The sequence below is a fragment of the Peribacillus glennii genome (genome assembly GCF_003429105.1).
GTDB classification, from domain to species: Bacteria; Bacillota; Bacilli; order Bacillales; family DSM-1321; genus Peribacillus; species Peribacillus glennii.
Genome location: NZ_QVTD01000006.1, coordinates 1 through 57,671, shown reverse-complemented (window position 1 = coordinate 57,671; position 57,671 = coordinate 1). Strand labels below are relative to the sequence as shown.

Annotated in this window: 54 protein-coding genes and 1 pseudogene (1 of these 55 running past the window's edge); 52 read left to right on the top strand and 3 right to left on the bottom strand. The window is 45.4% G+C overall.

Annotated features, from left to right (window positions below):
- Nucleotides 1-773: the beginning of an Rqc2 family fibronectin-binding protein gene (locus D0466_RS11395; protein ID WP_117322707.1), read on the bottom strand. It extends 940 nt beyond the left edge of the window; the window shows 773 of its 1,713 coding nt (coding positions 1-773); its start codon is at nucleotides 771-773; the stop codon falls past the left edge of the window.
- A gap of 387 nt (nucleotides 774-1,160) precedes the next feature.
- Here D0466_RS11395 and D0466_RS11390 point away from each other — a divergent pair, with 387 nt between their 5' ends.
- The 17 genes and pseudogenes from D0466_RS11390 to spoVM all read left to right on the top strand — a co-directional run bounded on the left by D0466_RS11390 (nucleotide 1,161) and on the right by spoVM (nucleotide 19,876).
- Nucleotides 1,161-3,839 carry a calcium-translocating P-type ATPase, SERCA-type gene (locus D0466_RS11390; protein ID WP_117322706.1) on the top strand — a complete coding sequence of 893 codons (2,679 nt, stop codon included), beginning with the start codon at nucleotides 1,161-1,163 and terminating at the stop codon, nucleotides 3,837-3,839.
- Between the two features lie 301 nt (nucleotides 3,840-4,140).
- On the top strand, nucleotides 4,141-5,016 hold the full coding sequence (locus D0466_RS11385; protein ID WP_117322705.1) for a YicC/YloC family endoribonuclease: 876 nt from the start codon (nucleotides 4,141-4,143) through the stop codon (nucleotides 5,014-5,016).
- 54 nt (nucleotides 5,017-5,070) lie between these two features.
- Nucleotides 5,071-5,334, top strand: a complete 264-nt coding sequence (gene remA, locus D0466_RS11380) for an extracellular matrix/biofilm regulator RemA (protein ID WP_101633132.1) — start codon at nucleotides 5,071-5,073, stop codon at nucleotides 5,332-5,334.
- Nucleotides 5,335-5,343: 9 nt separating this feature from the next.
- Nucleotides 5,344-5,958, top strand: a complete 615-nt coding sequence (gene gmk, locus D0466_RS11375) for a guanylate kinase (RefSeq protein WP_117322704.1) — start codon at nucleotides 5,344-5,346, stop codon at nucleotides 5,956-5,958.
- 1 nt (nucleotide 5,959) lies between these two features.
- Nucleotides 5,960-6,166, top strand: a complete 207-nt coding sequence (gene rpoZ / locus D0466_RS11370; RefSeq protein ID WP_117322703.1) for a DNA-directed RNA polymerase subunit omega — start codon at nucleotides 5,960-5,962, stop codon at nucleotides 6,164-6,166.
- A gap of 287 nt (nucleotides 6,167-6,453) precedes the next feature.
- Nucleotides 6,454-7,659, top strand: a complete 1,206-nt coding sequence (gene coaBC / locus D0466_RS11365) for a bifunctional phosphopantothenoylcysteine decarboxylase/phosphopantothenate--cysteine ligase CoaBC (RefSeq protein WP_117322702.1) — start codon at nucleotides 6,454-6,456, stop codon at nucleotides 7,657-7,659.
- Nucleotides 7,660-7,665: 6 nt separating this feature from the next.
- The gene (priA, locus tag D0466_RS11360; RefSeq protein ID WP_117322701.1) at nucleotides 7,666-10,077 is read left to right on the top strand and encodes a primosomal protein N'; all 2,412 of its coding nucleotides are present in this window, start codon (nucleotides 7,666-7,668) and stop codon (nucleotides 10,075-10,077) included.
- Between the two features lie 395 nt (nucleotides 10,078-10,472).
- The gene (gene def, locus D0466_RS11355) at nucleotides 10,473-10,958 is read left to right on the top strand and encodes a peptide deformylase (protein WP_117322700.1); all 486 of its coding nucleotides are present in this window, start codon (nucleotides 10,473-10,475) and stop codon (nucleotides 10,956-10,958) included.
- On the top strand, nucleotides 10,955-11,914 hold the full coding sequence (gene fmt, locus D0466_RS11350; protein ID WP_117322699.1) for a methionyl-tRNA formyltransferase: 960 nt from the start codon (nucleotides 10,955-10,957) through the stop codon (nucleotides 11,912-11,914). The genes def and fmt overlap by 4 nt, the downstream gene beginning before the upstream one ends.
- The gene (gene rsmB / locus D0466_RS11345) at nucleotides 11,901-13,250 is read left to right on the top strand and encodes a 16S rRNA (cytosine(967)-C(5))-methyltransferase RsmB (protein WP_117322698.1); all 1,350 of its coding nucleotides are present in this window, start codon (nucleotides 11,901-11,903) and stop codon (nucleotides 13,248-13,250) included. The genes fmt and rsmB overlap by 14 nt, the downstream gene beginning before the upstream one ends.
- Nucleotides 13,250-14,341, top strand: coding sequence for a 23S rRNA (adenine(2503)-C(2))-methyltransferase RlmN (gene rlmN, locus D0466_RS11340; protein ID WP_117322697.1), 1,092 nt, complete (start codon nucleotides 13,250-13,252; stop codon nucleotides 14,339-14,341). The genes rsmB and rlmN overlap by 1 nt, the downstream gene beginning before the upstream one ends.
- A 4-nt stretch (nucleotides 14,342-14,345) precedes the next feature.
- A pseudogene (locus tag D0466_RS11335) lies at nucleotides 14,346-15,096 on the top strand (Stp1/IreP family PP2C-type Ser/Thr phosphatase).
- A 5-nt stretch (nucleotides 15,097-15,101) separates the two neighbouring features.
- Nucleotides 15,102-17,102, top strand: a complete 2,001-nt coding sequence (pknB, locus tag D0466_RS11330) for a Stk1 family PASTA domain-containing Ser/Thr kinase (protein ID WP_117322696.1) — start codon at nucleotides 15,102-15,104, stop codon at nucleotides 17,100-17,102.
- Between the two features lie 24 nt (nucleotides 17,103-17,126).
- Nucleotides 17,127-18,008 carry a ribosome small subunit-dependent GTPase A gene (rsgA, locus tag D0466_RS11325; protein WP_117322695.1) on the top strand — a complete coding sequence of 294 codons (882 nt, stop codon included), beginning with the start codon at nucleotides 17,127-17,129 and terminating at the stop codon, nucleotides 18,006-18,008.
- Nucleotides 18,009-18,010: 2 nt separating this feature from the next.
- A complete protein-coding gene (rpe, locus tag D0466_RS11320) occupies nucleotides 18,011-18,658 on the top strand; it encodes a ribulose-phosphate 3-epimerase (protein WP_117322694.1) in 648 nt (215 codons plus the stop codon).
- Nucleotides 18,659-19,038: 380 nt separating this feature from the next.
- On the top strand, nucleotides 19,039-19,692 hold the full coding sequence (locus tag D0466_RS11315; RefSeq protein WP_117322693.1) for a thiamine diphosphokinase: 654 nt from the start codon (nucleotides 19,039-19,041) through the stop codon (nucleotides 19,690-19,692).
- Nucleotides 19,693-19,795: 103 nt separating this feature from the next.
- Nucleotides 19,796-19,876 carry a stage V sporulation protein SpoVM gene (spoVM, locus tag D0466_RS11310; RefSeq protein ID WP_046522178.1) on the top strand — a complete coding sequence of 27 codons (81 nt, stop codon included), beginning with the start codon at nucleotides 19,796-19,798 and terminating at the stop codon, nucleotides 19,874-19,876.
- A 269-nt stretch (nucleotides 19,877-20,145) separates the two neighbouring features.
- Here the strand turns inward: spoVM and rpmB are convergent, their stop codons facing one another.
- Nucleotides 20,146-20,334 (bottom strand): 50S ribosomal protein L28, encoded by a 189-nt coding sequence (rpmB, locus tag D0466_RS11305; protein ID WP_117322692.1) that lies wholly within the window; start codon nucleotides 20,332-20,334, stop codon nucleotides 20,146-20,148.
- Between the two features lie 252 nt (nucleotides 20,335-20,586).
- Between rpmB and D0466_RS11300 the strand changes: the two genes are divergently transcribed.
- The 30 genes from D0466_RS11300 to topA all read left to right on the top strand — a co-directional run bounded on the left by D0466_RS11300 (nucleotide 20,587) and on the right by topA (nucleotide 51,896).
- A complete protein-coding gene (locus tag D0466_RS11300; protein ID WP_101633117.1) occupies nucleotides 20,587-20,949 on the top strand; it encodes an Asp23/Gls24 family envelope stress response protein in 363 nt (120 codons plus the stop codon).
- Between the two features lie 18 nt (nucleotides 20,950-20,967).
- A complete protein-coding gene (locus tag D0466_RS11295) occupies nucleotides 20,968-22,650 on the top strand; it encodes a DAK2 domain-containing protein (protein WP_117322691.1) in 1,683 nt (560 codons plus the stop codon).
- 160 nt (nucleotides 22,651-22,810) lie between these two features.
- Nucleotides 22,811-23,473, top strand: a complete 663-nt coding sequence (sdaAB, locus tag D0466_RS11290; protein WP_117322690.1) for an L-serine ammonia-lyase, iron-sulfur-dependent subunit beta — start codon at nucleotides 22,811-22,813, stop codon at nucleotides 23,471-23,473.
- 51 nt (nucleotides 23,474-23,524) lie between these two features.
- The gene (sdaAA, locus tag D0466_RS11285; RefSeq protein ID WP_117322689.1) at nucleotides 23,525-24,409 is read left to right on the top strand and encodes an L-serine ammonia-lyase, iron-sulfur-dependent, subunit alpha; all 885 of its coding nucleotides are present in this window, start codon (nucleotides 23,525-23,527) and stop codon (nucleotides 24,407-24,409) included.
- A complete protein-coding gene (gene recG / locus D0466_RS11280) occupies nucleotides 24,406-26,454 on the top strand; it encodes an ATP-dependent DNA helicase RecG (RefSeq protein ID WP_117322688.1) in 2,049 nt (682 codons plus the stop codon). The genes sdaAA and recG overlap by 4 nt, the downstream gene beginning before the upstream one ends.
- Nucleotides 26,455-26,746: 292 nt before the next feature.
- Nucleotides 26,747-27,328, top strand: a complete 582-nt coding sequence (gene fapR / locus D0466_RS11275; RefSeq protein WP_117322687.1) for a transcription factor FapR — start codon at nucleotides 26,747-26,749, stop codon at nucleotides 27,326-27,328.
- A complete protein-coding gene (plsX, locus tag D0466_RS11270) occupies nucleotides 27,325-28,308 on the top strand; it encodes a phosphate acyltransferase PlsX (protein ID WP_117322686.1) in 984 nt (327 codons plus the stop codon). Before fapR ends, plsX begins: the two co-directional genes overlap by 4 nt.
- Nucleotides 28,309-28,332: 24 nt before the next feature.
- Entirely contained in the window at nucleotides 28,333-29,280 is a 948-nt protein-coding gene (gene fabD / locus D0466_RS11265) for an ACP S-malonyltransferase (RefSeq protein WP_117322685.1), read from the top strand.
- Nucleotides 29,277-30,020 (top strand): 3-oxoacyl-[acyl-carrier-protein] reductase, encoded by a 744-nt coding sequence (gene fabG / locus D0466_RS11260; RefSeq protein WP_117322684.1) that lies wholly within the window; start codon nucleotides 29,277-29,279, stop codon nucleotides 30,018-30,020. The genes fabD and fabG overlap by 4 nt, the downstream gene beginning before the upstream one ends.
- Nucleotides 30,021-30,121: 101 nt before the next feature.
- Nucleotides 30,122-30,355, top strand: coding sequence for an acyl carrier protein (locus D0466_RS11255; protein WP_117322683.1), 234 nt, complete (start codon nucleotides 30,122-30,124; stop codon nucleotides 30,353-30,355).
- Between the two features lie 153 nt (nucleotides 30,356-30,508).
- A complete protein-coding gene (gene rnc, locus D0466_RS11250; protein WP_117322682.1) occupies nucleotides 30,509-31,240 on the top strand; it encodes a ribonuclease III in 732 nt (243 codons plus the stop codon).
- 286 nt (nucleotides 31,241-31,526) lie between these two features.
- The gene (gene smc / locus D0466_RS11245; RefSeq protein ID WP_117322681.1) at nucleotides 31,527-35,093 is read left to right on the top strand and encodes a chromosome segregation protein SMC; all 3,567 of its coding nucleotides are present in this window, start codon (nucleotides 31,527-31,529) and stop codon (nucleotides 35,091-35,093) included.
- A 67-nt stretch (nucleotides 35,094-35,160) separates the two neighbouring features.
- On the top strand, nucleotides 35,161-36,150 hold the full coding sequence (gene ftsY / locus D0466_RS11240) for a signal recognition particle-docking protein FtsY (protein ID WP_117322680.1): 990 nt from the start codon (nucleotides 35,161-35,163) through the stop codon (nucleotides 36,148-36,150).
- Nucleotides 36,151-36,406: 256 nt separating this feature from the next.
- A complete protein-coding gene (locus D0466_RS11235; RefSeq protein ID WP_117322679.1) occupies nucleotides 36,407-36,739 on the top strand; it encodes a putative DNA-binding protein in 333 nt (110 codons plus the stop codon).
- 12 nt (nucleotides 36,740-36,751) lie between these two features.
- A complete protein-coding gene (ffh, locus tag D0466_RS11230) occupies nucleotides 36,752-38,095 on the top strand; it encodes a signal recognition particle protein (protein WP_117322678.1) in 1,344 nt (447 codons plus the stop codon).
- Between the two features lie 214 nt (nucleotides 38,096-38,309).
- The gene (rpsP, locus tag D0466_RS11225; protein WP_117322677.1) at nucleotides 38,310-38,582 is read left to right on the top strand and encodes a 30S ribosomal protein S16; all 273 of its coding nucleotides are present in this window, start codon (nucleotides 38,310-38,312) and stop codon (nucleotides 38,580-38,582) included.
- 13 nt (nucleotides 38,583-38,595) lie between these two features.
- Nucleotides 38,596-38,826: a KH domain-containing protein gene (locus D0466_RS11220; protein ID WP_117322676.1), complete on the top strand. Its 231-nt coding sequence runs from the start codon at nucleotides 38,596-38,598 to the stop codon at nucleotides 38,824-38,826.
- Nucleotides 38,827-39,083: 257 nt separating this feature from the next.
- The gene (locus D0466_RS11215) at nucleotides 39,084-39,470 is read left to right on the top strand and encodes a YlqD family protein (RefSeq protein WP_117322675.1); all 387 of its coding nucleotides are present in this window, start codon (nucleotides 39,084-39,086) and stop codon (nucleotides 39,468-39,470) included.
- 10 nt (nucleotides 39,471-39,480) lie between these two features.
- Complete coding sequence (gene rimM, locus D0466_RS11210) at nucleotides 39,481-39,999, top strand: ribosome maturation factor RimM (protein ID WP_117322674.1); 519 nt, start codon at nucleotides 39,481-39,483, stop codon at nucleotides 39,997-39,999.
- On the top strand, nucleotides 39,999-40,733 hold the full coding sequence (gene trmD, locus D0466_RS11205) for a tRNA (guanosine(37)-N1)-methyltransferase TrmD (RefSeq protein ID WP_117322673.1): 735 nt from the start codon (nucleotides 39,999-40,001) through the stop codon (nucleotides 40,731-40,733). The genes rimM and trmD overlap by 1 nt, the downstream gene beginning before the upstream one ends.
- Before the next feature lie 130 nt (nucleotides 40,734-40,863).
- Nucleotides 40,864-41,211 carry a 50S ribosomal protein L19 gene (rplS, locus tag D0466_RS11200; RefSeq protein ID WP_117322672.1) on the top strand — a complete coding sequence of 116 codons (348 nt, stop codon included), beginning with the start codon at nucleotides 40,864-40,866 and terminating at the stop codon, nucleotides 41,209-41,211.
- Between the two features lie 271 nt (nucleotides 41,212-41,482).
- Entirely contained in the window at nucleotides 41,483-42,037 is a 555-nt protein-coding gene (lepB, locus tag D0466_RS11195; protein WP_117322671.1) for a signal peptidase I, read from the top strand.
- A 29-nt stretch (nucleotides 42,038-42,066) separates the two neighbouring features.
- Nucleotides 42,067-42,933, top strand: a complete 867-nt coding sequence (gene ylqF, locus D0466_RS11190; protein ID WP_117322670.1) for a ribosome biogenesis GTPase YlqF — start codon at nucleotides 42,067-42,069, stop codon at nucleotides 42,931-42,933.
- 161 nt (nucleotides 42,934-43,094) lie between these two features.
- Nucleotides 43,095-43,877, top strand: a complete 783-nt coding sequence (locus tag D0466_RS11185; RefSeq protein WP_117322669.1) for a ribonuclease HII — start codon at nucleotides 43,095-43,097, stop codon at nucleotides 43,875-43,877.
- Between the two features lie 18 nt (nucleotides 43,878-43,895).
- Nucleotides 43,896-45,875 carry a hypothetical protein gene (locus D0466_RS11180; RefSeq protein ID WP_117322668.1) on the top strand — a complete coding sequence of 660 codons (1,980 nt, stop codon included), beginning with the start codon at nucleotides 43,896-43,898 and terminating at the stop codon, nucleotides 45,873-45,875.
- Nucleotides 45,872-46,144: an EscU/YscU/HrcU family type III secretion system export apparatus switch protein gene (locus tag D0466_RS11175; protein WP_117322667.1), complete on the top strand. Its 273-nt coding sequence runs from the start codon at nucleotides 45,872-45,874 to the stop codon at nucleotides 46,142-46,144. The genes D0466_RS11180 and D0466_RS11175 overlap by 4 nt, the downstream gene beginning before the upstream one ends.
- A 275-nt stretch (nucleotides 46,145-46,419) precedes the next feature.
- Nucleotides 46,420-47,580, top strand: a complete 1,161-nt coding sequence (gene sucC / locus D0466_RS11170; RefSeq protein ID WP_117322666.1) for an ADP-forming succinate--CoA ligase subunit beta — start codon at nucleotides 46,420-46,422, stop codon at nucleotides 47,578-47,580.
- An 18-nt stretch (nucleotides 47,581-47,598) separates the two neighbouring features.
- Entirely contained in the window at nucleotides 47,599-48,501 is a 903-nt protein-coding gene (gene sucD, locus D0466_RS11165; RefSeq protein WP_117322665.1) for a succinate--CoA ligase subunit alpha, read from the top strand.
- Nucleotides 48,502-48,621: 120 nt separating this feature from the next.
- Nucleotides 48,622-49,497, top strand: coding sequence for a DNA-processing protein DprA (gene dprA, locus D0466_RS11160; RefSeq protein WP_117322664.1), 876 nt, complete (start codon nucleotides 48,622-48,624; stop codon nucleotides 49,495-49,497).
- A gap of 323 nt (nucleotides 49,498-49,820) precedes the next feature.
- Nucleotides 49,821-51,896, top strand: a complete 2,076-nt coding sequence (topA, locus tag D0466_RS11155) for a type I DNA topoisomerase (RefSeq protein ID WP_117322663.1) — start codon at nucleotides 49,821-49,823, stop codon at nucleotides 51,894-51,896.
- A 178-nt stretch (nucleotides 51,897-52,074) separates the two neighbouring features.
- Here topA and D0466_RS23320 read toward each other — a convergent pair whose 3' ends face one another.
- The gene (locus tag D0466_RS23320; protein WP_267897388.1) at nucleotides 52,075-52,197 is read right to left on the bottom strand and encodes a hypothetical protein; all 123 of its coding nucleotides are present in this window, start codon (nucleotides 52,195-52,197) and stop codon (nucleotides 52,075-52,077) included.
- A 106-nt stretch (nucleotides 52,198-52,303) separates the two neighbouring features.
- Between D0466_RS23320 and trmFO the strand changes: the two genes are divergently transcribed.
- The 5 genes from trmFO to codY all read left to right on the top strand — a co-directional run bounded on the left by trmFO (nucleotide 52,304) and on the right by codY (nucleotide 57,522).
- Nucleotides 52,304-53,611 (top strand): FADH(2)-oxidizing methylenetetrahydrofolate--tRNA-(uracil(54)-C(5))-methyltransferase TrmFO, encoded by a 1,308-nt coding sequence (gene trmFO, locus D0466_RS11150; RefSeq protein WP_117322662.1) that lies wholly within the window; start codon nucleotides 52,304-52,306, stop codon nucleotides 53,609-53,611.
- A 67-nt stretch (nucleotides 53,612-53,678) separates the two neighbouring features.
- Nucleotides 53,679-54,581 (top strand): tyrosine recombinase XerC, encoded by a 903-nt coding sequence (gene xerC / locus D0466_RS11145; protein WP_117322661.1) that lies wholly within the window; start codon nucleotides 53,679-53,681, stop codon nucleotides 54,579-54,581.
- A 22-nt stretch (nucleotides 54,582-54,603) separates the two neighbouring features.
- Complete coding sequence (gene hslV / locus D0466_RS11140; protein ID WP_117322660.1) at nucleotides 54,604-55,146, top strand: ATP-dependent protease subunit HslV; 543 nt, start codon at nucleotides 54,604-54,606, stop codon at nucleotides 55,144-55,146.
- A 15-nt stretch (nucleotides 55,147-55,161) separates the two neighbouring features.
- On the top strand, nucleotides 55,162-56,574 hold the full coding sequence (gene hslU / locus D0466_RS11135; protein ID WP_117322659.1) for an HslU--HslV peptidase ATPase subunit: 1,413 nt from the start codon (nucleotides 55,162-55,164) through the stop codon (nucleotides 56,572-56,574).
- 168 nt (nucleotides 56,575-56,742) lie between these two features.
- Nucleotides 56,743-57,522, top strand: coding sequence for a GTP-sensing pleiotropic transcriptional regulator CodY (gene codY / locus D0466_RS11130; protein WP_117322658.1), 780 nt, complete (start codon nucleotides 56,743-56,745; stop codon nucleotides 57,520-57,522).
- Nucleotides 57,523-57,671 lie beyond the last annotated feature (149 nt).

The following is a 57,671-nucleotide window of genomic DNA, read 5'->3' as shown; positions in this document are numbered from 1 at the left end:
TTGAGCGGCAGCATGTAAAATGATTCTTTAGTGCCATCGGCAATAAGGGTCGGTCTATATTCCTTTCTCGCAATCTTTCCTATTAAGCTGAGGAAAGCCCCAGGCAATGTCGAACGATTGGCCAGGCCCGCCTGATGAACGGCCTCACGCGCAAACAATGGCGAAATACCGGAAAAATGGTTGACTAGCTGCTTATCAACCTGGCCGGCATTAAAATCAAGCTTTCGAAGAATATCTTCTTCTGTAGCCTCGAATGGATTAGCCTTTTCCTGTGCCGGCGGGGCTTTATAAATTTGGCCGGGAAGCACAGCACGATAGCTGCTGACTGCATATGAGACATGCTTGATGCTGTCTATGATCATATTTTTCACTTTATCAACAAGGATTATATTGCTGTGCCTTCCCATGATTTCTACGATAAGCTGTTTTACTGATACATCGCCCAGTTCATTCCGTCCTTTTACTTCAAAAATTATAACCCTGTCCAGACCTGATTGATAAATATTCTCTATAACATAACCTTCAAGATGCTTCCTCATAAGTATACAGAACATTGGCGGTTCTTTCGGATTTTCGTAGGTTTCCTGTGTGATTTGCATCCTTGCATAGCTTGGATGGGCGGAAAGCAAAAGCTTATGGTTTTTCCCGCCAGCTCGGATGGAAAGTATTGTTTCATTTTTATAAGGTTGATGTATTTTATTGATACGGCCGCCCGTTAAGAGGCCAGATATTTCCTCGGTCATTGCTTTTGTGAATAAGCCATCGAAAGACATTTCTCGTTACTTCCTTTGCAATAAAATAATATATCAGTTACACCAAAGAATTACGCATTGAAAATAATAGTGTTAATTTTTGGTTGATTTAAGCTCAAACTGTATAGCCCGTGGCAATTGGAACACCCTTCAGCGTAGTTGAAAGGGTTTGTGAAATCCCGGTTTCATATGATTGGCCCAAAATATATTGGCTGTGCAGCTTAAGCCCTTTAAATTAGTAAAAGATCTATAGGCATATTCCCTCATTATAAAGGGTGTGCTGCGGCTGTGTAAAATAATTTCCCTGATTCATTCACACTAAAGTATAGCATTTTTTTGGACGAGTCTGAATAAGCATGGAAGGAGAGAAAAAGTTCTATTCTATTCGCGAGGGATGTGTGATACGTAATGAAGTTCCGTGAAATGGATACAGAGGATATTGAAGCAGCTCTTGAAACCAGCATGCAAGAAGGTTTAAGAGAAGACGAGGCAAGAAAAAGACAGCAAAAGCAAGGATTCAATGAACTTCAAGAAGGAGAAAAACAATCTGCCCTCCTGTTATTTTTCGCTCAATTTAAGGATTTCATGGTGCTGGTATTGCTTGCGGCTACATTGATTTCTGGATTGCTTGGCGAATATATTGATTCGATTGCAATCATGGCCATCATATTGATAAATGGATTCCTTGGCTTTTTCCAGGAACGCAAGGCGGAAAAGTCGCTGGATGCACTTAAAGAAATGGCAGCGCCGCAAGTACATGCCCTACGTGATGAAAAGTGGGCGAAAATTCCTTCAAGGGAAGTGGTTGTCGGAGATGTGTTGAAGTTCACAAGCGGTGACCGGATTGGTGCAGACTTGAGAATCATGGAATCATCGAGCCTTGAAATAGAGGAATCAGCCCTTACGGGAGAGTCTGTCCCGGCCGTTAAGTTTGCCCACCCTGTGCAGCATGATGTTGACGGCATCGGCGACGAGCAAAACATGGCCTTCATGGGAACGATGGTGACCAGGGGAAGCGGCATCGGGATAGTGACTGCAACAGGCATGGATACCGCAATGGGAAAGATCGCAGATATGCTCCAATCTGCTGAAGCGATGGCCACTCCGCTGCAACGGCGTCTGGAACAGCTTGGCAAGATTCTCATCATCACAGCTTTATTATTGACGCTTCTGGTTGTGGTCATCGGCGTCATTCAAGGAAATGACTTGTATACGATGTTTTTGGCAGGTGTGTCTCTTGCTGTGGCGGCCATTCCGGAAGGGCTTCCAGCGATTGTGACGGTCGCGCTTTCACTCGGCGTACAAAGGATGATCAAACAGAAATCGATTGTCCGCAAGCTCCCGGCTGTTGAAACACTAGGATGTGCCTCTGTCATTTGTTCTGATAAAACCGGGACGATGACCCAGAACAAAATGACGGTCACGCATCTATGGAGCGGCGGAAAAACGTGGAATGTTACAGGGACGGGTTATGTACCAAGCGGAAGCTTTATGTCAGACAACACGGATGTGAATCCGAAGCAGGAGAAATCGCTCCACCAACTTTTGACATTCGGAATGCTTTGCAATAATTCGGAGCTTGTTGACCATGAAGGCCAATATGTACTTGACGGAGATCCGACTGAGGGAGCACTCTTGGTTGCGGCAATGAAAGCTGGATTAACGCGTGAAGTTCTAAAACAAAAGTTTACCATTGTAAAAGAATTTCCCTTCGACTCCACACGCAAAATGATGAGTGTCGTAGCCAAGGATGAAAATGGCAAACAGTTTGTAGTGACAAAAGGGGCGCCGGATGTACTGATTTCGCAGTGTGAAACAATATTATGGCACGGGCAGTCCCAAAGCATGAACCGGGACTTGAAAAAGGCTGTGCAAGACGCGATTGACGGGCTTGCCGACCAGGCTCTGCGGACAATTGCTGTGGGCTTTAAGCCGATAGGGGCAGCAACCGTCCTGCTCGATGAGAGAGAAGCTGAAAAAGGCCTTACCTTCATTGGGATGCACGGCATGATCGATCCTCCGCGTCCGGAAGTCCATAACGCGGTTAAGGAATGCCGAGAGGCCGGAATTAAAACAGTAATGATCACCGGTGACCATGTTTCCACGGCCAAAGCGATAGCAAAGCAATTAGGCATATTAAGAGGGAAGGACAAGGTTCTCGAGGGAAAAACTTTATCAGATATGTCCGTAGGCGAGTTGGAAGAGGTGGTTGAGGACGTTTCAGTTTTTGCGCGCGTATCCCCTGAACATAAACTAAAAATTGTCAAAGCACTGCAAAATAAGGGACATGTTGTTGCAATGACTGGAGATGGGGTAAACGACGCCCCGGCGATTAAAGCAGCCGATATCGGGATCTCAATGGGAATTACCGGTACTGATGTCGCCAAAGAGGCCTCCTCGCTAATCCTGCTTGACGATAATTTTGCAACGATCAAATCAGCGATAAAAGAAGGCCGAAATATCTATGAGAATATCCGCAAGTTTATCAGGTATCTTCTTGCATCGAATGTCGGTGAAATCCTTGTGATGTTTTTTGCGATGATCATGGCCCTGCCATTGCCCCTGGTCCCAATTCAGATTCTATGGGTGAACCTGGTGACAGACGGCCTGCCGGCTATGGCCCTGGGACTGGATAAACCGGAGGGCGATGTAATGAAAAGGGGTCCGCGAAGCCCAAAAGAAGGGGTTTTTGCACGCGGGCTAGGCTGGAAAATCATTTCTCGCGGATTTTTAATTGGGATTTCCACGCTAATTGCCTTCATCGTCGTTTACAAGACTAATCCGGATAACCTGCAATATGCGCAGACAGTCGCTTTTGCCACACTCGTTTTGGCCCAGCTGATACATGTGTTTGATTGCCGCAGTGAAAAATCAATATTCTCGCGCAACCCATTTGGCAATCAATACCTCGTATGGGCGGTCATTTCTTCACTTGCCTTAATGCTTGTCGTTTTATACTATCCGCCGCTTCAGACAATCTTCCATACAGTGGCGATCCAGCCTAGGGACTGGCTGTTGATAGTGGGCATGGCATCGATTCCAACTTTTTTATTGGCAGGTTCATTTTTGGTGAGTAAATCAAAATAAATTATGGTATAATTCAAAAGGTAGTAGAGCCTTCTCTATTACCTTTTTATTTTTGCAGAAATAAAACTATCCTATATGCATAAAGATGAATTCAGGCTAAGTGCGCCACTTCCGTGGGAACGCCTGTGTGACACACACCCTGTAGAATGCGCGCTTCGCATATCTATCGCCTTTAAAAGGCTCGCCAATCGCCGAGTTTTCTAATACGGCAAAGAGCAGGGCGCAAGCTTGGCATGCAGACATACTGATCGATTGAAACAAAGTGAATAAATTGCAATATTGCCGGATAGGAAGTGGTGCCATGGTTGTAAGTATGACAGGTTACGGGATTGGTCTTGCGGAAAACGCGGACATAAAGGTGACCGTTGAAATAAAAACCGTTAACCATCGTTTCTGCGAATATCATATACGGATGCCGCGACAGCTATTCGTTTTAGAGGATAAAGTCAAAAAGAAAGCGAATGAATACATAAGAAGGGGCCGGGCTGAAATATTAATATCGGTTGCAGGCGGGGCCCTGGCGGACAAACGCCTCAAGATTGACTGGCCGCTTGTTGACCAATATATCGAAGCCATGAATGAATTAAAAGCCAAGTACGGCCTTCACTCTTCCGCTTCTGTTCAGGATCTTTTGCAGATCGGTGATATTTTTTCCGTGGAAGAAGAGCAGGCAGCAAATGAAAGTCTGGAAATCCTTGTGCTGGCTGCTTGTGAAGCGGCACTTATCAATGTGAGCAATATGAGGATCCATGAGGGCGGAGAGCTTAAAAATGACCTGTCCGGACAGCTTGAAAAAATCAACATGATCATTTCAAGCCTTAGAACATATGCCCCTGCAGTTTCGGCGCAATATATGGAAAAGCTAAAAGCAAGAATATCCGAGTTCACAACAGGGATAATCGATGAAACAAGGCTCTTGACCGAGGTTGCAATTTTTGCGGATAAAGCTGATATAAATGAAGAGCTTACGCGCCTTTCAAGCCATCTTATCCAATTTTCCGCCACGCTTGAAAAAGAAGAGCCAATCGGGAGGCAACTCGATTTTCTCGTGCAGGAAATGAACCGTGAAGCAAATACAATCGGTTCCAAGGCAAATGATGCAGCCATCACCAAAGAAGTGGTTGAACTGAAAAGCTTGCTTGAAAAAATAAAAGAACAGGCCCAAAATATCGAGTAGCTTGTTTATGGTATTTATTTCAAGGTCACAATAGAATATGATTGGGGGACAAAAATGTCTATCAAGCTCATCAATATCGGTTTCGGAAATATTGTTTCCGCGAACCGGATTGTGTCGATTGTGAGTCCGGAATCGGCTCCAATAAAAAGAATTATCCAGGACGCCCGCGAACGCGGTTCCCTGGTGGATGCTACATATGGAAGAAGGACGCGGGCTGTGATCATCACTGACAGCGACCATGTCATCCTGTCAGCGGTCCAGCCTGAAACCGTGGCTGCCCGCCTGCATGACCGGGATGACAGCGTGGAAGAGGGGTAAAGAAAGAATATGAGAGAAAAAGGCTTGCTAATCGTATTATCTGGTCCATCCGGTGTTGGAAAAGGAACGGTCAGAAAAGAAATATTTGCGCGTCCCCACACTGCTTTTGAATATTCGATCTCCATGACTACCCGAAAGCCGCGCGAGGGAGAAGTTAACGGCGTGGATTACTTCTTTAAAACCCGTGAGGAATTCGAAGGATTGATCAAGCAGGATAAGCTGCTCGAGTACGCCGAGTTTGTCGGCAATTATTACGGCACTCCCGTTGATTATGTCAGGGAAACCCTGGAAGCCGGAAAAGATGTTTTCCTTGAAATTGAAGTCCAGGGAGCAAGGCAGGTCCGTGAAAAATTCCCGGAAGGGCTATTCATTTTCCTCGCCCCGCCAAGCCTCTCTGAACTGCAGAGCCGCATTGTCACCAGGGGAACGGAAACGGCGGAAGTCATCCAGAGAAGAATGACGGCTGCCAAGGAAGAAATCGAAATGATGGATTTATACGATTATGTAGTGGAAAATGATACAGTAGCGGCCGCATGCGACAGAATAGGCGCGATTGTCATTGCCGAGCACTGCCGCAGGGAAAGAGTATCTGCCCGATATAAAAAAATGCTGGAGGAAAATTGATATGTTATACCCTTCTATTGATTCATTGCTGGAAAAAATTGATTCCAAGTATTCCCTTGTATCCGTTGCTGCGAAACGGGCCCGACAAATGCAGATCAACGATGATACCAGGATTGAAAAGCCTGTTTCCCACAAAAGTGTGGGCCGGGCGCTCGAGGAAATAAACTCAGGAAAACTTAAATACAAAAACCAATACGAAGAAAAATAAGGCTTTTCGAGGGTCGGACACCTTCCAAACCGCGGATTCAGCATTGCTGAAAATACGGGGCACGGGTTCCGGCCCTTTGTTCACTTTAAGTAAGTATAACTTGGCCGAAATGATGTTCAGGCGACGTAGCGGCCAAGTTTATGAATAAAGTCAACTTCCCCTCTTTCTTCGCCTTTTCTAGGCTCGCCAATCGGCGGGTTTTCTTTATTTGTTTTCTTTAAAGGTGAAAAAAATGCCGAAATCCTTCATAATAAGACAAAAGAACGATTAGTTAAGGGGAAATGACCATGCTTTTAGACAAAAACATTCTGCTTTGTGTTACGGGAGGCATCGCTGTATATAAAGCGGCCGCTTTGACAAGCAAGCTTACTCAGGCGGGTGCGAGCGTAAAGGTAATCATGAGTGAATCAGCCTGTAAATTCGTTGCCCCGCTTACTTTTCAGGCGCTTTCCAGGCATGATGTGTACACGGATACCTTTGACGAAAAAAATGCTGAAGTAATCGCCCATATTGACCTTGCTGACTGGGCGGACATTGCATTGATTGCGCCGGCAACGGCAAATGTAATCGGAAAGCTTGCGAACGGAATTGCCGATGATATGATTACCACCACCTTGCTTGCAGTGCGTCACCCTGTTTGGATCGCTCCTGCAATGAATGTAAATATGTATGCCCATCCTGCCGTGCAAAAAAACATGCAAACTTTAAAAACGTTCGGCTATCAATTCATCGAGCCGTCAGAAGGCTATCTTGCCTGTGGATACGTAGGTAAAGGCCGGTTAGAAGAGCCGGAAACAATCGTTGCCAATCTATCGGCTTTTTTTTCGGAAAAAGAGGAAAAGCCCTTGGCAGGAAAAAGGATTCTTATAACTGCAGGCCCTACGAGGGAAAATATTGACCCGGTCCGTTTCCTTTCCAACCGTTCAACCGGGAAGATGGGGTATGCGATTGCGGAACAGGCAAAAGAAATGGGCGCACATGTCACATTGATTTCCGGACCTGTGTCACTGGACCCTCCACCGAATGTGTCTGTGATAAACGTCGAATCAGCTGCTGATATGTACAAGGAAGTAATGAAATTGTACCCTGAAGCCGATGCTGTGATCAAAACCGCTGCTGTAGCAGACTACACGCCAAAAAGCTATCATGAACAAAAAATCAAAAAACAGCCGGGTGACAATGCCATTGCGCTGAAGCGGACCGTGGATATCCTGGGAGAACTCGGATCAAAAAAAGACAAGCAAATACTTGTCGGCTTTGCTGCTGAAACGGAAAACCTTGACGAATATGCACTTGGGAAGCTTGAACAGAAAAATGCGGATATGATTGTTGCCAACAACGTGACATCCGTTGGGGCCGGTTTTGGGACGGATACAAATATCGTGACCTTATTCAAGCGGGATGGCAGCAAAACAGAATTGCCCAAAATGCCGAAGGCAGAAGTGGCCGTGAATATTTTACTGGAAGTAAGCCGGATGCTTAAAAAGGACTGATGATTCATGGGAATTGCATCTGTAGTTGTAGATGTGCCAGCGAAACAAACGGACCGCGAATTTGACTACTCGATTCCCGGCAAATGGGAACATATCGTTCAGCCCGGCATGAGGGTAATTGTCCCGTTTGGTCCGAGAATGGTACAGGGCTTTATCACAGCGTTGAAAAATGATTCCAATGTAAAAAAAATACGAGAAGTCAAAGAAATATTGGATTTGGAACCCGTATTGAATGAAGAACTGCTAAAGCTTGGGAGCTGGCTGACCGAAGAAACGATGTGTTTCAGGATTACCGCTCTTCAAGCAATGCTACCCGCTGCCCTTAAAGCCAAATATGAAAAGGTGCTGCGTATCAGTACAGGACGGGAAGAACACCTGGAAGCGACAGTTCAAGCGCTATTCAAGAACAAAGATATGATCTCGTGGAAGGATGTTTTGGAATCCGACCACGCTGCTTTGTTGCAAAAGCATGTCCGAAAGGGGAACCTGGAGGTTATGTATTTTGTAAAAGACAAATTGAAGAAAAAGACGGTGCGCGTCATCCAGCCTCTGTTAAATAAGGAAGGGCTCGAGGATTATGCAGGCATTTTACCACCAAACGCCAGAAAGCAGTATGAGGTGTTACATCATTTTATAAACCATCCCGATAAAATCCAACTCAGGGAATTACTGGAAGATGTCCGCGTGTCAAACGCAGTGGTCAAGGCTCTTATTGATAAAGGAATCCTTGCGGAAAAAGAAGAAGAAATATACCGGGATCCATATGAAAACAGGGTATTTAAGCAGACAGAGCCGTTTATTCTGACTCAAGAGCAAGCGGATGCACTTCGGCCAGTGAAAAAATCCATTCATGATAATAGCCATGCGGTATTCTTGTTATACGGCGTGACGGGGAGTGGAAAAACGGAGATCTACCTGCAGGCGATTGACGATGTAATTAAAAAGGGCGAAGAGGCGATCATGCTGGTACCCGAAATTTCCTTGACGCCGCAAACTGTAAAAAGATTCAAGGAAAGATTTGGAAATCTGGTTGCCGTCATGCACAGCGGATTGTCAATCGGGGAAAAATACGATGAGTGGCGAAAGATCCATCGCAAAGAAGTGAAGGTTGTGGTAGGGGCCAGGTCCGCAATTTTTGCTCCCTTTGAAAACCTGGGAATCATTATCATTGACGAGGAACACGAGTCCAGCTACAAGCAGGAAGAAACACCGCGATACCATGCTCGCGAAGTTGCCATCGAGCGGGCAAAACATCATAATTGCCCGGTTATTCTGGGCAGTGCGACGCCTGCTTTGGAGTCATTTGCCCGGGCAAAGAAGAATGTATACAAGTTGTTGACCTTGAGCAAACGAATGAATGAGAGCAAGCTTCCAAGGGTTGACATCGTTGATATGAGGGAAGAGCTTCGCAATGGCAACCGGTCGATGTTTTCCAAAACTCTTTTTTCTAAATTAACGGACAGGCTTGAAAAAGGCGAACAGACCGTCCTTTTATTAAATAAAAGGGGACACTCCTCCTTTGTCATGTGCCGCAGCTGCGGACTAGTGACGAATTGCCCAAATTGCGATATCTCATTAACGTACCACCGCTATAATGATTCTCTTAAATGCCATTATTGCGGGCATGAAGAAAGAATGCCCCAGGCTTGCCCTGAATGCGGAAGCGACCATATCAGATTCTTTGGAACGGGAACACAAAAGGTGGAGGAAGAATTGGCAAAAATACTTCCTGAGGCACGGGTGATCAGAATGGATGTGGATACCACCAGCAAAAAGGGCTCTCATGAAAGGCTCCTGAATGCGTTTCAAGAGGGGCATGCCGATATTTTGCTTGGTACCCAGATGATTGCCAAGGGGCTTGATTTTCCGAATATTACCCTTGTGGGCGTGCTATCGGCCGATACGATGCTCCACCTGCCGGATTTCCGTTCTTCAGAAAAGACCTTCCAGCTGTTGACCCAGGTGAGCGGAAGAGCAGGGAGGCATGAGCTTCCCGGGGAAGTGGTCATCCAAACCTATACGCCTGAGCATTATAGCATTGAGTTGTCAGGCCTCCAGGACTTTGATGTATTTTATGAGCGGGAAATGTATATCAGACGGCAAAGCCACTACCCGCCCTATTATTATCTGGCATTAATCAATGTATCGCATGAAGATTTGATGAAAGCAGTCGCCGTCACTGAAAAAATTACAAAATATCTTACCGCCAGCCTTAGCCCGGAAGCAATCATCCTTGGGCCGGTCGCATCGCCGATCAGCAGGATCAACAATAGATATCGTTACCAATGTTTGATAAAATACAAACGGGAACCGGAATTGAAGAAACAGCTGCGGACGGTCCTCGAACACTATCAGCAGGAAACAGCTCAAAACTTGCTGCAAATTTCAATAGATATGAATCCACAAATCATGATGTGACAGATCTCTGTTATTAACATAGAAGGATAATAAGAAATTATTTTTTACATTGCCATTATAAAAGATATTTTTCTGAACCAGTTGGTTGTCAAGCGGGGGCGGCCAGCCAGATCTGCTCTTTTAAACATGCCGCTTCCGCTTTTCTAAAACTAAGAAAGTATAAATTTTTCAACATATGTAATGATGAGTAGCTACAGTGCCCGGCACCGACGCTGGGACACCAACCCCAGGACGTGCGGTCAAGGTCATAGGTCACCCATCTTAGGGCTGCCACAGAACAAGGAAGCTTTGGCATCGCATCGCACCAAGGAAAGCACAGCTTTTCGAGGAGGAGGTGGGTCGACGGTCCTTTATTCAGGGCGTTTCCGTATTTCTTTTAGGAGGGTTATTATTCTTTGGCTATTTTACCGATCATTTTGTTTCCGGATAAAATTCTGGAACAAAAATGCGCGAAAGTAACAAGTTTTGATAAAAAATTGGCAAAGCTGTTAAATAACATGCATGAAACCATGCTGGAAGCGGACGGCGTTGGCCTTGCCGCTCCACAGGTTGGAGTGAAGAAACAAATTGCAGTGGTTGATATTGGCGGGGATGAGGGGATCATTGAAATGATGAACCCTGAAATACTGGAGGCAACAGGAGAGCAGACGGATCCGGAAGGCTGCCTCAGTTTCCCCGGTATTTACGGGGAAGTGTCCCGCCCATCTAAAGTGAAGATCCGTGCCCAGGACCGTTTCGGAAACAGCTTTGAGCTTGAAGCCGAGGATTTCCTAGCCAGGGCGATCCAGCACGAAATCGACCATTTGAATGGTGTTTTATTCACGAGCAAGGTTAGCAAATATTTTACTGAAGAAGATTTGGAAAGGTATGGGGATGAATGACGAAAATAGTCTTTATGGGTACTCCCGACTTTTCCGTTCCGGTACTCCAAAGAATCATCCGGGACGGCTATGAAGTGATCGGTGTCGTGACCCAGCCCGACAGGCCGGTTGGCAGAAAAAAGGTACTGACTCCTCCTCCTGTAAAGGTTGAGGCGCAAAAACACGGCATCCCGGTCTTTCAGCCGGAAAAACTAAGGAATCAAAAAGAAATGGATGAAATCATTGCCCTTGATGCAGATTTAATCGTCACTGCTGCATTTGGGCAAATATTGCCGAATGGGCTGCTGGAGGCTCCGCAATACGGATGCATTAATGTGCATGCATCCCTTCTGCCTGAGCTTCGGGGAGGAGCCCCAATCCATTACGCCATATTGCAAGGGAAAGAAAAAACGGGCATTACCATCATGTACATGGCAGAAAAGCTTGACGCCGGCGATATTTTGACGCAGGAGGAAGTAAGCATCGAGGAAGACGATAATGTCGGGACACTCCATGATAAACTGAGTACACTTGGTGCCGATTTATTGTCGGAAACCATCCCCTTGGTTATTAATGGTGAAATCACCCCGATTAAGCAAGATGAGCATAAAGCGACTTTTGCCCCTAATATAAAACGGGAACAGGAGAAAATTGACTGGAAACGATACGGGGAAGACATTTATAACCATATCCGCGGACTAAACCCGTGGCCTGTTGCTTATACATTATGTAATGGGGATATCATAAAAATATGGGAATCAAAGAAACATAAGTCCGACAAGAATGGTACTCCCGGTGAAATCCTGGCCGTAAACGCGGACGGGCTGTTAGTTGCAACGGGAAACGAAATCTCCATTTTAATTACCGAACTGCAGCCTTCAGGCAAGAAAAAAATGAAGGCTGCTGATTATCTGCACGGAGCCGGTTCATTTATCAAGCCGGGGATGAAGTTAGGAGTAAGCAATGAAAGAAACTAAAATGAACGTTCGGGAAATAGCGCTCGATGTTCTTGAATCGGTGGAAAAAAACCAATCATACAGCAATTTGCTCTTGAATTCGATGATTAAAAAACACCATCTCGAAGGAGCGGACAGCGGCTTGCTGACCGAAATCACCTATGGGACGATCCAAAGAAAAATGACACTGGATTATTATTTGGAGCCTTTTATTAAGAATCAAAAAAAGACAATGTCCTGGGTGATCAACCTTCTACGGCTTTCGCTTTATCAAATGGTCTTTCTCGACAAGGTCCCGGACCATGCGATCCTCTTCGAAGCCGTGGAAATCGCAAAGAAACGCGGGCACAAAGGGATTTCCTCCATGGTTAATGGAGTGCTCAGAAATATCCAGCGAAAAGGCATCCCATCACTGGATGCAATCGAGGATGATACAGAACGGCTGTCGATTGCAACCAGCCATCCCCTTTGGCTGGTGAAAAGATGGACCCGGCAATTCGGGTTTGAAACAACAAAAGAAATGTGCGAAATCAATCTTGTTGCCCCGCTTCAATCAGCACGCGTGAATGTCAAAAAAATTTCCCGGGATGAGGCAATCAGCGCTTTGACCGAAGAGGGCTACCATGTTGAGAAGAGTGATGTCGCCCCTGAAGCCATCCTCTCTTTAAGAGGTAATCTGGCACATTCCGAAAGCCATAAGTTAGGTTACCTGACAATACAGGATGAAAGCTCCATGCTGGTCGCCCATGCTTTGGGGGCCTCAGCCAATGATATGGTATTAGATTGTTGTGCAGCGCCCGGGGGCAAAACGACACATATTGCCGAAGGGTTGGAGACTGGACAGGTAAATGCTATCGACCTTCATGAGCACAAAGTGAAACTTATCAAAGAGCAGGCGGAACGCCTTGGCTTGAAAAATATTAAAACATATTCTATGGACAGCCGCAAAGTTGGGGAGATTTTTCATAAAGAAGGCTTTGACAGGATACTGGTGGATGCCCCGTGCTCAGGTTTTGGAGTCATGAGAAGGAAGCCCGATGTGAAATATACAAAGTCACAGGAAGATATTTCAAGGTTATCCGTAATCCAGGAACAGCTTCTTGAGGCAAGTGCCCCTCTTTTGAAAAAAGGGGGAAGATTAATATATAGCACTTGTACGGTTGATCGGGAAGAAAATGGGCGGGTAGCCGCAGGCTTTTTGGAAAAGCATCCAGAATTTGAAGCCGATGCTACTTTGGCAGAGAGATTGCCAGAAAGCGTCAGCCCTTTTGTAGAGGGTAATTCCCTCCAGATATTCCCGCAATATTTTGGCAGCGATGGATTTTTCATCGCAAGCTTTAGGAAGAAGGTGCAATAATGGCAGAGATTACAACAACGAGGAAAAAGAAAGAAACCACACAGCAGAAGCCATCGATTTATTCCCTGGAGCTTCACGAAATGAAGGAGTGGCTACAAGAAAACGGTGAAAAACCTTTCCGGGGAGAACAGATTTTTGAATGGCTTTATAAAAAGCGGGTAAAGAGCTTCGAGGATATGTCGAACCTTTCTAAATCATTGCGAGATAAGCTTGAAGGCAACTTTACGATTACAACTCTCAATACTTTGATCCAGCAGACTTCCAAGGACGGGACGATGAAGTTTCTGTTTGAACTGCATGACGGCTCCTCCATTGAAACGGTATTGATGCGCCACGAATACGGAAATTCAGTCTGTGTTACTACCCAGGTTGGCTGCCGGATTGGCTGCACATTCTGTGCTTCCACACTTGGCGGATTAAAACGCAACCTGGAAGCAGGAGAAATCGTTGCCCAGGTCGTAAAAGTACAGCAGGCGCTTGATGAAACAAATGAAAGGGTCAGCTCGGTTGTCATTATGGGAATTGGCGAGCCTTTCGATAATTATGATGAAATGATGTCTTTTTTGAAAAATATCAACCATGAAAAAGGGCTTAACATTGGAGCTCGGCATATAACTGTATCAACCAGCGGCATCATACCGAAAATTTACAAATTTGCCGATGAAAGTCTGCAAATCAATTTTGCAATCTCATTGCATGCCCCTAACTCCGAATTAAGAACAAAGTTGATGCCGATCAACCGTGCTTATAAACTTCCTGACCTTATCGAAGCAGTAAAATATTACACCGAAAAGACCGGAAGAAGGGTGAGCTTTGAATATGGGTTATTCGGCGGTGAAAATGACCAGGTGGAACATGCCGAACAATTGGCAGACCTGATTAAAGATATCAAATGCCATGTTAACTTAATACCTGTTAACTATGTACCTGAACGCAACTATGTACGGACACCTCGTGAACAAATATTTGAATTTGAGAAAACGTTGAAAAAGCGCGGAATCAATGTGACAATCCGCAGAGAACAAGGCCATGATATAGATGCGGCCTGCGGACAGCTTCGCGCGAAGGAGCGCAAAGAAGAAACGAGGTGAACCTATGAATGCAGTTTTTAAGACAGACCGCGGGAAGGTCCGCCAGCACAATGAGGATAATGGCGGGGTATTTATCAATCCGGAAGGTGTGCGCTTTGCCATAGTTGCAGATGGCATGGGCGGACACCGCGCCGGTGATGTGGCAAGCCTGATGGCGGTAGAGCATTTGAGCAATCACTGGATGGAAAGTAAATCGATAAATACAGCCCAGGATGCGGAAATCTGGCTTTCTGAAAATATTGGAAAAGTGAATCGGATTCTTTTTGAGCATGCCAGGGAAAACACCGAATGCCAGGGCATGGGGACGACAATAGTCGCAGCTATTTGCACCGATAAATTTGCAACCATTGCCAATATTGGCGACAGCCGCTGTTATTTGAATAACGAATCCGGTTTTAAGCAAGTAACCGAAGATCACTCTTTGGTAAACGAACTTGTCCGCTCCGGCCAAATTACCAAGGAGGATGCTGAGCATCATCCAAGGAAGAATGTTTTACTGAGAGCTTTGGGGACGGAACCGGCTGTCGAATTGGATGTCATGACCATCATATTTGAAGAAGGAGACATACTGATTCTTTGCTCGGATGGCCTTTTCGAATAAAGTTTCCGAATCCGAAATGCTTTCCATCGTAACAGATGACCTGCCCCTTGATGAAAAAGCCGGCTTGCTAATTGATCTGGCCAATCAGTACGGCGGCGAAGATAATATCACACTCGCCATTATCGGGTACCAAGATGAAAGTGAAAGCGGGTGAAACGGATGTTAATCGGGAGAAGAATTAACGGCCGGTACAAGCTTTTGGACATGGTTGGCGGTGGCGGAATGGCCAATGTTTATCTTGCCAGTGATATGATTCTCGAACGTGATGTGGCCTTGAAGATTCTCCGGATGGACTTTTCTAATGATGAGCAGTTCATTAAACGCTTCAACAGGGAAGCCCAATCAGCGACGAGCCTTGCCCATTCTAACATTGTCAGCATTTATGATGTTGGGGAAGAGGATGATATTTACTATATTGTCATGGAATATGTGAAGGGGTTGACCCTGAAACAATACATACAGAAGCACTATCCGATACCTATGGAGAAAGCCCTCGATATCATGAAACAAATAACGGCCGCCATTGCCCATGCCCATCAAAATGGAATTATCCATAGGGATATCAAGCCGCAAAATATTTTGATAGATGAAGAGGGAAATGTAAAAATTACCGATTTCGGAATCGCGATGGCACTAAGTGCGACTAACATCACCCAGACAAACGCTGTGCTTGGTTCTGTACACTATCTATCTCCTGAGCAGGCGCGCGGGGGCATGGCCAATAAAAAATCCGACATTTACTCGCTGGGCATCGTAATGTTTGAGCTAATTACAGGGCGTTTGCCTTTTTCAGGTGAATCCGCTGTTTCCATTGCCCTGAAACACTTGCAATCAGAAACGCCATCCCCGAAACGCTGGAATCCGGAAATACCTCAAAGCGTCGAGAATGTTATCCTGAAAGCAACTGCAAAGGATTCGTTTTACAGGTACGATAGTGTTGATGATATGCAGGAGGATATAAGGACAGCATTGGATCCCGAAAGGATCAGCGAGAAACCGTTTCATATTCCCGAAGATGAAGAGGCCACAAAGGCAATTCCCATTATAACAAATGATGACGGCATTCCTGACAACAGGGATGAAACCATTATACGGGGGCCTGAACGAGTTGCAGCTATCGATGAAGATACCAAGCTTGCCGGGAAGGACGCTAAACAAAAAAACAAGAATAAAAAGCCTAAAGACGGCAAAAAGAAAAGCAAGCTGCCGATTTTCCTAGTGTCCACATTTTTGATACTTGCAATACTGATAATTTTAACATTCACGGTTTTTCCCAGGGTCTTTGCCCCTGAAGAATTAAAAGTCCCTGACGTATCAGGGCAGGAAATGGACGATGCCATCACATCGCTCCTTGAAGCCCGTTTGGATATAGGAAAAACGATCCGGATCGAGGATGAGCGAATCGAAGACGGCAAAGTCATGAAAACAGACCCGGATGCCGGAACTGTGGTAAAAGAAGGCGCAACAGTGAACATTTACCAGAGCCTTGGGAAAGAAAAATTGGAGGTTTCCGATTATACAGGGAGGAACATAGAAAGTGTTGAGCCGCTGCTTAAAGAGTTAGGATTCAAGGATGTGAATGCTGAAGAAGAATTCGATAGCAGTGCAAAAGGGACGATCCTTTCGCAGGACCCCGCTCCAGGCAGTAAAGTGGTTCCGTCAGAAACCGAGTTTCAAATAACTGTAAGCAAAGGTCCTGATAAGTTTGAGTTAAAAGATTTGACGAACTATAACAGGGACAAACTTGATGATTATGAGAACGAGGCTGAGATCAATATAAAAGTCGAAAAGGAAATATACCATGATTCAATCGACGAAGGGTCGGTAGTTTCACAATCTCCACGGGCATACACGAGGATTTCCAAAGGTAGCACCGTGAATGTGGTCCTGTCAAAAGGAAAAGAAAAAATCCCGCCTAAGGTTGTAAATAAGGATATTAACATCCCATACGCTCCGGAAGAGCCTGGCAAGCCTCAGCAAATCAAGATTTTCATAGAGGATATGAACCTGAGCATGACGGTGCCTGCAGAAACGTTTTCGATAGTGGAGCCTGCCAAACGGACACTGTCATTGACCGTTACACCTGACAGGAAAGCTGGCTACAAGGTAATGAGGGATAATATTGTGATCATCGATGAAGTGGTTGAGTATCCGGAGTGATTCTAAATATAAAGGAGTAAACCTATGCCTGAAGGCAAAATCATTAAAGCGTTGAGCGGCTTTTATTATGTCCTTGACGGGAAAGACACAATCCAGTGCCGCGGCCGCGGAGTCTTCCGGAAAAATAAAGTGACACCTCTTGTAGGCGACTATGTCGTTTATCAAGCTGAAAATCCGACAGACGGATATGTTCTGGAAATCAATGATCGCAAAAATGAGCTTGTACGGCCGCCGATCGCGAATGTTGACCAAGCTGTCCTTGTCTTTTCCGCTGTCGAGCCTGACTTTAGCACGGCGCTTCTTGACCGTTTTCTTGTGCTGATTGAGGATAAAGAAATCGACCCTGTCATATGCATCAGCAAAATGGATCTTGTTCCTGACGAAAAACAAGCCGAACTGGAGGAATATGTGAGGGACTATACAGCGATTGGATACCCTGTTTTAGTGACCTCATCCGTCACGTCAGACGGCATTGAGAAGCTGAAACCGTACTTGCAGGATAAAATAAGCGTCTTTGCCGGCCAATCCGGTGTCGGCAAGTCCTCCCTGTTAAACGCAATCAATCCTGACCTGGAATTGAAGACAAATGATATATCCTCGCATCTAGGGAGAGGGAAGCACACAACAAGGCATGTAGAGCTAATCCATATCGGCACGGGGCTGGTCGCGGATACACCCGGTTTCAGTTCACTGGAGTTTATGGATATTGAGGCCGAGCGTTTATCGTATTGTTTTCCGGACATCTATGAAACGGGGGAGAATTGCAAATTCCGCGGCTGCCTGCATGATAAAGAGCCGAAGTGCGCGGTCAAGGAAGCGGTAGAGGCCGGTGAAATAAGACCATACCGCTATAAGCATTACATGCAATTCCTGGAAGAAATTAAGGAGAGAAAGCCGAGGTACTGACTATGGTTAAAATCGCCCCTTCTATTTTATCTGCCAATTTCGCAAGGCTCGCTGAAGAGATTATCGATGTAGAAAAAGGCGGAGCCGATTATATTCATGTGGATGTAATGGATGGACATTTTGTGCCGAACATTACGATCGGGCCTTTGATTGTAGAGGCGATACGGCCGGTAACCAAGCTGCCGCTAGATGTCCATTTAATGATCGAGAACCCCGATTCGTATATTGAAGCTTTCGCCAAAGCAGGTGCTGATTATATGACAGTCCATGTGGAAGCATGCAAACATCTTCATCGTACAATTCAATTGATCAAGTCATTTGGTGTCAAGGCGGGGGTCGTGCTAAATCCGGCCACGCCGGTATCCACAATCCAACATGTTATAGATGATATCGACATGGTCCTATTGATGTCGGTCAATCCCGGGTTTGGCGGACAGAAATTCATCAGCTCCGTCTTGCGGAAAATCACCGAAGTCAAGAGACTTGCCGAACAAAACGGCAGCACCGTTGAAATCGAAGTGGATGGCGGAATAAATGAAGAAACTGCACGGCAGTGCATCGAACACGGTGCCACCGTCCTGGTTGCCGGCTCCGCCATCTACAACCAGCCTGACAGGCAAAAAGCCATTCAAGCAATAAGGGGATTATAGCTGCCGTTAAAAAGATAAGACGATATAGACATTTCAACATTATTGTTTTCTGGCTTTGACGTACAAGGATTTACCAGTGCGATATTGCGGCAGGAAGTGGCGCTCTTAATCGGCCAGCTTCAAGCCACGGCGCACAAGAGCCCGCCACAAATAATCAAACATTTTTGCAGCTGCTAAGTTCTCCAGAAAGGCATTCCATCTGTCAGTGCCGACGAAGACCTGAGGACGTGGCGGCTTTAATTGGGCTCGAGTTTATAACTCACGACTCTGGCGGCCTTCCACAGGATGTGATGGCGTCGAGTTTTGCCACAGGACGTGGGGACGTGGCATTGTTATTCCACGTTCCTTTACATGCGCTTTTCTTACGAAAGAGTGATAATATGATCATCTGCATTTTAGCGGGCGGCCCTCCGGATTGTGTGCCGAACCTGAACATATACAAAGAAATGGATGCTTCGTGGATTGGAGTGGACAGGGGTGTTTATACCTTGCTGGAAAACGGTATCACACCCCGCGCTGCATTCGGTGATTTTGATTCGGTTTCGGAAACCGAACTTGAAGCGATACAGAATGAAATGAGGGATATCCATCTTTACCCGTCAGAAAAAGATGAAACCGACCTTGAAATTGCTTTAAACTGGGCCATCTCACAAAATCCTGCAAAGCTTTATATTTTTGGGGCTACAGGCGGGCGCCTGGACCATTTGTTGGCGAACGTCCAAATGCTTTTGAGAGAGGATATTTTGGATAAAAAACCAGCTTCCGAAATATTCATCATTGATAAAACAAATATTTTAACGGTTAAAAGGCCAGGCATCCATCAGCTGAAAGGATACAGCGAAAAAAAGTATGTGTCATTTGTCCCGGCTACCAATGAGGTAAAGGGCATCACCTTAAAAGGCTTTAAATACCCTCTGAAAAACCGCGATATTAAGATGGGCTCCACATTATGCATCAGCAATGAACTTATTTCCGAATGTGGTACTTTTTCGTTTTCGGAAGGCATATTAATGGTGATAAGAAGCAGTGATTAGCATTCACGCTTGAAACTGCCATGTAATATAATATATCCCGGATTCAGCTAATAAGCTTAATAAGTGAACTTCGGAAAGGCGAGATGTACAGAGGAGGGGCATTATGAAATTTTATACAATCAAACTGCCAAAAGTGCTGGGAGGCCTTGTCAGAGCAATGCTTGGTGCGTTCAAGAAAGGTTGACGGGCCTTATTCTTCGGTTTATCACACCCTGTAGCGGGGTGTTTTTTTCTGTGGGAATGGGGCTCAAGCGGCACTTCGTTAAATAGCGATCCTGCCTGTTTCCAGAAAGTACCCATCAGCTTTGTATAAAATGAGAGTCTTGCTTCATTCACATACAGACTGATTAAAAAGCTAATCCTAGTTTCCATCTTAGGATTGAGAGTGTGGAAAATTCACATTCGTTATAGGGGGAAAATAAAAGGCACCCTTATAAAAGGATGCCATTAACATTATATGCGTTCTACTTTGCCTGATTTAAGAGCTCTTGCAGAAACGTATACACGCTTAGGTTTACCGTCAACTAAAATACGTACTTTTTGAAGGTTAGCGCCCCATGTACGCTTGTTTGCATTCATAGCGTGGGAGCGTTTGTTTCCAGAACGAGTTTTTCTTCCTGTGATCACACATTGACGTGCCATTGTATTATTCCCTCCTTACTTACGCAACCTTAAGTTTCAAATTATCTTAAGTCTTATTAGAAATACTTTAATAATTTATCATATCCGCTATCATAATGCAATACTTGTGCAAAAGAGTTTAAAGAAAAAAACCTTGACATCCCCCGTAATGAATTGTTTATTAGTATACGTGCGACTACCCGCTTTTAAAACAAGTGACAATATAGTAAAATGACTGTAGCCAAGCAGATTTGAGAGAAGGGGGAGCGTTTTATGTCCATAGAATTGCAAACGAAATTCGGGCAAATTGATATATCCAACGATGTAATCGCGACAATTGCCGGTGGAGCGGCTGTCGATTGCTACGGAATAGTGGGGATGGCCTCCAAAAAGCAATTAAAGGACGGCATCGCGGAAATATTGAGAAGAGAGAACTTCACTAAGGGTGTGATCGTCCGCCAGGAAAACGATGAAGTACATATCGATATGTTCATTATCGTAAGCTATGGAACGAAAATTTCCGAGGTTGCGCATAATGTACAATCTAAAGTGAAATACACCCTGGATAAGACGGTCGGATTAGCTGTTGACTCCGTAAACATCTTTGTACAGGGAGTCCGTGTGACGAACCCTTAGGACTAGGAGGAAAGTTTTGTGTCGATTACAAGCATAAACGGAAAACGATTTGCGGAAATGATCATACAGGGTGCCAACCACTTGGCAGCCAATGCCAAGATGGTTGATGCATTGAACGTTTTCCCAGTCCCGGATGGAGATACCGGGACTAATATGAATTTGTCAATGACTTCCGGAGCAAAGGAAGTTCAAAATAATGTGCAGGAACATATCGGGAAAGTTGGCGCTTCTTTATCAAGGGGCTTGCTGATGGGGGCCCGGGGCAATTCGGGTGTAATCCTGTCACAATTATTCAGGGGTTTCTCGAAATCAATTGAAAATAAGGATTCAATTAACAGTCAGGAATTTGCAGGTGCGTTTGAAGCTGGAGTCGAAACTGCTTATAAAGCAGTCATGAAGCCTGTTGAAGGTACAATATTGACTGTCGCAAAGGATGCGGCCAAACAGGCTGTGATTTCAGCGAACAAACACAAAGATATCATCCTTGTAATGGACGATATTGTTAAGGAAGCAAAGGCATCTCTTAACAGGACGCCGGACCTTCTTCCTGTTTTGAAGGAAGTTGGCGTCGTCGACAGCGGCGGCCAGGGATTGGTGCTTGTTTATGAAGGTTTCCTGGCGGAGCTTAGAGGCGAAAAGCTCCCGGAAACCCCGTTGAATATGCCAAGCATGGATGAGCTTGTCAGCGCTGAACACCATATGAACGTTCAGGGGCATATTAATACGGAAGATATTGTATACGGCTATTGTACGGAATTCATGGTGAAATTGGAAGCAGCCAAGCTTGCAAAGAATCCCTTTGATGAAGAGACCTTCCGTAAAGACCTTAGTGGGTACGGTGATTCGTTATTGGTAATTTCTGACGATGAAGTCGTGAAAGTGCATATCCATTCCGAAGAGCCGGGAAACTGCCTGAATTATGGCCAGCAATACGGAAGCCTGATCAAGCTTAAGATTGAAAATATGCGAGAACAGCACTCGAGCATTGTGGGCGAAACCCATGCGGCCCTAAAGGCTGACAATGGAAAAACCCAAAAGGATAAAGAAGAATACGGCGTAGTATCCGTTGCCATGGGATCAGGAATAAGCGAGTTATTTAAAAGTATTGGGGCAAGCTCGGTTATTGAAGGCGGACAAACGATGAACCCAAGTACAGAGGATATCGTCAAGGCTGTGGAAGATGCTAATGCAAGGAATATTATCATTTTGCCTAATAACAAAAACATTATCATGGCAGCTGAGCAGGCTGCCCAGGTGATCGAAGGCAATGTCATCGTAATCCCTTCAAGGACAGTACCGCAAGGGATGGCCGCCTTATTGGCATTCAACCCGGCGCTATCACCTGAAGATAATAAAAAAGCAATGGAAGAAGCCCTGTCGCATGTCAAAACAGGCCAAGTTACTCATGCCGTTCGCGATACAAGCATTGAAGGCCTGGAAATTGAAGCAGGTGATTTCATGGGTCTTGCCGAGGGTAAAATCCAGGTGAAAAACAAGAACAAGCTGGAGGCTGCAAAAGAACTTTTATCCAATATGATGGACGAGGACTCTGAAATTCTCACGATTCTTTATGGTGAGGATGTAAACACGGAGGAACTTGATGAACTGGTTTCATTCTGTAAAGAAACGTTCGAAGATGCGGAATTGGAAATCCACAATGGAAACCAGCCGCTCTATCCTTTTATTTTTTCAATTGAATAATCCCGCGAATGCTGCACGGTGTCATTTGGCCGTGCAGTTTCTTATTGGATTGGTGTATGATAATGATAAGCGGATGGATGTAAAAAAATATTATCATAATGTGCAAGAGGGGGGGAGATCCCTGTTTTGCCATGACAATATGTAAACCAGGAGGCAGACCATGAAATATAAAAGCGTATTTGATATAATCGGCCCTGTCATGATCGGTCCATCCAGTTCCCATACAGCCGGTGCTGCAAGAATTGGCAGGGTTGCCCGGGATTTATTCGGAAGGGAACCGAAATGGGCGGCGATTTCTTTTTACGGTTCTTTTGCAAAAACCTATAAAGGCCACGGAACTGATGTGGCAATAGTAGGAGGCCTTCTCGATTTTGATACATTCGATGATAGAATCAAAGACTCTCTTAAAATAGCCAAACAAAGAAAAATGAAAATAAAATTTAACGAGGAAGATGCCATCACCGACCATCCTAATACTGTCAGAATAGCGATGGGCGATGAAAAAGATGAAATGGAATTAGCAGGAATCTCGATCGGGGGCGGCAAAATCGAAATTATCGAATTGAACGGTTTTGTACTAAGGCTTTCCGGACACCATCCCGCTATTCTTGTTGTCCATAACGACCGTTCCGGGGTTATTGCCAACGTTTCGAATGTATTGGCCAGGCATCAGATTAATATCGGACAAATGGACGTGTCACGTAAGGAAAAAGGGAAATTGGCTTTGATGACCATTGAGGTTGACCAAAATTTAGAACAAGCGGTACTTGACGAAATCTCAGCTCTTCCAAACATTGTCCAGGTTTCTAGAATAGCGGATTAAGAAGTGAAAGAATATGAAAACGGTTTCAAAAAGATGGAGGGAGGAAAACCAATGTTTCGCAATGTAGCTGAACTTGTTGAATTAGCAGAGTCAAAAAACGTCAAGATTTCACAAATCATGATTGAGCAAGAAATGGAAGTGACAGGAAAGACCCGTGAAGAAATTCTTGGGAAGATGGAAATTAATTTGGATGTTATGGAAAAGGCCGTCAAAAGGGGACTGAAGGGTGTAAAATCCCATTCCGGATTGACAGGCGGGGATGCCGTATTGCTTCAGGAATATATCCGAAAGGGGAATTATCTTTCAGGGGAGATGCTCCTGGACGCTGTAAGTAAAGCTGTTGCGACGAATGAAGTTAATGCTGCGATGGGAACGATCTGTGCCACTCCCACCGCAGGCTCAGCCGGTGTAGTGCCCGGTACATTATTTGCCGTCGAGCGCAAGCTGAATCCAACGCGGGATCAAAAGCTGGAATTTTTATTCACGGCAGGGGCTTTTGGATTTGTCTTGGCGAATAACGCATCCATTTCCGGCGCTGCGGGCGGCTGCCAGGCCGAGGTGGGTTCGGCAGCGGGAATGGCGGCGGCTGCAATCGTAGAGATGGCGGGCGGCACTCCTTCACAAAGTGCCGAGGCAATGGCAATCACGCTGAAAAATATGCTTGGGCTTGTTTGTGATCCGGTAGCGGGCCTTGTAGAGGTTCCATGCGTGAAAAGGAACGCCATGGGGGCAGCAAACGCAATGGTTGCGGCTGATATGGCCTTAGCAGGGATAACAAGCCGGATTCCCTGCGATGAAGTAATCGGGGCAATGTTCAAAATCGGCCAATCAATGCCATCAGCATTAAGAGAAACGGCGCAGGGAGGGTTAGCGGCTACACCGACCGGCAGGGAGCTGGAGGCGAAAATCTACGGGCTGCCGCTTACGAAAAAGTGATATCAAGAATACACGATCCCGTAACAGCTATAAAAGGAATAGGCGATGAGACGGCAGCGACCCTTAATGACATGAATATCCATACGGTAGCGGACCTTTTGGAGCATCTCCCGTACCGGTATGAGGACTACAGGTTAAAAGACCTGGAGACAGTCGGGCATGATGAAAGGGTTACCGTTGAAGGTAAAGTACACAGCCAGCCGACACTTGGTTACTTTGGCAAAAAAAAATCCCGGCTGATGTTTAAGCTGCTGGTCGGACGGTATCTAATCACTGTCACATTTTTCAATCAACCTTATCTCAAAAATAAATTAAAAATTGGTGATGCAGTTACCATCACAGGCAAATGGGACCGCCACCGCCAGAGCATTAACGGAAGTGAATGCCGGATTGGCCCGTACCATAATGAAAAGGAATTTGAACCGATTTATTCAATAAAAGGCAACATAACCGTTAAAGGTCTCCGCCGTTATATTTCAAATGCTTTTTCACAATATGGCCAGTATATTGAAGAAAACCTGCCCCGCGAATTTTTGCTGGGCTACAAGCTCCCTTCCCGGCAAGATGCGCTTTTTGCCATGCATTTCCCTGCGTCAGCCACTGATGTAAAACACGCCAGGAGACGATTTGTTTACGAAGAATTTTTATTCTTCCAGCTGAAAATGCAGGCAATCCGGAAAGTCCAAAGAGAGCAATCCAAAGGAATCCGGCAATCATACAAACTAGACCGTGTAAAGGGATTCATAGATTCCTTGCCATTTACGCTGACCAATGCCCAGAAACGGGTGGTAAATGAAATATTGACAGATATGAAATCCCCCTACAGAATGAACAGGCTCCTTCAGGGTGATGTTGGATCGGGCAAAACCGCGGTAGCCGCGATAGCCCTTTTTGCTTCTGTTACGGCCGGATATCAGGGTGCTCTTATGGTGCCTACTGAAATTCTGGCTGAGCAGCATGCAGGGTCCCTTCATTCGATGCTGGCACCAGCCGGAATGAAAACTGCGCTTTTGACCAGTTCCGTCAAGGGGAAGAAGCGGCGGGAGATCCTTACATCTTTAAATGAAGGAGAAATTGATATATTGATAGGCACCCACGCATTAATACAGGAAGAAGTCGCCTTCAACAAGCTCGGATTGGTCATAACCGACGAGCAGCACCGTTTTGGTGTGGAACAGCGGCGGGTGCTCAGGGAAAAAGGAGAGAATCCCGATGTGCTGTTCATGACCGCGACACCGATACCCCGGACACTAGCCATTACGGTTTTTGGGGAAATGGATGTATCCGTCATCGATGAAATGCCGGCAGGGAGAAAAGCCATCGAAACCCATTGGGCAAAGCATGATATGCTTGACCGGATCCTTGGATTTGTGGAAAAGGAACTCCGTAAAGGCAGGCAGGCATATGTCATCTGTCCATTGATCGAAGAATCCGAGAAGCTTGATCTCGAGAATGCACTCGATGTCCATGCCGCCCTGACCCAGTATTATAACGGCCGTTACAAGGTTGGTTTGATGCATGGCCGGCTGCCGTCGGACGAGAAAGAATCAGTCATGAAGGAATTTAGCGAAAATCAGCTGCAGGTCCTTGTATCGACAACTGTTGTTGAAGTAGGCGTAAATGTCCCGAATGCAACTGTGATGGTCATATACGACGCAGAGCGGTTCGGGCTTGCGCAGCTCCACCAGCTTCGCGGCCGGGTAGGGAGGGGGAGCGAACAATCCTACTGTATTTTGCTCGCCGACCCTAAATCCGAACTCGGGAAAGAACGTATGAAAATCATGACCGAAACAAATGATGGGTTTGTGTTGTCGGAAAAAGACCTTGAACTGAGAGGTCCTGGGGATTTTTTTGGGAAGAAGCAAAGCGGCCTTCCTGAGTTCAAGGTAGCGGACATGGTCCATGATTACCGGGCTCTGGAAGTCGCGCGGGATGATGCAGCAAAACTGATTGCTTCACAGAGTTTCTGGACGGAGCAGGAATACTTGCCGCTCCGGCAATATCTTGAACAAAACGGCGTACTAAACGGGGATAAACTCGACTAAGCAAAATCAGGTTGCAAGAATCAGTACTAGTAAAAGAAATTAGCTACATAAGCTTTTTAGTTTCTGGCTTCAGCGTATACAGATGCGTTTCAACAGGACAGGGGGTTAACCGGCCAGCGGGCCGAACCCCGACGTATACAGGGAGTGCTATTGACTACGTTGCCACTGGTCGTGGCAGTTTTAGCCGATGTTCCAATGTCGGGCGTTTCCGGTTTTCTTATTGCAATCTGTTATATAAATATATATACTACTATTAGTACCTAGTCATAATACTACGGATGGTGACCTTCATATGCGAATGAATAAGAAGGAGCGCCAGCGCCTGTTAATGGAGACGATTAAGGAAAATCCTTTCATAACAGATGAAGAGCTGGCTGATCGATACTCTGTGAGTGTCCAGACAGTCAGGCTTGACCGTCTGGAGCTTTCGATTCCTGAGCTGAGGGAAAGGATTAAAAGCGTTGCCGAAAAAAGGTTCAGTGACGAAATCCGCGCCCTGCCTCTCGACGAAGTGATTGGAGAAGTAATCGATATTAATCTGGATAAGAATGCTATTTCCATTTTAGATATAAAAAAAGAACATGTTTTTAAGCGGAATGGCATTGCGAGGGGCCACCACTTATTTGCTCAGGCCAATTCTTTGGCAGTGGCCGTCATAAATGATGAGCTTGCGCTTACGGCAAAGGCAAATATATTGTTCTCCCGTTCGGTAAGAGAGAATGAAAGGGTTGTTGCAAAAGCTATAGTGCTGAATTCCGGAACTCCCGGGGGCAGAACAATCGTAGAAGTGAACAGTTTTGTCGGCCCGGAAATGGTTTTTAAAGGGGAATTTGAAATGTTCCGTTCGAATTTAGAAAAGGATGAAGATGAATGAAAATAGCCATTGATGCAATGGGCGGGGACAATGCTCCGAAAGAAGTCGTACTCGGTGCCATAAAAGCGGTTCGGGAATTCTCCGATCTTGAAATCCTGCTTGTGGGAAACGAGACTGAAATTAATAACCATTTAACGGAAAGTGAAAGAGTTTTTATTTTACATACAGAAGAAAAAATATTGGCAACTGACGAGCCGGTACGCGCTGTCCGCCGGAAAAAAACAGCATCAATGGTGCTGGCTGCACAACAGGTTGCCGATGGAGCAGCCGATGCTTGCATTTCAGCCGGAAACACCGGAGCATTGATGGCGGCAGGATTGTTTGTGGTTGGCCGCATCGAAGGCATCGAACGTCCTGCACTGGCTCCGACCCTGCCGACCATCGACGGAAAAGGATTTGTGCTGTTAGATGTTGGCGCTAATTCAGATGCAAAACCTGAGCATTTGCTGCAGTTTGCGATCATGGGATCGGTATATTCCCAGAATGTGAGAGGGATTGCCGCTCCCCGTGTCGGATTGTTAAATATAGGTACAGAAGAAAAGAAAGGCAATGAACTCACAAAGCATGCCTTTGACCTGCTAAAAGAAGCCGGCATCAATTTTATTGGCAACGTTGAAGCCAGGGATTTGCTGGAGGGAGCTGCAGATGTCGTCGTTACGGACGGATTTACCGGCAACATGGTATTGAAGACGATAGAAGGGACAGCGATGTCTGTCTTTTCAATGCTGAAAACGGCACTGACAAGCAACCTGAAAAGCAAACTTGCTGCGGCCGTTTTGAAGCCGGAACTTAGAGTCATCAAAAACCAAATGGATTATTCCGAATACGGGGGTGCCGGATTATTTGGATTGAAGGCACCGGTCATTAAGGCCCATGGCTCTTCTGATGCCAATGCGATATTTAATGCAATCAGGCAAACGAGGGAAATGGTGCAGCATAATGTCATAAAGAATATTAGCTCCATGGTCGAAAATCGATAACCTTTCTAGGGAGGAAGTGAGTAAATGGGAAAAATCGCTTTTGTATTTCCCGGCCAGGGTTCACAAACTGTTGGAATGGGGAAAGATTTATTTGAAAAGTCCGAGGCCGCGAAAGATATTTTTCGCGCGGCAGATGAAAAATTAGGTTACTCGCTGTCCCAATTGATGTTTTCCGGTCCGCAGGATGAGCTTACTTTAACAACAAATGCCCAACCTGCGTTATTGACTGCCAGCTATGTTATGTTCCAGGCGCTGTCGGAAGCGGGAATTAAGCCCGACTATACTGCCGGCCACAGTCTCGGTGAATATTCCGCTCTTGTCGCATCAGGGTCCTTAAGCTTTGATGACGCAGTTTATACTGTCAGGAAACGCGGTGAATTTATGGAGGAAGCTGTTCCGAACGGGCAAGGCACCATGGCGGCGATCCTTGGGATGGGCCGTCAACCCTTAAATGAAATTACGAGACAGGTAACAGAGGGAGGGAATCCGGTTCAGCTTGCTAATATAAACTGTCCAGGGCAGATTGTCATTTCAGGCAGCACAGATGGTGTTAAACAAGCCAGTGAACTCGCAAAGGAGAACGGGGCAAAGCGTGCTATACCGCTTGATGTAAGCGGGCCGTTCCATTCTTCATTAATGAAGCCTGCAGCATCCCGCTTGAAAGAAGTCCTGGAAGAAGTTACCGTCATAGATGCCAATATACCGGTAATTTCCAATGTGATAGCTGCGCCGATATATAAACCGGAAGAGATAAAAGAGAAGCTTATCGAGCAGTTGTATTCGCCGGTTTTATGGGAGGACAGTGTAAAAAAAATGCTGTCCGTTGGGGTTAGTACCTTTATCGAAGTCGGCCCCGGGAAAGTCCTCAGCGGTTTGATTAAAAAAATTGACCGTTCTGCACGGATTTTTTCGGTTTCAGATAAGGAGAGCCTGCTAAAAACAGTCGAATCAGTAAGGGGGACGAATGTATGACGCTGAACGGCAAAGCGGCGCTTGTTACCGGGGCGTCGAGAGGCATCGGCCGTGAAATTGCGCTTGAACTTGCGCGGCAGGGCGCAAACGTTGCAGTCAATTACTCAGGCAGCGAGGCAAAAGCGAATGAGGTTGTCGATGAAATCAAAGCAATGGGGAAATCCGCGATCACTGTCCAATGTGACGTTTCCAATTCGGAATCTGTCACATCCATGGTAAAAAGTGTGATCGATGAATTTGGATCCCTTGATATTCTTGTGAATAACGCGGGAATTACCCGTGATAACCTGCTGATGAGAATGAAGGAAGATGAATGGGATGATGTCATCAATACGAATTTGAAGGGCGTATTCCTTTGCACCAAGGCTGTCACGCGCCAAATGATGAAGCAAAGGAGCGGCCGCATCATCAACATTGCTTCAATTGTAGGTGTCAGCGGAAATCCCGGACAAGCTAATTATGTTGCAGCGAAAGCGGGAGTCATTGGATTGACAAAAACGGCTGCAAAGGAGCTTGCATCAAGGGGAATTACCGTGAATGCGGTGGCGCCAGGCTTTATTTCCACTGATATGACAGATAAACTGGCAGATGAAGTCAAAGAGGCTATGCTGAAGCAGATTCCGCTGGCCAGGTTCGGTGATCCGAAAGATATCGCCGGTGTTACGGCATTCCTTGCTACTGAAGCTGGAGCTTATATGACAGGACAAACACTTCATGTCGACGGCGGCATGGTGATGTAGTCCTTTATGTTAACCTGCTTTTGGTGCATGATTCTTCCGCAATAAAATATTTATTATTTCAGCGAAATACACTATAATGTCCCCGAGGGGAGGTGAATGCATTGGCAGATGTATTAGAGCGTGTAACGAAGATCGTTGTAGACAGATTGGGCGTTGAAGAGTCTGAAGTGAAGCCTGAAGCTTCATTCAAAGAAGACCTGGGCGCTGACTCACTTGATGTAGTCGAATTGGTTATGGAACTGGAAGACGAGTTTGGAATGGAAATTTCAGATGATGATGCTGAAAAAATCGTCACAGTTGGAGATGCTGTGAATTACATACAAAGCACTATGTAATTAATGCTCTCGGGAGGGCCGTGAAGCTCCGTTTTTTTAAACGGGGCTTTCTCTTATGCCGGCATTTGGGTAAGATAATACTGGACAAACAAACGGAGGACCGGCTTTGGGCCGTTATGGCAATTGATTTTTTTGACAATTACGGAGGACTGTATGCGCAGGAACGGAACCAATCGTAGACAAGGATCGGAACATACATTTAAACAATTTCAGGAAAAAATCGGCTTTCAGTTTCACGACGAGAAGCTGCTGAAGCAAGCATTTACCCATTCATCTTATGTGAATGAGCATCGCCGGAAGCCATACGAGGATAATGAAAGGCTTGAATTTTTAGGTGACGCGGTTTTGGAGCTTACCATTTCCAATTTTTTATATAACAAATATCCACTAATGAGTGAAGGGGAACTTACAAAGCTTAGGGCGGCAATCGTTTGCGAGCCTTCGCTGGTTTTCTTTGCCAACTCTCTTTCCTTCGGGGAATTGGTCCTTTTGGGAAAAGGCGAGGAATTGACTGGCGGAAGGGAACGGCCAGCTTTGCTTGCTGATGTATTTGAAGCCTTCATCGGTGCATTATATTTGGATTTGGGTCTGGATGCTGTTGTCCAGTTTTTGCAAAAAGTCGTGTTTCCCAAGATCAACGAGGGTGCTTTTTCTCATGTGATGGATTATAAGAGCCAATTGCAGGAATTGGTCCAAAGAGATGGAACAGGTTTTTTGGAATATCGCATTCTTCAGGAAAAGGGCCCTGCCCACAACCGGGAATTTGTTTCAACCGTAACCTTAAACGGTCAAACAATGGGAAGCGGTACCGGCAAATCGAAAAAAGAAGCAGAACAGAGTGCAGCACAGCAAGCGCTGAATGCGATAAAAGAAAAAAGGCATTAAAAAAGCCGAATGCACAGGACAAGGAATGCTTCGGGAGCGATACACTGCACGAAGGAAAGCGAAGCTTTTCGAGGATGTCATCAAAAAAACCAAAGACTTTTTGGCTACGAGGAGTTTCCTGAAGTACTCCTTGAGCTCAGGTAGACTTTTGCCACAGGACAAGGAACACTGGGGCAGCAATAATATCGGACGAAGGAAAGCGATAGCTTTTCGAGGACGTGGCAGATGTTAGTCGATGTGGATTATAATAAGCGCTTGCGCTTTTCTAAAGATGGGGGGAAATGAAATGTTCCTCAAACGCTTGGACGTGGCAGGATTCAAATCATTCGCAGAAAAAATTTCTGTAGACTTTGTTCCAGGCGTAACAGCTGTGGTAGGGCCTAATGGAAGCGGCAAGAGCAATATCACGGATGCGATTCGCTGGGTGCTCGGTGAGCAGTCTGCCAAGTCGCTGCGCGGAGCCAAAATGGAAGATATTATATTTGCGGGCAGTGATTCAAGGAAGGCCCTTAATTACGCAGAAGTGTCATTAACGCTTGATAATAGCACCAATTCGCTGCCGATCGACTTCCATGAAGTGAGTGTTACCCGGCGAGTGAGCAGATCCGGGGACAGTGAATTTTTTATTAATAACCAGTCCTGCAGGCTGAAGGATATCGTGGATTTATTCATGGATTCGGGGCTCGGGCGTGAAGCCTTTTCCATCATAAGCCAGGGAAAGGTCGAAGAAATCCTGAGCAGCAAATCCGAAGAGAGACGGGTCATATTCGAGGAAGCAGCCGGAGTTTTAAAATACAAGACCCGCAAAAAAAAGGCGGAAAGCAAGCTTACGGAGACACAGGAAAACCTTAACAGGGTCAACGATATCCTGTCCGAACTCGAGGGACAGGTTGAACCTCTTAAAATCCAATCCTCCCTCGCAAAAGAGTTTCTGGAAAAAAAAGAGGAACTCGAAAAAATTGAAGTGGCGTTGACCGTCCATGAGATCGAGGTACTCCACGAAAAGTGGGAAAGACTCTCAAGCGAAATGGAGGAGCATCATCATCTGGAGATGAAGATGTCTCTTGAACTTCAACAAAAGGAATCCAGTGTGGAAGAAATCCGGAATAACATGTTTGCACTGGATGAGAAAGCATCCCAGCTCCATGAGCAATTGCTTAAGGCGAGTGAAGAGCTTGAAAAGCTTGAAGGGCGCAGGGAAGTACTGAAGGAGAGAAAGAAAAACGCCAGTCAAAATAAACACCAGCTTCAAAAGTCGATCGAGGAAGCAGAAAAAAGGATCATCGAATTAACAGCGGAAAAGGAGCAGGAGAAAAAACATCTTGCCCGGCTCGTTTCAGAAGTGGAGGGACTTCAGAAAAGCTTGGCTGAAAAACAAAAAAGCTTTAGTCTTTTCAAGACGAATCCTGATGAGGCAATAGAAGCCCTGAAAACCGATTATATCGAATGGCTGAATAAGCAGGCTACAGCAAGGAACGAGCTCTCAATTTTACAACAGCAGCAAAGCATGCATGAACACCGTAATTCCAGGCTTGACGAGGATAATGCAAAGTTTCTCTCCGTGCGGCAGGAAATAGTTGAAAAGAAGGCCGGCCTGCAGGGTCTGCTTGAGGATGTGCACCAGCAGATAGAGCAACACGTTCAGCTTTATAGAGAGGAACAGAGAAAATCCGAACAGCTAAAGACTACTTTTCAAAAACAGGAAACGACTTTGTACCAGGCTCTCCAGTTCTTGCAGCAGGCAAAATCCCGCAAGCAAATCCTGGAGGAAATGGAGGATGATTACACAGGTTTTTTCCAGGGCGTTAAGGAAGTTTTAAAACAAAAAAACCGCTCGCTGCCTGGTGTAGAAGGCGCAATTGCCGAGTTGATTTCAGTGCCAAAGGAGTATCAGACCGCGATTGAGACAGCACTTGGGGGATCGATGCAGCATATAGTCATGGACAATGAAGAAAATGCCAGGGGCGCCATTGCCTATTTGAAGAAGAATGGCTATGGCCGGGCAACGTTTCTTCCCCTTTCCGTCATCAAAGGCCGTGAGATTCCAGGTTCCCAGCTTTCAGTAATGAAAGGCCACCAATCCTTTATCGGAAGCGCCGCTGATTTAATCAAGTATGATGATCGATACAGGCAGGTTGCCACTAATCTTTTGGGAACGGTTGTCATTACTGAGGATTTAAAAGGGGCCAATGAGTTAGCGAAGCTAGTAGGGCATAAATACAGATTTGTCACCCTTGATGGCGATATTGTCAATCCCGGAGGTTCGATGACGGGAGGTTCCCTGAGGCAGAAGGGGTCGTCTTTGCTCTCGAGAAAAGGAGAACTTGAGGAATTAAAGGAAAAGCTCGCAGGTATGGAAGACAAGACGGGCAAACTTGAATGGCATGTAAAGCAGCTGAAGATCGATACAGCCAAACAGGAAGATAGAATTGAAGAAATCCGAAAATCAGGGGAAGCCCTTCGCTTAAGGGAACAATCGCTTAAGGGCGAAATCCGTGAAGTGGAAATAGAGGAGAAGAACGTAAACGAGAGACTCCATCTGTATGATCTCGATAAAAAAACTTTAAGAGAAGAACAGCGTGAAAAAAATAATAGGGTCGGGACCTTGCAAAAGGTGCTGGAAAACTGCGAAGCGGAGACCAAAAAACTTGATGAGCAAATAGAAGAGCTTACCAGGCAGAAACAATTACAGCAGTCGTCCAAGGAAGTCCTCGCTGAAGAAACGAATGAGCTAAGGGTTATGTTAGCTTCAAAACGTCAACAGTTGCAAAACCAACAAGAAAAATATCAAAGGCTGGAACGGGAGCTGTCGAACGTTTCGGAACGGTCCGCGGAACAAAGGGAAGATCTATCGCTGCTTACTAATGAAATGTTCGATAATTCCAGCGGGGAAGAATCGCTTGACCAGGCGGCAAAGAAGAAGCTGGAAGAAAAAACGCAGGCTGTGCGATCATTAGCTTCCAACAAAGAGGAACGTGCAATTTACCAGGAAGACCTCGATAAGCTTGAACTCGGGCTGAAGGAATTGAAACGCCGGCATAAAGGGATTTCAGAGATTGTAAAAGATGAAGAAGTGAAATTGAACAGGCTGGACGTTGAATTAGAAAATCGTCTCGACCATTTAAGGGAAGAATATCTCCTCACGTTTGAAGGGGCGAAAGAGAAATTCCCTCTGGAAATTGATGCTGAGGAAGCGAAGAAAAAGGTTAAATTAATTAAGCTTGCAATCGAGGAGCTTGGGACGGTCAACCTTGGGGCCATTGAAGAATATGAGAGGGTTTCTGAACGATATGAATTCCTGATTGAACAAAAAGACGACCTGCAGCAGGCGAAGGACACGTTATTCCAGGTGATTGAAGAAATGGATGATGAAATGAAACGCCGGTTTGCGGATAGCTTTTTTTCCATACGCGAACAATTTGGACAAGTTTTCAGAGAACTCTTTGGCGGCGGAAGAGCGGAATTAAAGCTCACGGATCCGGATGAATTACTGAACACCGGCGTCGATATCATCGCCCAGCCGCCGGGCAAAAAACTGCAGAATCTTGGGCTTCTGTCAGGAGGAGAACGTGCTTTGACCGCAATCGCACTCTTGTTTTCCATCCTGAAGGTCAGGCCTGTGCCATTTTGTATCCTTGATGAAGTCGAAGCTGCGCTCGACGAGGCGAACGTGGTTCGTTTCAGCCACTTTTTAAAACGGTTTAGCACTGACACGCAATTTATCGTCATTACCCATCGCAAGGGGACAATGGAGGAAGCTGATGTCCTGTATGGCGTAACGATGCAGGAATCAGGAGTGTCAAAACTTGTGTCGGTGCGGTTGGGAGAAACGAACGAATTTGCCAAGGCTTAACAATAACCGGATATGATATTACGGTGATGATAATCGTTGCATTACTATTTAGCACAGGAGTGATTTTATGAGCTTTTTTAAGAAGCTGAAGGAAAAATTTACGAATCAGACGGATTCCGTTTCCGAAAAATTTAAAGAGGGTCTCACAAAAACGCGGGATTCATTTGCTGGGAGGGTGAATGACCTGGTGGCCCGTTACCGCAAAGTGGACGAGGAGTTTTTTGAGGAGCTTGAGGAAATCCTGATCGGGGCCGATGTAGGGTTTGAAACGGTGATGGAGCTGATTGACGAACTGAAAACGGAAGTCAAGCGGCGAAATATTTCCGATACGAAAGAAGTGCAATCGGTCATTTCAGAAAAGCTGGTGGAGATTTATCAGGGAGAGGACGATGCGTCAAGAGTGCTGAATATTCAGCGTGAAGGACTTACGGTCATTCTCTTTGTTGGTGTTAATGGTGTCGGGAAAACGACAACCATCGGCAAACTGGCCCATAAGTTTAAAGAAGAAGGAAAATCAGTCATCCTTGCTGCGGGAGATACATTCCGTGCCGGGGCCATTGAACAGCTTGAAGTTTGGGGCAGCCGCGTCGGAGTCGAAGTTATCAAGCAGGGGGAAGGCTCTGATCCAGCTGCTGTCATGTACGATGCAATCCAATCGGCGAAAGCCCGCAAAGCTGATATTCTCATATGCGATACCGCAGGACGGCTTCAGAATAAAGTGAACTTGATGAAAGAGCTGGAAAAAGTCAAACGCGTGATTGAACGAGAAGTTCCAGGTGCGCCGCATGAAGTACTGCTTGTGCTTGATGCAACAACAGGACAGAACGCATTAATCCAGGCGAAAACGTTCAAGGAAGCAACCGATGTTTCAGGGATCGTGCTTACAAAACTTGACGGCACCGCGAAGGGCGGCATTGTCCTTGCGATCCGCAATGAATTATCGATTCCGGTTAAGTTCGTCGGTCTTGGGGAGCGCATGGACGACCTTCAGGAATTCGATCCGGAAAAGTATGTGTACGGACTGTTCGCTGATTTGGTAGAAAAAGAAGAAGCATGACTGTATACCGGAGGGAGAATCCCTTCGGTTTTTTTCAACAAAGAGGCCATCGGCAGCAACAATGCCGAAAGTGAATTTCTCTATAAACTTTTCAGGATTCGCAGCAATAACAATTCCGCAACAAACATCTTAATGTTTCAACAAAATAAGCGCAGCACGCTTTCTATGTTAAGGTTGCGCCTTGACAACAGCGCCAGAATTATATAGACTAATACGTTGTAAAGGGTTTTCACTTAACACATAAGGGGTGGGCGATATGCTTGAAAAAACAACGCGCATCAACTATCTGTTCGACTTTTACCAATCGTTGTTGACTGAAAAGCAAAAGAGCTATATGGCCCTTTATTATCTGGATGATTACTCTCTTGGCGAGATTGCCGAAGAATATGAAGTAAGCAGGCAGGCAGTCTATGACAATATAAAGAGAACAGAAGCGATGCTTGAAGAATATGAAGCGAAGCTTTTATTATTTCAAAAATTTCAAGAGCGAAACAAATGGATATCGGATTTAAAGGCGATGGCCGAAAAGGATAACTTTTCGAAGCAGGAGCTTTTATCCGCTGTCACTGAGCTTGAGAAGTTGGATTAGGAGGCGGCAAGAATGGCATTTGAAGGATTGGCCGACCGACTGCAAAATACGATGCAAAAGATCCGCGGCAAAGGAAAAGTGAATGAATCCGATGTCAAAGAAATGATGCGGGAAGTGCGGCTTGCTTTATTGGAAGCCGACGTTAACTTCAAGGTCGTCAAGGATTTTGTCAAGCGCGTCAGCGAGCGGGCGGTGGGGCAGGAAGTGCTCAAAAGCTTAACCCCCGGCCAGCAAGTAATCAAGGTCGTTAAAGAAGAGCTCACTGAACTGATGGGCGGAGAGCAAAGCAAAATTGCCACAGCTTCAAGGCCGCCAACGGTCATCATGATGGTAGGTCTTCAGGGTGCCGGGAAAACGACGACATCCGGGAAGCTTGCGAATCTGCTCAGAAAAAAATACAATCGTAAGCCGCTGCTGGTAGCGGCGGATATATACCGTCCGGCGGCAATCAAGCAGCTCGAAACGCTTGGAAAACAGCTCGGCATGCCAGTCTTTTCTCTGGGAGACCAGGTGAACCCCGTTGAAATCGCAAGGCAGGCGATTGAAAAAGCAAAGCAAGACCATAATGATTATGTGCTGATCGATACAGCCGGCCGCCTTCACGTTGATGAAAACCTGATGGGTGAATTGAAGGAAATCAAGGAATTGACAAAGCCCGATGAGATTTTCCTCGTGGTCGATGCCATGACCGGGCAGGACGCAGTTAATGTCGCTGAAAGCTTTAATGAACAGCTCGGCTTGACCGGAGTGGTTTTAACCAAGCTTGATGGCGATACACGGGGCGGTGCCGCGCTTTCCATCCGTGCCGTCAGCAACACGCCGATCAAATTCGTCGGGATGGGTGAGAAATTGGATGCACTTGAGGCGTTTCACCCGGAGAGGATGGCATCAAGGATCCTGGGTATGGGCGATGTGCTGACACTCATTGAAAAAGCCCAGGCAAATGTGGATGAAGAAAAGGCAAAAGAGCTTGAAAAGAAAATGCGCACAGCTTCCTTCACCTTTGACGATTTCCTTGATCAGCTGGGACAGGTTCGCAATATGGGGCCGCTGGACGATTTAATCAAGATGCTGCCAGGGGCAAACAAGATCAAAGGCATTGATAACCTCTCCATTGACGAAAAGCAGATCGGCCATGTCGAGGCGATTATCCGTTCCATGACAAAGAACGAGAAGGAACATCCCGAAGTGATCAACGCGGGACGCAGGAAACGGATTGCGAAGGGAAGCGGCACATCCATCCAGGAAGTAAACCGGCTCTTAAAGCAATTCGAAGAAATGAAGAAAATGATGAAGCAAGTGACAAACATGCAAAAAGGAAAGAAAAAAGGCGGTTTCAAATTCCCTTTCATGTAAAGGTTTTTCACGTTTCTGGTTTTATGCAAGTCTCATTGTACAGGATCTATACACGTCGATGTATGCTACAGGACGCGGCAGAAGATGTTCGACGGTCCTTGACTTTCGAGGCATTTACACTTTTCGTTACTGTTAAGAAAAAAACCTTTACAAACATATATAACATTTGGTATTATACTATCTTGTGTGAAACTATTCGGAGGTGCTATTTAAAATGGCAGTAAAAATTCGCTTAAAACGTATGGGAGCTAAAAAGTCTCCTTTCTATCGTATCGTAGTTGCAGATTCCCGTTCACCGCGTGACGGTCGTTACATTGAAATCGTTGGAACTTACAACCCGGTTACAGAACCGGCTAAAGTTGAAATCAACGAAGAGCTTGCTCTAAAATGGATGCAAGACGGTGCGAAACCATCTGACACAGTTCGTAACTTGTTTTCAAAAGAAGGCATTATGGAAAAATTCCACAATGCTAAAAACAGCAAGTAATCGATTATAATCGATGAAAGAATTAATTCAAGCGATTGTTTCCCCTCTTGTCGAACATCCTGAAGAGGTCCGGGTGACATCAAAGGAAGAAGATGGCCGGATCACCTACACCCTTTCTGTCAATAAGGAAGATATGGGCAAGGTCATAGGAAAACAGGGGCGTGTTGCCAAGGCAATTCGGACTGTGGTTTACGCAGCAGGATACTCGCAGCAAAAGAAAATCTATTTGGAGATTTCCGAATAAGGGAGGGGTAGCACCCTTCCTTTTTTAATACGCATAGTAAATCAATTTGTTGACTCGTTAATGCAGCCTTTTCGTATATTGTAACATTGGTTTCAAAAATTTTTCCCTATTTTATGAATAGCCATTCAGTGCATAATAGTAGCATATGCCGGCTGGAAAAGAGTAAGATTTTTGTCACAGGGAAATCTTAAACTAAGGGAAATTCATACATAATCCGTTTTATCCGTATCAATCCGTAAAAAAGGAGGCGCTGGAAGATGAAAATTCTCCAAAATGTCATTGTGAATCAAGTGTTGACCGACTCCAGCAAGAATCAGCTCCTTGAGAAATATAAAACCGATATATCCCGGCTGCAAAAGGAATGGGACCAACTTCGGTTTGAATTGAAGAAGCTTGAGAAAACGAAAAAGTTTCAGCCTGCTTCCTTGCGCGCCCATTTTGAAAAAGAAATCAACATCAGGCAGGAGAAGATCAAGCTGCTTGATTTCCAGATCGAGCAATTGGACATCCTTCCGGTTGGCAGCGAGTTAAAGGAGAGGGAAGTCCAAAGCATTGTCGATGTTGAGATTGGCGCAAATTGGGATGAACTCATCCAAACGAAAACAATTGTTATCAAAGATGGAATCGTCTCAGAAATTCGTTAGAGGTGAGAAAATGGAAAAATGGTTTAATGTAGGCAAGATTGTAAATACACATGGAATAGGCGGCGAAGTCCGCGTCATTTCAAGAACCGATTTTCATGAAGAACGGTATAAAAAAGGAAATACATTGTATTTATTCAAGGAAGATGGCGGGGAACCGATCGAACTGAAAATCACTTCACACCGAACCCATAAGAATTTCGACTTGCTTACTTTTGAGAATTATACAAACGTGAATATGTCCGAGCCGCTTAAAGGCGGGATTTTGAAGGTTCCCGAATCACAGCTCGGTGTGCTTCCTGAAGGGGAATACTATTTCCACCAAATCATCGGCTGTACCGTTTATACGGATGAAGGAGAAGAAATAGGGGAAATCAGGGAAATACTGACGCCTGGTGCAAACGATGTGTGGGTCGTCAAGGGTAAAAACGGCAAGGACGTCCTGATCCCTTATATTGATAACATTGTGACAAGCATTGATGTAGAGACAAAGAAGATTATCATAACACCGATGGAAGGGTTGCTTGACTGATGAAGATTGATGTTCTGTCTATCTTTCCGGAAATGTTCGAAAACGTGTTAGGATCCTCCATATTGAAAAAAGCGGCCGAAAAGGGAGCCGTAACATACAATGTCACCAATTTTCGTGATTTTGCGGACAATAAGCACGGGACAGTCGATGATTATCCTTATGGCGGGGGAGCCGGAATGGTATTGAAGCCGCAGCCAATTTTTGACGCCGTAACGCACCTGAGCGAAGGGGCCGGGGACAAGCCAAGGGTCATCCTCCTTTGTCCTACAGGAGTCCGGCACAGCCAAAAGAAGGCCGAGGAGCTTGCAAAAGAGGACCATTTGATTTTTATTTGCGGCCACTATGAAGGCTATGACGAGCGTATCAGGGAGCATCTTGTCACCGATGAGATTTCAATTGGCGATTATGTGCTGACTGGCGGGGAGCTGGGGGCCATGGTGATTATCGACAGTGTTGTCAGATTGCTGCCGGGTGTTCTCGGGAATGAGGAGTCTCCATTGCTTGATTCCTATTCTTCTGGTCTCCTTGAGCATCCGCATTATACACGTCCAGCAGATTTCCGTGGCATGAAGGTTCCGGATACCCTTCTATCCGGGAACCATAAGAATATCGAAGAGTGGAGAATGAAGGAGTCCCTGCGCCGAACATGGGCCCGCCGACCGGATTTGCTTGAATCATACTCCTTAAGCGAAACAGAAAAGAAACTCCTTGAGGATCTGAAAAAAGAAGGCTGACCGCTATTGCAACAAGACTAAGAATATGTTAATATAAATTTTGTGACTTGGGCAAAAGGCTCAGGTTTTATAACGATGTTCCGCTGCAAACAAATGGATTTGTAAGAGCATCCGGGAGGAGTAGAAAAGAATGCAACAACTTATTCATGAAATTACAAAAGAACAGCTTCGCACTGATCTTCCTTCTTTCCGTCCTGGTGACACTGTACGTGTTCACGTAAAGGTCGTTGAAGGAACCCGCGAACGTATCCAGGTGTTTGAAGGTGTTGTGATCAAGCGCCGTGGTGGTGGAATCAGCGAAACTTTCACAGTGCGTAAGGTATCTTACGGTGTCGGAGTTGAGCGTACATTCCCTGTACACACACCAAAAATCGCGAACCTTGAAGTAGTACGCCACGGTAAAGTACGCCGTGCCAAGCTTTACTATCTTCGTGAACTTCGCGGCAAAAAAGCCCGTATTAAAGAAATCCGCCGCTAATCGCGAAATTTTTACTCGATACGGACAAAGCCAAAGACTGGTAATCAAACTTAGAAAAGGAGCTTGTTCATCAGGCTCCTTTTTTTCACGTTCTGATATAGCTTTAGAGCGATGGCATATCCTAACTATTTTATATGGGAACTATTTGTCAGGGAAGCTGTTTAAGGCGTAAGGATGATTTTCCTTATTTCCTGCAGGGCGGTTTTTTTCCTTCCTATTTGGAAAATAAAATTGTAAGATGTTAGTATGCAATTTTCAAAGGGTGATAATAATGGCGAAAAAGAAAAATGAAATTTGGGAATGGTCGAAGGCGTTGATCATTGCCATTGGCTTGGCGGCGGTCATCCGATATTTTTTATTTGCCCCGATTGTGGTGGACGGTTTATCGATGATGCCGACTTTGCATGACCAGGACCGTATGATTGTCAATAAAATAGGTTATACTCTAGGCGAGCCGAAGCGATTTGATATCATCGTATTCCATGCACCTGAAAAAAAGGATTACATAAAGCGGGTTATCGGACTGCCGGGAGACCGGATCGAGTACAAAGATGACACGTTGTTTGTGAACGGAAAGGCATACAACGAGCCTTACCTGGATGAATATAAAAAGCAGGTCAATGACGGGCCTTTGACGGATCCATTTACCCTTGAGGAAACCCCTGTAGGGCAGGAAACCGTCCCTGAAGGCCATCTGTTTGTAATGGGAGATAACAGGCGTTTCTCCAAGGACAGCCGCCATATCGGGGCCGTTCCGCTGGAAAAGGTCCTGGGTGAAACCAATATGGTCTATTGGCCGGTAGAAGATTTCCGGAAGGTTGAATAAGCAAAAGTAAAGAGAAAAGGTGAGTCATATTGACAATACAGTGGTTTCCGGGCCATATGGCCAAAGCGAGACGGGAAGTAACAGAGAAACTAAAGCTGATTGATATCGTCTATGAGCTTGTTGATGCGCGGATTCCTTCATCATCGCGAAACCCGATGATTGATGAAATCATCCAGCACAAACCGCGGATCATTTTATTGAATAAATCGGATATGGCCGATCCCGCAAAGACAAAACAATGGCTTGACTTTTATAAATCAAGGGGGTTGACAGCGATTGCGATCAACTCCCAGGCCGGCAGCGGGCTGGGTCAGATTACGTCCGCGTCAAAGGAATTGCTTAAAGAAAAGTTCGACCGCATGAAGGCCAAAGGAATCAAGCCAAGGGCAATAAGGGCAATGATCGTTGGCATTCCGAACGCCGGAAAATCCACCCTGATCAACCGGCTCGCGAAAAAAAATATCGCCCGGACCGGAAACACCCCAGGCGTAACAAAGGCCCAGCAATGGATTAAGGTCGGCAAGGAACTTGAACTGTTGGACACTCCCGGCATTTTGTGGCCCAAGTTTGAAGATCAGGAAGTCGGCCTGAAGCTTGCCTTGACAGGTGCGATAAAAGATACGTTGCTGAACCTTCACGATATCTCCCTGTACGGCCTCAGATTCCTTGAAGATCAGTATCCGGAGCGTTTAAAGAAAAGGTACAATCTTAAAGAGATACCTGAAGAAACAGTCGAACTTTTTGACGCCATCGGTTCGCTCAGGGGCTGTTTAATGGGTGGCGGAATGGTTGACTACGATAAAACGGCAGAATTGGTTGTCAGGGAGATCCGCGCTGAAAAATTCGGTCCTCTGACTTTTGAAATGCCAGCCAATGAAACAAAAGAAGAAGAATAAAGAGCAAAGATGAATGCGGGTACCCGGGCTTTTCGGTAAAAGAGTAACCCCTTTTTAAGGAGTTTCCCATTTTATCCTGGAGCCTTGGCCCCGTTTTTTTTTTGAATAAAATTTTTATACGGTCATGCCGATACTAATAACAGACGATGGTGAAATAGGAAATGAGACAAACCAAGAGCATAAAAGAAGTAGCCCGTGCCCTGAAAGAAATCAAGGATCCATTTGATCCGTTCATTGCCGAATGCTTGGAAGATGAAAGGGTTGGTGTTCGAGACCTGGCGATCAAATGGCATCATGCCCATGCCAAACGGCGGAGGGCACAGGAACACTTCGAAGAAATGTCAATGTATGAACAAACTCTTCGTAACCAGGGTTTTCAATATATTGCAGGAATTGATGAGGTAGGCCGGGGGCCGTTGGCCGGGCCTGTCGTAGCAAGTGCGGTCATTTTGCCTGCCGGGTTTTATTTGGAGGGACTGGACGATTCAAAAAAAATCGCTGAACCAAAAAGGGAGATTTTTTACGAAGCCATTCTAAAGGAAGCGGCGGCAGTCGGCTTAGGAATCATACATAGCGAAGAGATTGACCGTCTCAATATTTATCAAGCTACAAAAAAAGCGATGCTTGCGGCAATAGCCGATCTAAAGATTGCTCCCGACCATTTGCTTATCGATGCAATGGAGCTTTCCGTGCCGATGCCCCAGCTGTCGATTATTAAAGGTGACGCAAAGAGCATTTCTATTTCAGCAGCTTCGATCATTGCGAAAGTAACAAGGGATAGAATGATGAAGGATTACGCGTTAAAGCACCCTCAATATAGTTTTCAAAAAAATATGGGATATGGAACGGCAGAGCATCTCGAAGCCTTGCAAAAATACGGACCTGCACCATGGCACCGGAGAAGCTTTGCCCCAGTAAAGGAAATCGCCGGGAAGGATCGTTAAGTTAAAAGGAGGGGAATCATGCAGCCTATAAATTTCATGCCTCAGGCACTGTCTCGAACCTCTTCGCAGCAGCCGGAAAAATTACAGGCGGGACAGATCATCCATGGGAAAATAAACAAAATTTATCCGAATCAAACCGCCGAAGTCCAAATTGGGAACCAAAAGATCATGGCGAGTCTCGACGCACCGCTAAAAGCCGGAGAAAGATACTGGCTGCAGGTACAGCCGGGGGGCGGAAGGCTGCAATTAAAAGTGCTCCATGGTTCGGATAAGGCTGCTGAGGGCGGTATAAAGGGAGCCGCTATTCAGCTGTTGGCCCATTTGGCTGTGCCGCAAAACAGGGAATCCGTCGAACTTGCAAACTATCTGCTGAGAAATCAGCTTCCGGTAACGAAGGACTCGTTTGTTATGTCACTGGGATGGCTGAAAACATCAGACAACTTAGGCGGCGCGCTTGCCGGTATCAAAACCATGCATACAATGAATGTTCCCTTCATAGATGAGGTGTTTCATGCCTTGCAGTCATTGGAAAATGGCGGCACATTCCATGAGGCAGCCAGTAAATTGCTTGGTCAAATTAACGAACGCGGTTCTAATTCCGAGACGCTGCAAAATGTTAAAAGCCTTTTAGAGAAAATCACTGTCCCAAAACAATTTCATATTTCTTCCTATCCCGTAGAAAAATTGATTTCCAGCTGGCTTAGCACGGAAATATCCCCGGATGCCAAAAAATCAGCATTTGCTATATTGCAGAAGGCTGGTTTCTTTCCACTTGATAACAGTGAAGAAGGGACAATCGAGAAAATGGCTGCGAATTTCCAAAACGGCAAAAATCAGCTTCCTGATGCACTAAAAGATGGCCTTTCACTGATCATGCACTATAATGCTGCTAAACAATCCGGAAATCCTGCCGCAGGTAGAATACTCGAATTATTCAACAGGCTGCTCAAGAATCCTGCGGATGTAAAAACAGCATCCATTCAGTCTTTTTCCGTTAACACCCTGAATGCGTTTTCAAGCGACCCGAACATAAATCGAGGTTTGAACCAAACCCGGGTCTTTAGCGGACAGGAATCTGTACAGCTAATTAAACAACTTCTTCAGGCTCTATTTGTGAAGGAAGGTGACGGTGGACAGGCGGACAGGCAATCGCTCACTCCAGGCCAATTATTGTCAGCCTCGGGTGGAGGCAAGGATGGTTTTGGGCAAATTCATAACAAATTGGCAGCAATGATGGCTGGTGAGGAGGAAACTGAGGCCGGACCGAGCCGGTTAGATACAATGGAGAGGCAGCTGTTAATGGATATCCTTGCTGAGGGAGATAAACCTCCGGATTTTACAAAAGGAAAAACATTCGCTGGATTTCTCAAAGAGATGGCCAAAATGCTCGGTGTCAATCTGGAGCATTTTTTGGCAAACGCCGGCCGAATGGAAACCGGTATTCCAGAGGAACATCTACAAACCCTAAAACCGATGCTTATGAAGCTTTTAGCTGAAAATCAGCATTCATCCATTAAAGAATCAGCTGAACAAATCCTGAACAGGATCACTGCCCAGCAACTATTGTCACAGGATTCCGGGCCGATCCAGAATATTTTTATGCAGATCCCTTTCGCCATTTCAGGTTTTCAAACAGACTTAACGCTGCAATGGAGCGGCAGGAAGAAAAGCGATGGAACGATCGACCCGAACTTTTGCCGGGTATTATTTTACCTGGACCTGGAGCAAATGCAACAAACTGTGATTGACCTCCAAATCCAAAACAGGGTCATCAAGGTTAGCGTAATCAATGAAAACCATGCACTGCTGGAAAAGCTGTCCCAGCCTTTCTATAAAACGTTGAAAACGAATCTGGAAGATATGGATTACAAGCTTTCGACCGTTGTTTTTGAAAGTGAAGCGACTGTGGACGCAAAAAGGGCAAGCCTGGCAGAAGGCCATGGGCGGGCTGTTAGGGCAGGAAATAAACCATATAGTGGAGTGGATATCCGGATATGAAGGAGAAAAAACGAAAAGAAGCGGTGGCGCTGAAATACGAATCAGAAAAGGATTCAGCGCCCACAGTGATAGCAAAGGGAAAAGGCAAAGTAGCGGAAAATATCCTTCAAGCAGCTGGGCTGCACGATATCCCGGTAAGGGAAGACCCAACACTTACTGAACTGCTCGGCAAGCTTGACATCAGCCAATCCATTCCTGAAGAATTGTACCAGGCAGTTGCCGAGGTTTTTGCGTTTGTTTATAAACTGGATAAGGCCATGAAGGATTAATAATTGTCATCCTTTCATTATTGTAGAAAAATGAAAAGCATTCTGTTTTTATGGTTGAATATATTAAAAAAGCGTAAATTATTATAGCGAATTTAGAGGTAATAGTGGACAAGTTTTTTTACTTTTTATACAATTAGAAAGCAGTCTATTAAATATTGTTCGACATTATTTTGCAAAAAAATGATTCGGGCATGTGAAATGGTTTATCAGGCTTTTAAATGCCTGAAAATATAATCATTTTTCAAAATTGCAATAGTTGACAAGGAGGATGGGAAATGAATATCCACGAGTATCAGGGGAAAGAAATCCTCAGACAATACGGGGTATCTGTACCGAATGGCCGTGTGGCATTTACTGTTGATGAAGCAGTGGAAGCTGCCAAGGAACTGGGTTCGGAAGTAGTAGTCGTCAAGGCGCAAATCCATGCGGGTGGCCGGGGTAAAGCCGGCGGGGTCAAGGTTGCGAAGAATCTTGATGAAGCACGTACATATGCACAGGAAATCCTGGGAAAAACGCTTGTTACACACCAGACAGGACCGGAAGGCAAAGAAGTAAAGCGCTTACTGATTGAGGAAGGCTGTGACATCAAGAAGGAATATTATGTCGGCCTTGTTTTGGACCGCGCCACATCTTGTGTTGTTCTGATGGCATCTGAAGAAGGCGGTACTGAAATCGAAGAGGTAGCAGAAAAAACACCGGAAAAGATTTTCAAGGAATATATCGATCCGGTCGTCGGCCTTACAGGCTATCAAGCTAGGAGAATCGCATTCAATATAAACATTCCTAAAGAACTTGTTAATAAAGCCGTTAAATTCATGACCGGCCTTTATACTGCTTTCATTGAAAAAGACTGCTCTATCGCAGAAATCAATCCGCTTGTAGTTACGGGTGATGGCAACGTAATGGCATTGGATGCGAAGTTGAACTTCGATTCAAACGCCCTTTACCGCCATAAAGATATTCTGGAATACCGTGATTTGGAAGAAGAAGATCCAAAGGAAATAGAAGCTTCCAAATATGACCTGAGCTATATCTCCCTTGATGGAAATATCGGCTGTATGGTCAATGGTGCCGGTCTTGCAATGGCAACGATGGACATTATTAAGCATTACGGTGGAGATCCTGCCAACTTCCTTGATGTTGGGGGCGGCGCTACAGCCGAAAAGGTTACCGAAGCATTCAAAATCATCCTTTCCGATGAAAATGTCAAAGGGATTTTTGTAAACATTTTCGGGGGCATCATGAAGTGTGATGTCATCGCGGAAGGTGTAGTGGAGGCTGCCAACCAGCTTGGACTCGAGGTACCGCTTGTTGTCCGTCTGGAAGGCACGAACGTGGACCTGGGCAAAAAGATTTTAAGAGAATCTGGTTTGAACATTACGCCTGCTGAATCTATGGCAGACGGTGCAGAAAAAATCGTAGAGCTTGTAGGATAATAGGCAGGGGGGACCATAATGAGCGTTTTTATTAATAAAGACACAAAAGTCATTGTTCAGGGTATCACTGGTTCAACGGCTTTATTTCATACAAAACAAATGCTTGAATACGGCACAAAAATCGTGGCGGGCGTAACACCGGGCAAAGGCGGTACAGAAGTGGAAGGAGTGCCTGTTTTCAACACAGTTTCCGAAGCTAGGGAAGCAACAGGCGCTAATGCATCGGTCATCTATGTTCCGGCTCCATTCGCAGCTGATGCAATTCTTGAAGCTGTAGATGCAGAACTGGATATCGCCATTTGTATCACAGAGCACATCCCTGTTCTGGATATGGTGAAAGTGAAGCGCTATATGGAAGGCAAAAAGACCCGCCTTGTCGGGCCGAACTGCCCGGGTGTCATCACTCCGGATGAATGCAAAATCGGCATCATGCCTGGATACATCCATACAAAAGGGCATGTAGGCGTTGTTTCCCGTTCCGGAACGCTGACATATGAAGCGGTTCACCAGCTGTCACAGTCCGGAATCGGACAGACTACAGCGGTAGGCATCGGTGGAGACCCGGTTAACGGAACAGACTTTATCGACGTTTTGAAAGCATTCAATGAAGACCCTGAAACCTATGCGGTCATCATGATCGGTGAAATCGGCGGTACTGCCGAAGAAGAAGCGGCGCAGTGGGTTAAGGATAATATGACCAAACCTGTTGTCGGCTTCATTGGCGGACGTACTGCCCCTCCTGGAAAACGCATGGGCCATGCTGGTGCCATCATTTCCGGAGGCAAAGGTACAGCTGATGAAAAAATCCGCGTCATGAACGAATGCGGCATTAAGGTTGCAGAGACTCCTTCGGTAATGGGAGAAACTTTAATTTCTGTCCTTAAAGAAAAAGGCATTTACGATAAATGTAAAACACACTAATTCAGATGGCAGTCGTCCCTCGTTTTTGGGGGGCGGCTTTTACTACATCCCCCGATAGCCCCCATATTTCTCCCACTCGGTGTTTATTTTTTCCATTCTCTTACAAGGAGTGACCGTTTCATGAAAATCCGCGAAAGATTAATCCACTTGCACCATTGCCGCGGGATCGGTTGGAAGTCTATCAGGAAGGTTTTGTCACACGATCCATCCCTCACGCATATGTATCATTGGACCACAGCCGAATGGCAGGAAATCCTTACCCTTTCCCCATCGAATCTTCAACCATTTCTCTCAGACCTTCACTCCATTGAAATAGAAAAGCAAATCCGGCAATATGCCAGCAACGAAATTGAATGCATGACCATTATGGACAGTGATTATCCTTATCTATTAAAACAAATATATGACCCTCCCTGGGTGCTTTATTTGAAAGGCCGAAGAAGTTTATTGGGGGATACTCCAGCCCTGGGGGTAGTAGGAGCCCGAAAACCTTCTTTGTATGGGCAGGAAGCACTGAAATTGATTTTGCCGCCTCTTATCAAAAAAGGTTTTGTCATCAATAGCGGGGCCGCGGCTGGTATTGATGCCCTATCACACAAGATTTCCCTGGATGAAAAAGGAAAGACGATAGGAGTGCTTGGAGGAGGGCATTTTTATATCTATCCGAAGGAAAACATGCCTTTAGCCATTGAAATCATGAAAAAAGGTTTGCTGATTTCAGAGATTCCGCCCCAGCGGCGCCCCGAGCCATGGATGTTTCCAATGAGGAACCGTATCATCAGCGGTCTATCGCAGGGTGTATTTATAATAGAAGCAAAGCAGCACAGCGGTTCGCTCATTACCGCCCAGTATGCCCTAGAGCATGGCAGGGATGTATTCGCCCTGCCGGGTAATGTTACTAGCGAACTTTCATATGGTTCAAACTTAATGATCCAGGATGGGGCCAAAATGGTACTGCACGCAGGAGATATCGAAGTGGAATTCAAAAGGCATTGAAATGATGATCGACGGGTTGAACTCTTTCTTTCTTCATTTTCGCAAAAGAAACGTGTATCATTTGAAAAAAGACGTTATATAATGCTTAAAAAATGGCTATTTATAAAGATGTTTCTAAAGGCGGCTGATTTTTTTTTATAAAAAGGTTGAAATAATCAGTAAACTGTTATAAATTTTGCAGGCAGGCACTGATTATGGCAAGCTATTTGAAATTTTTCTCTTGTCTGCAAGAGTAGACTTGAAATAAAGTTTATTGACAAAAGAATTTTCAATGATTAATAATAGTGAAGATTTATATTACCTCTTTGAGGAGGATTTTTTGAATGTCTGATTACTTAGTGATTGTAGAATCGCCGGCCAAGGCGAAAACAATAGAACGCTATTTGGGAAAGAAATATAAGGTCAGGGCTTCAATGGGCCATGTCAGGGATTTGCCCAAGAGCCAAATGGGCGTTGATGTGGAACACGAATATGAACCAAAATATATCACGATCCGCGGGAAAGGCCCCGTGTTAAAAGAATTGAAATCAGCGGCAAAAAAAGCGAAGAAAATTTATCTCGCGGCTGACCCCGACAGAGAGGGAGAGGCTATTGCCTGGCATCTGGCACACAGCCTTGATGTCGATATCCATTCAGACTGCCGCGTCGTATTTAACGAAATAACTAAAGATGCAATCAAGGAATCGTTCAAAACTCCGCGGCCGATTAACATGAACCTGGTCGATGCACAGCAGGCACGGCGGGTTTTGGACCGCCTGGTAGGCTATAATATCTCACCGCTTCTATGGAAAAAGGTCAAAAAGGGTTTAAGCGCGGGCAGGGTACAGTCGGTTGCTGTCAGGATGATCATTGACCGTGAAAAAGAAATCAAAGATTTTGTGCCGGAAGAATATTGGACAATCAAGGCAGATTTCATTAAGGGACGAGATCAATTTGAAGCGTCGTTCTTCAGTATAAACGGTGAACGAAAAGACCTCCATTCGGAGGAAGATGTAAAAAAAGTAGTAGGCAGCATCAGCGGCAATGATTTTGAAATAACAGCCGTTTCAAAAAAAGAACGCAAACGCAACCCTGCCGCTCCATTCACGACTTCTTCCCTCCAGCAGGAAGCTGCAAGGAAATTAAACTTCCGGGCGAGGAAAACGATGATGCTGGCCCAGCAGCTATACGAAGGCATTGAGCTTGGCAAGGAAGGGACCGTCGGTTTGATTACGTATATGAGAACCGACTCAACGCGTATATCCGAGGTTGCAAAAGCCGAAGCAGCCGGCTATATTGAGCAAACCTACGGGAAAGACTTCCTTCAAGCGAATGAAAGAAAAGAAAAAAAGCAAACGGGTGCCCAGGACGCCCACGAAGCGGTGCGCCCAACAAGCACTTTGAGGGACCCTAACACGGTAAAAGATTTTCTTTCACGGGATCAATTCAGGCTATACAAGCTCATTTGGGAACGCTTTGTTGCAAGCCAAATGGCTCCGGCCGTCATGGATACAATGAGCGTTGACCTAAAAAACGGGGAAGTCATTTTCCGCGCAACCGGATCAAAAGTGAAATTTCCCGGTTTTATGAAAGTGTACGTTGAAGGTTCTGACGATTCCGTAGAAGAAAAAGAGAATATGCTGCCTGATTTAAAGGAAGGCGATAAAGTCATAGGCAAGGATATCGAACCAAAACAGCATTTTACCCAGCCCCCTCCCCGGTATACCGAAGCCCGGCTGGTAAAAACACTTGAGGAGCTTGGAATAGGCCGACCTTCGACTTATGCGCCTACGTTGGATACCATTCAGAAAAGGGGCTACGTTGCCCTTGATAATAAACGCTTTGTTCCTACAGAGCTTGGGGAGATTGTACTTGAATTAGTTCTCGAATTCTTTCCTGACATACTGGATGTTGAATTCACCGCCAAAATGGAGCAGGAGTTTGACAGTGTTGAAGAGGGAAAAGTCGAATGGATCAAAGTAATCGATGAGTTTTACCGAAAGTTCGAAACCCACTTGGAAAAAGCGGAAGCAGAAATGGAAAAGGTAGAAATCAAAGATGAACCGGCAGGTGAGGATTGCGAGAATTGCGGAAGCCCGATGGTCTTTAAAATGGGACGCTATGGTAAATTCATGGCTTGCAGCAATTTCCCAGATTGCCGCAATACAAAACCAATCGTCAAGGAAATAGGCGTAAAGTGCCCGAACTGCAAGGAAGGCAATATAATTGAAAGAAAAAGTAAAAAGCGTCGGATTTTTTACGGCTGTGACCGTTATCCTGCCTGTGAATTCATCTCCTGGGATAAGCCGCTGCCTCGGCCATGCCCGAAATGCGAAGGCACCCTGGTTGAGAAAAAGCTGAAAAAAGGCGTCCAGGTGCAGTGCATGCAGTGTGACTACAAGGAAGCGCCGCAAAGTTAAGGGAAGGCGAGCAACCGCTCGTCTTTTTCTATTGCTAAGTTCAATACCCGTTTTATTGCTAATTTGTGTGAAACCGAGGTTTTACACAGAATCCAACAATGTTAAAAGTGCATCCTGTTGATTCGTAATTGGCACTGGTCATCTATCCCTGTTTCTTTGCAAGGTAAACAAAAAATCATTAAATACTAGTGATCAACAATGCCTTCGATTCAAGCGTGAAACTTTCTTCTTTTTTATACGTATTGTACAATGCAGTGGACACACGGCTGTCGCCCGGTATATAATTTTTCTTTGCTGCCATGTGCATTTATGCATTTTCATACATAATTATTTTGGCAACAATAATGAAAGGAAATAAATTCGTAAAGAAGCAAGTTTTAGCATATGTTTACAGGGAGGTTCGTACAATGAAAGAAACAATTGTTAATGTTATCGGTGCAGGGCTTGCGGGAAGTGAAGCGGCGTGGCAGCTTGCTAAACGGGGCCTCAAGGTAAAGCTATATGAAATGCGCCCGGTAAAACAAACTCCGGCACATCATACGGATAAATTTGCCGAGCTTGTCTGCAGCAACTCGCTTCGCGCCAATGCACTGACAAATGCTGTAGGGGTTTTAAAGGAAGAAATGCGTCAACTTGACTCAGTGATCATTGCCTCGGCGGACGCATCTTCGGTTCCGGCCGGAGGCGCACTCGCTGTAGATCGCCATGAATTTGCCGGCAGAGTCACGGAAATGGTGAAAAATCACCCGAATGTTACCGTGCTGAACGAGGAGGTTACCGAGATTCCGGAAGGTCCGACCGTGATCGCAACCGGGCCGCTTACGAGCGAGTCGCTTTCACACAAATTAAAGGAGATTATGGAAGAGGAGTATTTATACTTTTATGATGCCGCAGCCCCGATTATCGAAAAAGACAGCATAGATATGGATAAGGTTTACTTGAAATCCAGGTATGACAAGGGTGAAGCCGCCTATTTAAACTGTCCGATGAACGAAGAAGAATTCAATCGCTTCTATGAGGCTCTGATAGCCGCCGAAACCGTACCGTTAAAAGAGTTCGAAAAAGAGATTTTCTTTGAGGGCTGCATGCCTGTTGAGGTCATGGCATCACGAGGGAAAAAGACGATGTTGTTCGGGCCGCTCAAGCCGGTTGGATTAGAGGACCCAAAAACAGGTAAAAGGCCATATGCGGTTATACAGCTAAGGCAGGACGATGCCGCAGGGACATTATATAATATTGTCGGGTTTCAGACACATTTAAAATGGGGGCCTCAAAAAGAAGTCATTCAGTTGATCCCAGGCCTTGAGAATGCTGAGATTGTGCGTTATGGTGTCATGCATCGGAATACGTTCATCAACTCACCTAAGGTTTTACTCCCTACGTATCAATTCAGAAACCGGAAGGATTTATTTTTTGCCGGCCAGATGACCGGTGTTGAAGGTTATGTTGAATCAGCGGCATCAGGGTTGATTGCGGGCATAAACGCTGCAAGGATCGCTGAAGGTCTTGATACGGTGGTGTTTCCGGCAGAAACGGCGATGGGCAGTATGGCACGCTATATTACCTCAACAAACGCGAAGACATTCCAGCCGATGAATGCAAATTTTGGACTGTTCCCTGATTTGGAAGAGAAGATCAAAGGCAAGAAAGAACGCAATGAAATGCATGCAAACCGGGCGTTGGAAATGATTCGGAATTTTGTGAAGAGTTTGTAAATTCATTTGCCTGCGTTTTTAAAATATGATAATATTTAGTAGCCTTCGCGACAAGGGGGGAAAAGTCATGGAAGAACAAAGCCTTTCCTTACAACAATTTTTTGAATACCTGCAAATCGAAAAAAATTGCTCGCAATATACCATTGATAACTATAGCAAGGATATTAGGGAATTTTCCTTGTTCACATCTGAACAAGGAATCGAAGGTTTGCAGGCGGTTCAATATTCAGATGCGAGATTATATTTAACAGTGCTGTATGGGAGGGGCCTTTCCAAACGTTCCGTGGCGCGGAAGACCTCGTGCCTTCGCAGCTTTTATAAGTTTATGATGCGGGAAGGAATGGCAAAAGAAAATCCCTTTGCGCTCGTATCCCTGCCAAAAAAAGACCAAATGCTTCCAAGGTTCATGTATGAAGAGGAAATGAATAAGCTGTTCTCTTCTTTGGATAAGGATACTCCGCTGGGCCTCAGGGATTCAGCCTTGCTTGAGCTTCTCTATGCTACTGGTATCCGTGTCAGCGAGTGCTGCAGCATTAAAATGGAGGATATCGATTTTTCACTTGGTACGGTTTTAATACATGGAAAAGGCAAAAAGGACCGTTACGTACCGTTTGGCAGTTTTGCTAAGGATGCCATTCAGTGTTACATAAAAGAAGGCAGGGATGCCTTGTATGATTCCGCCAAGAATGGGCACTCCCATTTATTTGTCAACTTTCGCGGCGATGCCCTGACTCCAAGGGGCGTGAGTTATATCCTAAATGGCCTGATTAAAAAGGCTGCCAGTGAAGGAACTCTTCACCCGCATATGCTCCGGCATTCCTTTGCTACGCATTTACTGAATAACGGTGCGGACTTGCGGACTGTCCAGGAACTTCTTGGCCACTCAAAAATTTCTTCAACACAAATTTATACGCACGTGACAAAGGACCAGCTGAAAAAGGTATATAATGCAACTCACCCGCGTGCTTAGATGTCCTTGAAAGGAGACTGTTATGGGAAATTTTCATGCAACGACGATATTCGCTGTCCACCACAAAGGAGAATGCGCCATGTCCGGAGACGGCCAGGTGACGATGGGAAATGCTGTTGTGATGAAACATACGGCAAGGAAAGTAAGAAAGATTTTTGGCGGTAGAGTGCTTGCTGGTTTTGCCGGCTCTGTTGCTGACGCTTTTACATTGTTCGAATTGTTCGAAGCAAAGCTGGAAGAATACAATGGGAACCTGCAGCGCGCATCAGTGGAATTGGCGAAACTATGGCGAAGCGATAAAGTGCTGAGAAGGCTGGAAGCGATGCTGATCGTGATGGACAAAGAGAATCTACTGCTTGTTTCCGGAACCGGTGAAGTGATAGAACCTGATGATGGCGTACTTGCGATTGGGTCAGGAGGCAATTATGCCCTTTCAGCGGGAAGGGCATTGAAGCGTTTCTCGGGCGACCATCTTTCTGCGAAGGAAATAGCGAGGGCGTCGCTTGAAATTGCAGCAGAGATATGTGTGTATACGAATTCTAATATCATCGTTGAAGAATTGTAGAAGGGAGAGGCCGGTATGAAAGATAACCAAGCGAATTTAACCCCAAGGCAAATTGTCGAGAAACTCGACCAACATATCGTGGGACAAAAGGAAGCGAAACGGGCTGTCGCTGTCGCCCTCAGAAACCGGTATCGCCGCAGTCTGTTAACGGAACAGCTTCGGGATGAAGTTGTTCCCAAAAATATTCTGATGATTGGTCCCACAGGAGTAGGGAAGACCGAAATAGCCAGGCGCATCGCTAAATTGGTAAGGGCTCCCTTTGTTAAAGTCGAGGCTACGAAGTTCACAGAGGTAGGATACGTCGGAAGAGATGTTGAATCAATGGTGCGTGACCTTGTGGAAACATCCGTACGATTGGTAAAGGAAGAAAAGAAAGCCAGTGTGAAGGAACGGGCAGAACAAAATGCCAACAGAAGGCTCGTGGAGCTTCTTGTTCCTTCGGCGAAGAAGCAGAACAATTTTAAAAACCCGCTTGAAGTATTCTTTGGCGGGGCAGGAAATGGACAGCCGGAAAGTGATAATGGCAGTGATGACGATTCCAGCCTGTACCAAAAAAGACGGATAGTCGAAGAAAAACTCTTTAATGGTGAATTGGAAGACGAAATCGTGACCGTTGAAGTGGAAGAACAGCAGCCATCAATGTTTGATATGCTGCAGGGTTCGGGAATGGAACAAATGGGCATGAACATGCAGGACGCGTTAGGAAGCTTAATGCCGAAGAAACGAAAAAAACGCAAGTTGAAGGTAAGTGAAGCAAGGACGGTCCTGGCCAATGAAGAGGCAGGCAAACTTATCGATATGGATGAGGTTACAAGTGAAGCCATATTCCGGGCTGAGCAGGCTGGAATTATTTTTATTGATGAAATTGATAAAATTGCCAGCAAGCAATCCGGCGGTTCATCCGCTGATGTTTCCAGAGAGGGAGTCCAGCGTGACATACTGCCGATCGTGGAAGGGTCAACGGTCGTCACCAAATATGGATCAGTTAAGACAGACCATGTCCTTTTCATTGCTGCAGGGGCTTTCCATATCGCCAAACCATCGGATTTAATCCCCGAGCTGCAAGGAAGATTCCCGATCAGGGTGGAACTCAAAAAATTGACCGTGGAAGACTTCGTCCGTATCCTGCATGAGCCTGATACTGCATTATTAAAGCAATACACAGCATTATTGGAAACAGAAGGTATAGAAATTGAATTTTCTGACGATGCTATACGTAAGATTGCAGAAGTGGCTTTTGAAGTTAACCAAAATACGGATAATATCGGGGCAAGAAGGCTTCATACCATCATGGAAAGGCTTTTGGAGGATCTATCCTTCGAAGCTCCTGATATTACGATGGAGAAAATAACCATCACGCCTCAGTATGTGGAAGAAAAACTTGGCTCTATTTCGAGAGACAAAGATCTCAGCCAGTTTATTTTGTAAGCCATCTTCCAGCAAGTTGGAGAAGCTGTTGGCAATGATGAACCGGATAGCGGGTACGTTCGGAATGAAAGTGAGATTTCCTCTAATCGTACGAAATAATTCGGCGAATAAGTAATGATCACAGCTGCAGCAAAAGGAATTTTGTATTTTCTAGGAGGAAATTTTGTAATGGAATTATTGGGAAAAACGAGAAAGATTAATGCTATGCTTCAAAACGCAGCCGGGAAACCGGTCAATTTTAAGGAAATGGCAGAAAGCCTTAGTGAAGTAATCGAATCGAATGTGTTTGTTGTATCAAGGCGAGGAAAATTGTTGGGGTTTGCGATCAATCAGCAAATTGAAAATGAACGGATGATCCAAATGCTCGAAGACAGGCAATTTCCTGAAGAATATACTAAAAGTCTATTCAATGTCCAGGAAACATCGCCAAATCTGGGCATCGAGAGCGAGTATACAGCATTTCCTGTCGAGAATAAAGAATTGTTTGCAAGCGGGTATACCACTGTAGTGCCTATTATTGGCGGCGGCGAACGCTTAGGTACATTAATCCTTGCCCGTCTTCAAGAAAAATTCCACGATGATGATCTGATCCTGGCGGAATACGGGGCAACCGTTGTCGGTATGGAAATCCTGCGCGAAAAGGCGGAAGAGATCGAGGAAGAAGCAAGAAGCAAGGCTGTGGTTCAAATGGCGATCAGCTCCCTTTCATACAGTGAGCTTGAGGCAATCGAACACATCTTTGAAGAATTAAAGGGCTCAGAAGGGCTATTGGTTGCTTCCAAAATCGCGGACCGTGTCGGCATTACGCGATCCGTGATCGTCAATGCCTTAAGAAAGCTTGAAAGTGCGGGAGTCATTGAATCCCGCTCGCTAGGAATGAAAGGAACCTATATTAAGGTACTGAATGACAAGTTTCTTATGGAACTTGAAAAAATAAAAAATCATTAATATCCAAAAGCCAGCCCTGAAAAACAGGTGCTGGCTTTTTTTTGATTTGCATTCTAGTTATTAAAATAAGGCTCTATAATATTTGTTGGGGTGCAGGCACAATTCGGGAGTGCATGAAAAAACACGCAAACACCCAATTTCTTTATACT

Coding starts and splice junctions, on each gene's coding strand:
- trmD (WP_117322673.1), top strand. CDS start 39,999: ATGAAGATTGATGTTCTGTCTATCTTTCCGGAAATGTTCGAAAACGTG.
- D0466_RS11315 (WP_117322693.1), top strand. CDS start 19,039: ATGATCATCTGCATTTTAGCGGGCGGCCCTCCGGATTGTGTGCCGAAC.
- D0466_RS11215 (WP_117322675.1), top strand. CDS start 39,084: ATGAAAATTCTCCAAAATGTCATTGTGAATCAAGTGTTGACCGACTCC.
- rsmB (WP_117322698.1), top strand. CDS start 11,901: ATGAAAGAAACTAAAATGAACGTTCGGGAAATAGCGCTCGATGTTCTT.
- D0466_RS11385 (WP_117322705.1), top strand. CDS start 4,141: ATGGTTGTAAGTATGACAGGTTACGGGATTGGTCTTGCGGAAAACGCG.
- fabG (WP_117322684.1), top strand. CDS start 29,277: ATGACGCTGAACGGCAAAGCGGCGCTTGTTACCGGGGCGTCGAGAGGC.
- sdaAB (WP_117322690.1), top strand. CDS start 22,811: ATGAAATATAAAAGCGTATTTGATATAATCGGCCCTGTCATGATCGGT.
- rlmN (WP_117322697.1), top strand. CDS start 13,250: ATGGCAGAGATTACAACAACGAGGAAAAAGAAAGAAACCACACAGCAG.
- ffh (WP_117322678.1), top strand. CDS start 36,752: ATGGCATTTGAAGGATTGGCCGACCGACTGCAAAATACGATGCAAAAG.
- D0466_RS11180 (WP_117322668.1), top strand. CDS start 43,896: ATGCAGCCTATAAATTTCATGCCTCAGGCACTGTCTCGAACCTCTTCG.
- rimM (WP_117322674.1), top strand. CDS start 39,481: ATGGAAAAATGGTTTAATGTAGGCAAGATTGTAAATACACATGGAATA.
- codY (WP_117322658.1), top strand. CDS start 56,743: ATGGAATTATTGGGAAAAACGAGAAAGATTAATGCTATGCTTCAAAAC.
- lepB (WP_117322671.1), top strand. CDS start 41,483: ATGGCGAAAAAGAAAAATGAAATTTGGGAATGGTCGAAGGCGTTGATC.
- fabD (WP_117322685.1), top strand. CDS start 28,333: ATGGGAAAAATCGCTTTTGTATTTCCCGGCCAGGGTTCACAAACTGTT.
- rsgA (WP_117322695.1), top strand. CDS start 17,127: ATGCCTGAAGGCAAAATCATTAAAGCGTTGAGCGGCTTTTATTATGTC.
- rnc (WP_117322682.1), top strand. CDS start 30,509: ATGCGCAGGAACGGAACCAATCGTAGACAAGGATCGGAACATACATTT.
- plsX (WP_117322686.1), top strand. CDS start 27,325: ATGAAAATAGCCATTGATGCAATGGGCGGGGACAATGCTCCGAAAGAA.
- gmk (WP_117322704.1), top strand. CDS start 5,344: ATGAGAGAAAAAGGCTTGCTAATCGTATTATCTGGTCCATCCGGTGTT.
- sucC (WP_117322666.1), top strand. CDS start 46,420: ATGAATATCCACGAGTATCAGGGGAAAGAAATCCTCAGACAATACGGG.
- pknB (WP_117322696.1), top strand. CDS start 15,102: ATGTTAATCGGGAGAAGAATTAACGGCCGGTACAAGCTTTTGGACATG.
- sdaAA (WP_117322689.1), top strand. CDS start 23,525: ATGTTTCGCAATGTAGCTGAACTTGTTGAATTAGCAGAGTCAAAAAAC.
- rpe (WP_117322694.1), top strand. CDS start 18,011: ATGGTTAAAATCGCCCCTTCTATTTTATCTGCCAATTTCGCAAGGCTC.
- D0466_RS11390 (WP_117322706.1), top strand. CDS start 1,161: ATGAAGTTCCGTGAAATGGATACAGAGGATATTGAAGCAGCTCTTGAA.
- topA (WP_117322663.1), top strand. CDS start 49,821: ATGTCTGATTACTTAGTGATTGTAGAATCGCCGGCCAAGGCGAAAACA.
- dprA (WP_117322664.1), top strand. CDS start 48,622: ATGAAAATCCGCGAAAGATTAATCCACTTGCACCATTGCCGCGGGATC.
- sucD (WP_117322665.1), top strand. CDS start 47,599: ATGAGCGTTTTTATTAATAAAGACACAAAAGTCATTGTTCAGGGTATC.
- D0466_RS11235 (WP_117322679.1), top strand. CDS start 36,407: ATGCTTGAAAAAACAACGCGCATCAACTATCTGTTCGACTTTTACCAA.
- trmFO (WP_117322662.1), top strand. CDS start 52,304: ATGAAAGAAACAATTGTTAATGTTATCGGTGCAGGGCTTGCGGGAAGT.
- ftsY (WP_117322680.1), top strand. CDS start 35,161: ATGAGCTTTTTTAAGAAGCTGAAGGAAAAATTTACGAATCAGACGGAT.
- spoVM (WP_046522178.1), top strand. CDS start 19,796: ATGAAATTTTATACAATCAAACTGCCAAAAGTGCTGGGAGGCCTTGTC.
- priA (WP_117322701.1), top strand. CDS start 7,666: ATGGGAATTGCATCTGTAGTTGTAGATGTGCCAGCGAAACAAACGGAC.
- rplS (WP_117322672.1), top strand. CDS start 40,864: ATGCAACAACTTATTCATGAAATTACAAAAGAACAGCTTCGCACTGAT.
- D0466_RS11185 (WP_117322669.1), top strand. CDS start 43,095: ATGAGACAAACCAAGAGCATAAAAGAAGTAGCCCGTGCCCTGAAAGAA.
- remA (WP_101633132.1), top strand. CDS start 5,071: ATGTCTATCAAGCTCATCAATATCGGTTTCGGAAATATTGTTTCCGCG.
- hslU (WP_117322659.1), top strand. CDS start 55,162: ATGAAAGATAACCAAGCGAATTTAACCCCAAGGCAAATTGTCGAGAAA.
- rpmB (WP_117322692.1), bottom strand. CDS start 20,334: ATGGCACGTCAATGTGTGATCACAGGAAGAAAAACTCGTTCTGGAAAC.
- D0466_RS11220 (WP_117322676.1), top strand. CDS start 38,596: ATGAAAGAATTAATTCAAGCGATTGTTTCCCCTCTTGTCGAACATCCT.
- fapR (WP_117322687.1), top strand. CDS start 26,747: ATGCGAATGAATAAGAAGGAGCGCCAGCGCCTGTTAATGGAGACGATT.
- rpoZ (WP_117322703.1), top strand. CDS start 5,960: ATGTTATACCCTTCTATTGATTCATTGCTGGAAAAAATTGATTCCAAG.
- coaBC (WP_117322702.1), top strand. CDS start 6,454: ATGCTTTTAGACAAAAACATTCTGCTTTGTGTTACGGGAGGCATCGCT.
- xerC (WP_117322661.1), top strand. CDS start 53,679: ATGGAAGAACAAAGCCTTTCCTTACAACAATTTTTTGAATACCTGCAA.
- rpsP (WP_117322677.1), top strand. CDS start 38,310: ATGGCAGTAAAAATTCGCTTAAAACGTATGGGAGCTAAAAAGTCTCCT.
- D0466_RS23320 (WP_267897388.1), bottom strand. CDS start 52,197: ATGGCAGCAAAGAAAAATTATATACCGGGCGACAGCCGTGTGTCCACT.
- D0466_RS11300 (WP_101633117.1), top strand. CDS start 20,587: ATGTCCATAGAATTGCAAACGAAATTCGGGCAAATTGATATATCCAAC.
- fmt (WP_117322699.1), top strand. CDS start 10,955: ATGACGAAAATAGTCTTTATGGGTACTCCCGACTTTTCCGTTCCGGTA.
- D0466_RS11175 (WP_117322667.1), top strand. CDS start 45,872: ATGAAGGAGAAAAAACGAAAAGAAGCGGTGGCGCTGAAATACGAATCA.
- hslV (WP_117322660.1), top strand. CDS start 54,604: ATGGGAAATTTTCATGCAACGACGATATTCGCTGTCCACCACAAAGGA.
- smc (WP_117322681.1), top strand. CDS start 31,527: ATGTTCCTCAAACGCTTGGACGTGGCAGGATTCAAATCATTCGCAGAA.